This window comes from Azomonas agilis, assembly GCF_007830255.1.
Taxonomy (GTDB): domain Bacteria; phylum Pseudomonadota; class Gammaproteobacteria; order Pseudomonadales; family Pseudomonadaceae; genus Azomonas; species Azomonas agilis.
Window position 1 is genome coordinate 1 of the sequence record NZ_VLKG01000014.1, and the last position, 55,843, is coordinate 55,843.

The 55,843-nt window shown below is 51.7% G+C and carries 66 protein-coding genes, 4 tRNA genes and 1 pseudogene (1 of these 71 cut by a window edge); 19 read left to right on the forward strand and 52 right to left on the reverse strand.

The window, feature by feature from the left end:
• The 11 genes from LX59_RS15645 to LX59_RS15650 form a co-directional block, all read left to right on the forward strand.
• Positions 1–193 (forward strand): hypothetical protein (locus LX59_RS15645; RefSeq protein ID WP_211354871.1); only part of this gene is annotated, 193 nt, incomplete at its 5' end.
• On the forward strand, positions 190–459 hold the full coding sequence (locus tag LX59_RS14020; protein WP_144569802.1) for a hypothetical protein: 270 nt from the start codon (positions 190–192) through the stop codon (positions 457–459). The genes LX59_RS15645 and LX59_RS14020, both read left to right, overlap by 4 nt.
• On the forward strand, positions 459–791 hold the full coding sequence (locus LX59_RS14025; RefSeq protein ID WP_144569801.1) for a hypothetical protein: 333 nt from the start codon (positions 459–461) through the stop codon (positions 789–791). The genes LX59_RS14020 and LX59_RS14025 overlap by 1 nt, the downstream gene beginning before the upstream one ends.
• The gene (locus tag LX59_RS14030; protein WP_246118638.1) at positions 788–1,048 is read left to right on the forward strand and encodes a hypothetical protein; all 261 of its coding nucleotides are present in this window, start codon (positions 788–790) and stop codon (positions 1,046–1,048) included. The genes LX59_RS14025 and LX59_RS14030 overlap by 4 nt, the downstream gene beginning before the upstream one ends.
• Before the next feature lie 47 nt (positions 1,049–1,095).
• Positions 1,096–1,983, forward strand: a complete 888-nt coding sequence (locus LX59_RS14035; RefSeq protein ID WP_144573110.1) for a toprim domain-containing protein — start codon at positions 1,096–1,098, stop codon at positions 1,981–1,983.
• A complete protein-coding gene (locus tag LX59_RS14040) occupies positions 1,980–3,524 on the forward strand; it encodes a DUF3631 domain-containing protein (protein ID WP_144572984.1) in 1,545 nt (514 codons plus the stop codon). The genes LX59_RS14035 and LX59_RS14040 overlap by 4 nt, the downstream gene beginning before the upstream one ends.
• A complete protein-coding gene (locus tag LX59_RS14045) occupies positions 3,524–4,114 on the forward strand; it encodes a hypothetical protein (protein ID WP_144572986.1) in 591 nt (196 codons plus the stop codon). The genes LX59_RS14040 and LX59_RS14045 overlap by 1 nt, the downstream gene beginning before the upstream one ends.
• Positions 4,107–4,712 carry a hypothetical protein gene (locus LX59_RS14050; RefSeq protein WP_144572988.1) on the forward strand — a complete coding sequence of 202 codons (606 nt, stop codon included), beginning with the start codon at positions 4,107–4,109 and terminating at the stop codon, positions 4,710–4,712. Before LX59_RS14045 ends, LX59_RS14050 begins: the two co-directional genes overlap by 8 nt.
• Before the next feature lie 232 nt (positions 4,713–4,944).
• A complete protein-coding gene (locus tag LX59_RS14055; protein WP_144572990.1) occupies positions 4,945–5,781 on the forward strand; it encodes a TIGR04255 family protein in 837 nt (278 codons plus the stop codon).
• The gene (locus LX59_RS14060) at positions 5,778–6,488 is read left to right on the forward strand and encodes a helix-turn-helix domain-containing protein (RefSeq protein WP_246118773.1); all 711 of its coding nucleotides are present in this window, start codon (positions 5,778–5,780) and stop codon (positions 6,486–6,488) included. Before LX59_RS14055 ends, LX59_RS14060 begins: the two co-directional genes overlap by 4 nt.
• A 3-nt stretch (positions 6,489–6,491) precedes the next feature.
• Positions 6,492–7,364, forward strand: coding sequence for a hypothetical protein (locus LX59_RS15650; RefSeq protein ID WP_170234387.1), 873 nt, complete (start codon positions 6,492–6,494; stop codon positions 7,362–7,364).
• A gap of 135 nt (positions 7,365–7,499) precedes the next feature.
• Here the strand turns inward: LX59_RS15650 and LX59_RS14070 are convergent, their stop codons facing one another.
• Positions 7,500–7,835 carry a nucleotidyltransferase family protein gene (locus LX59_RS14070; RefSeq protein ID WP_144572993.1) on the reverse strand — a complete coding sequence of 112 codons (336 nt, stop codon included), beginning with the start codon at positions 7,833–7,835 and terminating at the stop codon, positions 7,500–7,502.
• Positions 7,817–8,158: a hypothetical protein gene (locus LX59_RS14075; protein WP_144572995.1), complete on the reverse strand. Its 342-nt coding sequence runs from the start codon at positions 8,156–8,158 to the stop codon at positions 7,817–7,819. The genes LX59_RS14070 and LX59_RS14075 overlap by 19 nt, the downstream gene beginning before the upstream one ends.
• A gap of 1,532 nt (positions 8,159–9,690) precedes the next feature.
• Here LX59_RS14075 and LX59_RS14080 point away from each other — a divergent pair.
• Both LX59_RS14080 and LX59_RS16210 read left to right on the forward strand, forming a co-directional pair.
• On the forward strand, positions 9,691–10,251 hold the full coding sequence (locus tag LX59_RS14080) for a type IV toxin-antitoxin system AbiEi family antitoxin domain-containing protein (RefSeq protein ID WP_211354870.1): 561 nt from the start codon (positions 9,691–9,693) through the stop codon (positions 10,249–10,251).
• 354 nt (positions 10,252–10,605) lie between these two features.
• Positions 10,606–11,562: pseudogene (locus LX59_RS16210) on the forward strand (tyrosine-type recombinase/integrase); the annotation flags it as partial.
• A 48-nt stretch (positions 11,563–11,610) separates the two neighbouring features.
• Here LX59_RS16210 and LX59_RS14090 read toward each other — a convergent pair.
• The 45 genes from LX59_RS14090 to LX59_RS14310 form a co-directional block, all read right to left on the reverse strand.
• On the reverse strand, positions 11,611–11,994 hold the full coding sequence (locus LX59_RS14090) for a VOC family protein (protein ID WP_144573115.1): 384 nt from the start codon (positions 11,992–11,994) through the stop codon (positions 11,611–11,613).
• Positions 11,995–12,179: 185 nt separating this feature from the next.
• A complete protein-coding gene (gene rplQ / locus LX59_RS14095) occupies positions 12,180–12,566 on the reverse strand; it encodes a 50S ribosomal protein L17 (protein ID WP_144572997.1) in 387 nt (128 codons plus the stop codon).
• A 44-nt stretch (positions 12,567–12,610) separates the two neighbouring features.
• Positions 12,611–13,612, reverse strand: coding sequence for a DNA-directed RNA polymerase subunit alpha (locus tag LX59_RS14100; protein ID WP_144572999.1), 1,002 nt, complete (start codon positions 13,610–13,612; stop codon positions 12,611–12,613).
• 22 nt (positions 13,613–13,634) lie between these two features.
• On the reverse strand, positions 13,635–14,255 hold the full coding sequence (gene rpsD / locus LX59_RS14105) for a 30S ribosomal protein S4 (protein WP_144573002.1): 621 nt from the start codon (positions 14,253–14,255) through the stop codon (positions 13,635–13,637).
• Positions 14,256–14,272: 17 nt separating this feature from the next.
• Entirely contained in the window at positions 14,273–14,662 is a 390-nt protein-coding gene (gene rpsK / locus LX59_RS14110) for a 30S ribosomal protein S11 (protein ID WP_144573004.1), read from the reverse strand.
• Between the two features lie 30 nt (positions 14,663–14,692).
• Complete coding sequence (gene rpsM, locus LX59_RS14115; RefSeq protein WP_144573006.1) at positions 14,693–15,049, reverse strand: 30S ribosomal protein S13; 357 nt, start codon at positions 15,047–15,049, stop codon at positions 14,693–14,695.
• 127 nt (positions 15,050–15,176) lie between these two features.
• Positions 15,177–15,293: a 50S ribosomal protein L36 gene (gene rpmJ / locus LX59_RS14120; protein ID WP_144573008.1), complete on the reverse strand. Its 117-nt coding sequence runs from the start codon at positions 15,291–15,293 to the stop codon at positions 15,177–15,179.
• 32 nt (positions 15,294–15,325) lie between these two features.
• A complete protein-coding gene (gene secY, locus LX59_RS14125) occupies positions 15,326–16,654 on the reverse strand; it encodes a preprotein translocase subunit SecY (RefSeq protein WP_144573010.1) in 1,329 nt (442 codons plus the stop codon).
• Positions 16,655–17,089, reverse strand: coding sequence for a 50S ribosomal protein L15 (gene rplO, locus LX59_RS14130; RefSeq protein WP_144573011.1), 435 nt, complete (start codon positions 17,087–17,089; stop codon positions 16,655–16,657). It abuts the gene before it with no gap.
• A gap of 3 nt (positions 17,090–17,092) precedes the next feature.
• The gene (gene rpmD / locus LX59_RS14135; RefSeq protein ID WP_144573013.1) at positions 17,093–17,272 is read right to left on the reverse strand and encodes a 50S ribosomal protein L30; all 180 of its coding nucleotides are present in this window, start codon (positions 17,270–17,272) and stop codon (positions 17,093–17,095) included.
• 2 nt (positions 17,273–17,274) lie between these two features.
• Entirely contained in the window at positions 17,275–17,775 is a 501-nt protein-coding gene (rpsE, locus tag LX59_RS14140; RefSeq protein WP_144573015.1) for a 30S ribosomal protein S5, read from the reverse strand.
• 3 nt (positions 17,776–17,778) lie between these two features.
• Positions 17,779–18,129: a 50S ribosomal protein L18 gene (rplR, locus tag LX59_RS14145; protein WP_144573017.1), complete on the reverse strand. Its 351-nt coding sequence runs from the start codon at positions 18,127–18,129 to the stop codon at positions 17,779–17,781.
• A gap of 14 nt (positions 18,130–18,143) precedes the next feature.
• Complete coding sequence (gene rplF, locus LX59_RS14150; protein WP_144573019.1) at positions 18,144–18,677, reverse strand: 50S ribosomal protein L6; 534 nt, start codon at positions 18,675–18,677, stop codon at positions 18,144–18,146.
• 12 nt (positions 18,678–18,689) lie between these two features.
• The gene (rpsH, locus tag LX59_RS14155) at positions 18,690–19,082 is read right to left on the reverse strand and encodes a 30S ribosomal protein S8 (RefSeq protein ID WP_144573021.1); all 393 of its coding nucleotides are present in this window, start codon (positions 19,080–19,082) and stop codon (positions 18,690–18,692) included.
• A 127-nt stretch (positions 19,083–19,209) separates the two neighbouring features.
• Entirely contained in the window at positions 19,210–19,515 is a 306-nt protein-coding gene (gene rpsN, locus LX59_RS14160; RefSeq protein ID WP_144573023.1) for a 30S ribosomal protein S14, read from the reverse strand.
• A 15-nt stretch (positions 19,516–19,530) separates the two neighbouring features.
• Entirely contained in the window at positions 19,531–20,070 is a 540-nt protein-coding gene (rplE, locus tag LX59_RS14165; protein ID WP_144573025.1) for a 50S ribosomal protein L5, read from the reverse strand.
• A 19-nt stretch (positions 20,071–20,089) separates the two neighbouring features.
• Positions 20,090–20,404, reverse strand: coding sequence for a 50S ribosomal protein L24 (gene rplX, locus LX59_RS14170; RefSeq protein ID WP_144573027.1), 315 nt, complete (start codon positions 20,402–20,404; stop codon positions 20,090–20,092).
• A gap of 12 nt (positions 20,405–20,416) precedes the next feature.
• Entirely contained in the window at positions 20,417–20,785 is a 369-nt protein-coding gene (gene rplN / locus LX59_RS14175; RefSeq protein WP_144573029.1) for a 50S ribosomal protein L14, read from the reverse strand.
• 22 nt (positions 20,786–20,807) lie between these two features.
• A complete protein-coding gene (rpsQ, locus tag LX59_RS14180; protein ID WP_144573031.1) occupies positions 20,808–21,074 on the reverse strand; it encodes a 30S ribosomal protein S17 in 267 nt (88 codons plus the stop codon).
• A 2-nt stretch (positions 21,075–21,076) separates the two neighbouring features.
• Positions 21,077–21,268, reverse strand: coding sequence for a 50S ribosomal protein L29 (gene rpmC, locus LX59_RS14185; RefSeq protein ID WP_144573033.1), 192 nt, complete (start codon positions 21,266–21,268; stop codon positions 21,077–21,079).
• On the reverse strand, positions 21,268–21,681 hold the full coding sequence (gene rplP, locus LX59_RS14190) for a 50S ribosomal protein L16 (RefSeq protein WP_144573035.1): 414 nt from the start codon (positions 21,679–21,681) through the stop codon (positions 21,268–21,270). Before rplP ends, rpmC begins: the two co-directional genes overlap by 1 nt.
• A 12-nt stretch (positions 21,682–21,693) precedes the next feature.
• Positions 21,694–22,380: a 30S ribosomal protein S3 gene (gene rpsC / locus LX59_RS14195; RefSeq protein WP_144573037.1), complete on the reverse strand. Its 687-nt coding sequence runs from the start codon at positions 22,378–22,380 to the stop codon at positions 21,694–21,696.
• 13 nt (positions 22,381–22,393) lie between these two features.
• Complete coding sequence (gene rplV, locus LX59_RS14200; protein WP_144573039.1) at positions 22,394–22,726, reverse strand: 50S ribosomal protein L22; 333 nt, start codon at positions 22,724–22,726, stop codon at positions 22,394–22,396.
• A gap of 10 nt (positions 22,727–22,736) precedes the next feature.
• A complete protein-coding gene (gene rpsS, locus LX59_RS14205; protein ID WP_144573041.1) occupies positions 22,737–23,012 on the reverse strand; it encodes a 30S ribosomal protein S19 in 276 nt (91 codons plus the stop codon).
• Between the two features lie 16 nt (positions 23,013–23,028).
• Positions 23,029–23,850 carry a 50S ribosomal protein L2 gene (rplB, locus tag LX59_RS14210; RefSeq protein ID WP_144573043.1) on the reverse strand — a complete coding sequence of 274 codons (822 nt, stop codon included), beginning with the start codon at positions 23,848–23,850 and terminating at the stop codon, positions 23,029–23,031.
• Between the two features lie 11 nt (positions 23,851–23,861).
• On the reverse strand, positions 23,862–24,164 hold the full coding sequence (gene rplW, locus LX59_RS14215) for a 50S ribosomal protein L23 (RefSeq protein WP_144573045.1): 303 nt from the start codon (positions 24,162–24,164) through the stop codon (positions 23,862–23,864).
• Positions 24,161–24,763, reverse strand: a complete 603-nt coding sequence (gene rplD, locus LX59_RS14220; RefSeq protein WP_144573047.1) for a 50S ribosomal protein L4 — start codon at positions 24,761–24,763, stop codon at positions 24,161–24,163. The genes rplW and rplD overlap by 4 nt, the downstream gene beginning before the upstream one ends.
• Positions 24,764–24,778: 15 nt before the next feature.
• Positions 24,779–25,414: a 50S ribosomal protein L3 gene (gene rplC / locus LX59_RS14225; RefSeq protein ID WP_144573050.1), complete on the reverse strand. Its 636-nt coding sequence runs from the start codon at positions 25,412–25,414 to the stop codon at positions 24,779–24,781.
• An 81-nt stretch (positions 25,415–25,495) separates the two neighbouring features.
• Positions 25,496–25,807, reverse strand: coding sequence for a 30S ribosomal protein S10 (gene rpsJ / locus LX59_RS14230; protein WP_144573052.1), 312 nt, complete (start codon positions 25,805–25,807; stop codon positions 25,496–25,498).
• Positions 25,808–25,955: 148 nt separating this feature from the next.
• Positions 25,956–27,149, reverse strand: a complete 1,194-nt coding sequence (tuf, locus tag LX59_RS14235) for an elongation factor Tu (RefSeq protein WP_144573054.1) — start codon at positions 27,147–27,149, stop codon at positions 25,956–25,958.
• 30 nt (positions 27,150–27,179) lie between these two features.
• Complete coding sequence (gene fusA, locus LX59_RS14240; protein ID WP_144573056.1) at positions 27,180–29,312, reverse strand: elongation factor G; 2,133 nt, start codon at positions 29,310–29,312, stop codon at positions 27,180–27,182.
• A 33-nt stretch (positions 29,313–29,345) separates the two neighbouring features.
• On the reverse strand, positions 29,346–29,816 hold the full coding sequence (rpsG, locus tag LX59_RS14245; protein ID WP_144573058.1) for a 30S ribosomal protein S7: 471 nt from the start codon (positions 29,814–29,816) through the stop codon (positions 29,346–29,348).
• A 94-nt stretch (positions 29,817–29,910) separates the two neighbouring features.
• Entirely contained in the window at positions 29,911–30,282 is a 372-nt protein-coding gene (gene rpsL, locus LX59_RS14250) for a 30S ribosomal protein S12 (protein WP_144573060.1), read from the reverse strand.
• 147 nt (positions 30,283–30,429) lie between these two features.
• Positions 30,430–34,629 (reverse strand): DNA-directed RNA polymerase subunit beta', encoded by a 4,200-nt coding sequence (rpoC, locus tag LX59_RS14255; protein ID WP_144573062.1) that lies wholly within the window; start codon positions 34,627–34,629, stop codon positions 30,430–30,432.
• A 61-nt stretch (positions 34,630–34,690) separates the two neighbouring features.
• Positions 34,691–38,764, reverse strand: a complete 4,074-nt coding sequence (rpoB, locus tag LX59_RS14260; protein ID WP_144573064.1) for a DNA-directed RNA polymerase subunit beta — start codon at positions 38,762–38,764, stop codon at positions 34,691–34,693.
• A gap of 216 nt (positions 38,765–38,980) precedes the next feature.
• Positions 38,981–39,349 (reverse strand): 50S ribosomal protein L7/L12, encoded by a 369-nt coding sequence (rplL, locus tag LX59_RS14265; protein WP_144573066.1) that lies wholly within the window; start codon positions 39,347–39,349, stop codon positions 38,981–38,983.
• Between the two features lie 78 nt (positions 39,350–39,427).
• On the reverse strand, positions 39,428–39,928 hold the full coding sequence (gene rplJ, locus LX59_RS14270; RefSeq protein WP_144573068.1) for a 50S ribosomal protein L10: 501 nt from the start codon (positions 39,926–39,928) through the stop codon (positions 39,428–39,430).
• Positions 39,929–40,122: 194 nt separating this feature from the next.
• Positions 40,123–40,818 (reverse strand): 50S ribosomal protein L1, encoded by a 696-nt coding sequence (gene rplA, locus LX59_RS14275; RefSeq protein WP_144573070.1) that lies wholly within the window; start codon positions 40,816–40,818, stop codon positions 40,123–40,125.
• The gene (rplK, locus tag LX59_RS14280) at positions 40,818–41,249 is read right to left on the reverse strand and encodes a 50S ribosomal protein L11 (protein ID WP_144573072.1); all 432 of its coding nucleotides are present in this window, start codon (positions 41,247–41,249) and stop codon (positions 40,818–40,820) included. Before rplK ends, rplA begins: the two co-directional genes overlap by 1 nt.
• A 108-nt stretch (positions 41,250–41,357) precedes the next feature.
• Positions 41,358–41,891, reverse strand: a complete 534-nt coding sequence (gene nusG, locus LX59_RS14285) for a transcription termination/antitermination protein NusG (RefSeq protein ID WP_144573117.1) — start codon at positions 41,889–41,891, stop codon at positions 41,358–41,360.
• A gap of 8 nt (positions 41,892–41,899) precedes the next feature.
• Entirely contained in the window at positions 41,900–42,268 is a 369-nt protein-coding gene (secE, locus tag LX59_RS14290) for a preprotein translocase subunit SecE (RefSeq protein ID WP_144573074.1), read from the reverse strand.
• A gap of 36 nt (positions 42,269–42,304) precedes the next feature.
• Positions 42,305–42,380: transfer RNA gene (locus LX59_RS14295), tRNA-Trp, on the reverse strand.
• 90 nt (positions 42,381–42,470) lie between these two features.
• A tRNA-Thr gene (locus tag LX59_RS14300) sits at positions 42,471–42,546 on the reverse strand.
• A gap of 14 nt (positions 42,547–42,560) precedes the next feature.
• Positions 42,561–42,634, reverse strand: a tRNA-Gly gene (locus LX59_RS14305).
• Between the two features lie 21 nt (positions 42,635–42,655).
• Positions 42,656–42,740 (reverse strand) — tRNA-Tyr (locus tag LX59_RS14310).
• A 264-nt stretch (positions 42,741–43,004) separates the two neighbouring features.
• On the opposite strand from LX59_RS14310, the gene LX59_RS14315 reads away from it, so the two are divergent.
• The 6 genes from LX59_RS14315 (at position 43,005) to LX59_RS14340 (ending at position 46,582) form a co-directional block, all read left to right on the forward strand.
• Positions 43,005–43,502, forward strand: coding sequence for a GspH/FimT family protein (locus LX59_RS14315; RefSeq protein ID WP_144573119.1), 498 nt, complete (start codon positions 43,005–43,007; stop codon positions 43,500–43,502).
• Between the two features lie 84 nt (positions 43,503–43,586).
• On the forward strand, positions 43,587–44,093 hold the full coding sequence (locus LX59_RS14320) for a GspH/FimT family pseudopilin (RefSeq protein WP_144573121.1): 507 nt from the start codon (positions 43,587–43,589) through the stop codon (positions 44,091–44,093).
• Positions 44,094–44,114: 21 nt separating this feature from the next.
• Positions 44,115–44,651 (forward strand): type IV pilus modification protein PilV, encoded by a 537-nt coding sequence (gene pilV / locus LX59_RS14325; RefSeq protein ID WP_144573076.1) that lies wholly within the window; start codon positions 44,115–44,117, stop codon positions 44,649–44,651.
• An 11-nt stretch (positions 44,652–44,662) separates the two neighbouring features.
• Positions 44,663–45,484, forward strand: a complete 822-nt coding sequence (locus tag LX59_RS14330) for a PilW family protein (RefSeq protein WP_144573078.1) — start codon at positions 44,663–44,665, stop codon at positions 45,482–45,484.
• Positions 45,481–46,011, forward strand: a complete 531-nt coding sequence (locus LX59_RS14335; RefSeq protein ID WP_144573080.1) for a pilus assembly PilX family protein — start codon at positions 45,481–45,483, stop codon at positions 46,009–46,011. The genes LX59_RS14330 and LX59_RS14335 overlap by 4 nt, the downstream gene beginning before the upstream one ends.
• Before the next feature lie 124 nt (positions 46,012–46,135).
• Positions 46,136–46,582: a type IV pilin protein gene (locus tag LX59_RS14340; protein WP_281284852.1), complete on the forward strand. Its 447-nt coding sequence runs from the start codon at positions 46,136–46,138 to the stop codon at positions 46,580–46,582.
• A 141-nt stretch (positions 46,583–46,723) separates the two neighbouring features.
• Here the strand turns inward: LX59_RS14340 and LX59_RS14345 are convergent, their stop codons facing one another.
• The 5 genes from LX59_RS14345 to ileS form a co-directional block, all read right to left on the reverse strand.
• Positions 46,724–51,715: a PilC/PilY family type IV pilus protein gene (locus LX59_RS14345; RefSeq protein ID WP_246118776.1), complete on the reverse strand. Its 4,992-nt coding sequence runs from the start codon at positions 51,713–51,715 to the stop codon at positions 46,724–46,726.
• Between the two features lie 191 nt (positions 51,716–51,906).
• Entirely contained in the window at positions 51,907–52,845 is a 939-nt protein-coding gene (ispH, locus tag LX59_RS14350; RefSeq protein WP_144573082.1) for a 4-hydroxy-3-methylbut-2-enyl diphosphate reductase, read from the reverse strand.
• A 54-nt stretch (positions 52,846–52,899) separates the two neighbouring features.
• Positions 52,900–53,331, reverse strand: coding sequence for an FKBP-type peptidyl-prolyl cis-trans isomerase (locus tag LX59_RS14355; RefSeq protein WP_144573084.1), 432 nt, complete (start codon positions 53,329–53,331; stop codon positions 52,900–52,902).
• Positions 53,324–53,854 (reverse strand): signal peptidase II, encoded by a 531-nt coding sequence (lspA, locus tag LX59_RS14360; protein ID WP_144573086.1) that lies wholly within the window; start codon positions 53,852–53,854, stop codon positions 53,324–53,326. Before lspA ends, LX59_RS14355 begins: the two co-directional genes overlap by 8 nt.
• Positions 53,847–55,843 carry the 3' portion of an isoleucine--tRNA ligase gene (gene ileS, locus LX59_RS14365; protein WP_144573088.1) on the reverse strand. 835 nt of this gene lie beyond the right edge of the window, so the window shows 1,997 of its 2,832 coding nt (coding positions 836–2,832); the start codon falls outside the window, past its right edge — the gene reads right to left on this strand; its stop codon occupies positions 53,847–53,849. Before ileS ends, lspA begins: the two co-directional genes overlap by 8 nt.

Sequence of the window (55,843 nt, forward strand, 5' to 3'; positions counted from 1 at the left end):
TAATCAAGGAGCTACACCCATGACACTACGTCATATCCTCAGCCTCAATCCGTCCAAAATTCGGGCAATCGCCCATCGGCGCATGGCCTTAGCTGCCTTACACGCTGATTCCTCCCTCTCTACCCGCCTTAATCGCTACAACGACCACATGAACAAGGCCCGCGCGCTGGAAACCCTAGGAGGTGTTCAGTGAAACAGCCTGTTTTTAGTGCCGCTCAAGTAGCTGATGAAAGCCTAGAAACCGTCCGTTATGGCGTAGAGCACACCCGCTGGCTCACGGCATTGATGGCGGCTATTCCGGCGGTACTGGATGCCTCATCCCCCGCTGAAAACCGTATGGACGTAGCCAAGGATCTGGCCCGCTTGGGGCATTACTTGGCCCACGACTGTTCTCAGTATTTAAACGCTGAATCAGAGCGACTGGATAACGCCCTAAACGCCGTACAGGAGGTGAAGTAATGAGCCGCCTGCGTGAGTTACTGGTGGATCTGGACAGCATCGCCCCAGCCTTTAGAAATACCCCACTAACCACTGAGCAGACCGAGCGACTGCAACGTATTACACAAGCAGCGGATTCATGCTTTGGCACCCTGACTACGGGTGTTTCTGCCATTGGCTGGTGCATCGCCAGTGCCGCCCACAACCAAGACTTTGGCTTAAATGCCGATGAGCTAATGAGCCTTGGCTGGTTACTCCAAGAGCTGGGTAACCTCAGTCTGGTGATGACGGATTTAAGCCGAGGTGCTGAAGAACGTCTGAGTCTGGCTCAAGCGCTGGAGGTGACTCCATGAGCCGCCCTCCGATCAATCGCCGCCACAATGATGCTTTGGCTTATGAGCGGGCCAATACCCTGACCTGTGCCGGACTTGGTTTAAGCGCCATTGCTGATCTGCTGGGGGCCGATGGTAGTGAACACCACCTGCATCATGAATTGGAAAGCGGTTTAGCTAATGCAGCCAAAGCCCTAGCCGTGCTGGTGCAACAAACAGGTTATGAGCTGTGCGACCAGTTTGACCCTGATCTGCTGAACGCCCCCACCGAGGACTAACCATGACGAACTTAAAAAACCCTGCACCAGCGGGGACGGGATCGCTCATGCCTGAAAAAGCGGAATGGGCCTTTAAGGACGCACTGGAGGCCGCCTTCGGGCGGCTGGACTTTGTACCGATGATGGATGGCCACTTCCACCGCTTCCGCGTACCGGAGGACAAGTCCGGCACCCGTAACGGTTGGTATGTGGGCTTTCTGGACAACATTGCCAGCGGTGCTTTTGGCTCGTGGAAGCTGGGCCAAACCGGTACATGGAGCAGCCGTAAACCGACTGACCCCATCGAGGCCGAACTGATTCAACAGCGCATCGAGCAGGTCAAAGCCCAACGCCAAGCCGAGCAACAGTACCGGCACCAGCAGGCCGCTGAGAAGGCCCGAGGGATTTGGCAACGGGCAGTGCCCGCTCATCCTAGCCATGCGTATTTGGTGACCAAAAAAGTATCGGCCTACGGTCTGCGCCAGCGAGGGAATACCCTGCTGGTGCCGCTAATCCATAACGGCCAACTGGTGAACCAGCAATTCATCCAACCCGATGGCTGCAAACGCTTCCTCAGTGGTGGGCAGGTTAAAGGCTGTTATTCACCTTTAGGCCAGATCCAGACCGATAAGCCGCTGTATCTGTGTGAAGGCTGGGCCACCGGAGCCACCCTGCACCAGCACACCGGCTGTCCCGTGGCCTGTGCGATGAATGCGGGCAACCTGCTCCCGGCTGGTGTTCATCTCAAAGCCCGCTATCCCAATCTGGAGCTGATCGTCGCCGGTGATGACGACCGCCTTACCGAAGGCAATCCGGGCCGCACTAAGGCCATTGAAGCCGCTGCCAGCTTGGGGGCGCTGGTGCTCTTTCCTGACTGGCCCGAAGGGGCTCCCGAGCATTTAACCGACTTTAACGACCTGCTGTGCTGGCAGAAGGCTCAGGAGGTACAGCCATGAGCAACGATAAAATCCTACCCTTCACCGGCAAAGACCCGATCCAAGAGGCCATTAAACAGCTACCGGCAGATGCCGGAGCACTCTACAGTCCGGCGCTGCTTAAACGACTGCAACAGATTCGCCAGCAAGACCCCGCCCAGTTTGCCCGCATCCGCCAACAGGCCAAGGCCAGCAAAGTGCTGAGCATGACGGAGTTTGACCGCCTGACCGCGATACTTGAAACGGAGGACGCAAGCAGTGGATCCAGTCTGTTCAAAGAGGTGGAGCCTTGGCCGGAGGTGGTAGACGGGGCCGAGCTACTGGATGAGCTGAGCCATACGCTCCGCCGTTATGTGGTAGCTGACAAAGAAACCCTAAACGCCGCCGCACTCTGGGCCACCTTTACTTGGCTGGTGGACGTAGTGAGCGTGTGCCCGATTGCTCATATCACGGCCCCGGAGCCGCGCTGTGGTAAGTCGGTACTGCTGACAGCCTTGGGTAAATTGGCCTACCGTCCACTGCAAGTCTCCAACATCGCCACGGCGGCGCTGTACCGCTCCATTGAGCTGTGGTCACCCACCCTACTGATTGATGAGATAGATGCCTTTCTCGCCGCCCATGAGGATGCCCGAGGTATTCTCAATGCGGGCTTTACTCGGGACAGTGCGGTGGTGATTCGCTGCGTAGGCGATGACCATATGCCCACCGCGTTCAATGTCTGGGGCGCTAAGGCGCTGTGCGGGATTGGCGATATTGCTATCACCTTGGCCGACCGGAGCATCCCCCTGCGGATGCGCCGCCGTACCAGTGGAGAGCGGGCGGAGAATCTGCGGCGCTCCGATACACGGCTGTGGGAGCGCTTGCAATCCCGACTGGCGCGTTTCGCACAGGACAATGCTGAAGCCATTGGCCAAGCACGGCCTGAAATCATCCAAGGCTTGAATGACCGCGCTAACGATTGCTGGGAACCTCTACTGGCCATTGCCGAACAAGCCGGGGGCCACTGGCCTAAGCTGGCCCGAAATGCCGCCATGGTGCTGCACGGTTTGGAGGGAGAAGCCCCCAGCATCGGTGCCGAGCTGCTAGCCGATATTAAGGCCATCTTCAATCAGAAGAGCACCAGCAAGCTGTTCAGCGTCGATCTACTGGCCGCACTGGTTGAGGACGAAGAGGCTCCTTGGGCCGCTTGGAACCGAGGTCAGCCCATGCGTCTCAGGCAATTGGCTGACCGTCTGAGCGGCTTTGGGATCAAGTCTAAACAGCTGCGTATTGGTCTTGAAGGCGGACGAAAGGGTTATGAACAATCAGACTTCGTAGAGGCATGGAACCGATACCTTTCCTCAAATACCCCCTCTCAATCGTCTACACCTCTACAAGCCAATAACCACGTGGCTTACAGCGATTTTCAAAGGTCTACACAGTGCGACCCTGTAGAGGATAAAAAATCGCTACAAGCCACGAATGACAGGGGATGTAGAGTTGTAGAGGATAAAACACCCCCCCTACAGAAGGAGGCAGAGAAAAGAGCCTCTACAGAGGATAATGACGGGGAGTATTTCTGATGAGCAGCGCATTGGATTACCTCCGCACACAGGGACTAAACCCGCATCTGAATGAGGGGCGCTTATACGTTACTCCAGCCACCAAACTGACTGACGATATCCGCCAATGGGTTAAAGCCCATAAGGTCGAGCTACTGGCCGAACTTCAGCACAAGGCTGGGCCTATGCAAAATCGCACAGGCCTCCCTCCTCATACCCTGCTGGTGCGGGTTTCTAATCTGCTGGGCTGCTCAGGGGACTACCTATTGAAACAGGGGTTTCTTGAGCCCTGTGACTTGGAGGAACAGGCCGCTACCGATCCTTGGGTACTGGCTGAGGGAATACGCCGCAATCCGCGTTGGTGTCCGCCGCCAATGTCCGAACAACGGACAATGCCACCTGAGCCGGTAGGACAGGGGGAACCCCACGCACACACCACCCATTGGACAGCCCAGATAGCCCCAGCGGAATGGCTCCAAGCCCGTGATGCCTACCTTAATCACTTGCTGGCCTGCCCTAACTGCTGGGCTCCTATCAAGCGCTACTGTCCCGAAGGCCAAGCCCTGCACCAGTACTACCAGAACCAACCCAAGGAGGCTCGCCATGACTAACCAAGACCTACTCAAACGCCTGTGGGCCTTAGATGCTAAACACGGCCTCAGCATTCGTACTCAACTGCTGGTGCGCCGCCGTCTGTGTCGGGTGCTGTCTGAACAGCGGCACCAGCTACAGGAGGAACGCCAAACCCAGATCAGGGCGGCACGGCTACAACTGCCTAAGAACCCAAGCCCCTTCGATCAAGCCCGCATAAAACGACTGGAGCAAACTGCCAAGGGCTACCGTATCCACGAATTTGTGGAGACGCTGCGCCAGCAGATTCAGTTAGGCGGGGATCTGGTTATCAATCAGGCTATCTACGATGCCTTGGGACTGGATGAGCTGCTGGTGCTGCTCAATATCAACCCAGCCGACCACACATGGGTGTTGGAGCAAATGGGCGACGAACCACCCTTCTTTGGGCTGGTGTTTGTACCGGGCTCAGAAAACAGTGCCAGCCGTGAAGCTCAATGCAAGGAACATGGGCCTGTGCTGGAGGCGTGTTTGTCCTCCATCACTGAGGTCATGCGGCATCCTGATTTCAACCCAGAAGCCTTGGGCCGCAGGATTAGGGAGAAGTACAAGGGGCGGAGGTTGAGGCGGGTGAAGTGAGGCAAAGAAAAAATAGGGCTATTTAGCCCTATTTTCTGCGTAATCTTCATACATGAACCCAAGTGCTTTCTCGAAAGTACTGCCCAACAGCACCAAATTGAAGACGTGGGTGCTACCCAAGTAACAGAGATTGTTTGCCAAAGCGGAAAACACTGCTATACAGTTTTTGTCAAAGGACTTGTCAAATGATGTAGAATCCTTACCTAATTTGGGGATAGAGGGGAGATTAATCATGACTGATCGTGAAGGGGTACTGGCAAGAGCACCACTAATTTATGCATTCAGTGTGGTGAGATTTTCTCCCATTCTTAAGCTTCCCCAGCTCATTCCTAACATCCATCAGGCTATTCGGGATCGCCTTCCTGGGCTTTTCCAAATGGTCAAAAGCATGCAGCCTAGTGTTATCCAAGGGTCAGAACCGAATTCGTGGGCGTTCCTAGACCGTAATGCTGAGTACGCTTGTGTTCTGGGCATGGATCACCTGATCCTACAAAGCACAAACTACTTGCATTTTAGCAGCCATCTGGATCTCTTTCGAGAGTGTCTGACGGCCTTGACAACGCAGGCTGGCGGCCTCGACGTCGCTGGTGTCGGGATGCGTTATATCGATAGAATCGAACCTCTAGATGGGGAGACTCTCGCAGATTATCTTCCAGATACGCTGCTACCTCTCAAGTGCGAGCTGCTTGAGGAAAGGGAGGCAAAAGCTCTACTGGGGGTGTCCACCACTACCTATCAGCTAGATCCTGAATTCCTACACATCAGGTGCTGGCGTCAGACTGGCATGTGGATACCGGACGACCTGGCAGAACCAGCGATGGTCTTCGAGATTGCTAAGCAAACTCGGCAGCCTTCCAAGCCTTTTAGTCAACAACAGAGCGCGTTCGTGCCTGTTAGTGAAAATGGTGCGCTTTTAGATACCGATGCCTACTGGCCAATGCCCATGACTGAGAGACTAGGCACTGAAGAAATCTGTAGCATGCTCGATAAGCTGCACCAGACTGCTAATTTTGCTTTCAGGGCCGTAGCCAAAGATCACGCCTTTGAGGTTTGGGGGAGGTCAAGATGACTACCACAATTACTGGAATTACTGGAATTACTGGAATTACTGGGGAATGGGTAAGCCAGGCTGGTGGAGCCTCTGCTCCATCTGCACGGAGATGGGAGAGTCTGGAAATCGCTCCTCGTGTTGCTACGAGCACGGCTAATCCCGCAAAGGCGTTGATTTTTTCACTCATGCTGACAGTCGCGACTGCAACTACCCCAGCCGGCGGAGGTGATATCTCGCTTCGGTTAATCAGCTCTGCTGGTATAAGCCCTTACGATGTGGTGACAGGAGCGTGGACTGAGATTGATGCCAGTCACCCCGACATTACTGATGAGGTGGTGCCACATCTCATTGAAGAGCTTCGTAGCGAATACAAGTTGTCAGATAGCTCCATTGCCGAGATCTTCAATGTGTCTCGGCAGACAGTCTACAATTGGCGGACAGGAAAGACCGCGACTGGTTTTCCTGAGAAGGTCGGGGCTTTGACGGACGCTCTTCGGCAGGTCAGGTCGGAAGACGTACCATATCTACAACGAGTGCTGTTTTACCCTACCTCAGATGGGCGTCTCATTCAGGACACTCTCTCTGATAATGCATGGGCTCAAGATGGTGCCGCAGGAGTCGATGGGGTAGTTGCTGAGCTGATTGGTAAAGCTCAGCAGTTGCGTGATAGGGATCTAAAGACCATCGCCAGATTGGAAAAATCGGGCGGTTCTCATTCGGTTTGATATATGACTGACTCACCTGAAGATGAGGTTGTAAAAGCAATCAGTGCTGCTGATTGGCTGCAAGGAAATATCGTTTCAGGTGAAGCCTTGAAGTTATATATCCCTGACAGTGTGTTGACATCCCAATTTGACGGAGAGGTTCCTGATTTCTGGGTGCTTGCGTCTCATTCGTGCACAGTGCATGCACGAAAGTTCAACGATGCACCGTTGGTAGAATGGGTGGCTATTAAGGTCAAAAAAAAGTCATATCCACCATATTTGAATGCTCTTAATCCTCGAATACTACAGCTCGAAATTACTGAAAGGAAAATCTTCGAACTGAAAATCCATCGACGGCTGTGGACTAGCCGGAAAGTTCTCCCAAGTCTAACTCTAGATCGAAATGAGGCTCCAGCATTAAGTGATGAGCAACGCCGGACGCTCTCCTTCTGGCTTTCACATGCCTACAATAGAATTGCGATGCCAGATGCTTTGGTCGAACGCCTGAAGGCGGAGAGCGACAATGACGGCGTGAAGGGTATCGCTATCTGTGTGGATCAGTTTCTGAAAGATAACAACCACATGCTCGCTAGTGCTTGGGTTTCCTTTAACCCCAAGTTTGAGATCCAAGAGCGCGCAGAACCATATGAGGTTATCTTCCGCCTCCTAACGAAGCGTGAGCACGCCCGCCAAGCCACAGAGCTGCAAGCTAAGCTAACTGAAATGGTTGGTGTGGGCAGGGAGGTAAGCGAGGGCTTAACCTTCGGCGGAGCAGAGGTCACGGTCCTCCAAGACTTCACAATGCTCGATGCTGAGGACTTCGTTCGCTATAACCAGCACGACTGGCTGAGCCTTGGCAAAGAGGATGAAACTTCTACAGAAGAAGACACGGACTAGGCGACTTTACGCAAAAGAAGGGCGCAATTTTTGCGCCCTTCTTATTTGTACGAATTTCGTCCGATAGTTATACAAGGGGTAGTAGCAGGCAGCGACTAGGGGGGGCAGTTTTCTTGCCCGCCCTAACCAATAGCTTCAAATCAGCTTGCCCGTTTGCACTACCACATAGGCCCGTTCAATCTCCTGCTGACAGGAGTCAGGCAACAGCCACCATGATCGAACATCCACCGTAATAGGCAGGGCACTGGCTTGTAAGGCTTCTTTGAGCGCGAGATAACCAGCCACCTCCGCCTTTGGGTCGGTTGGAGCGCGCAGTACCAGATCAAGGTCACTGGTTTCATGGGCACCACCAGTAACACGACTGCCATAGGCCCATACCTCAGCGTGGGGAACCTGCTGGTGCAGTATGTGTTGCAGTAGGGTTAGATGACGAGGTTCTAAATACAGGTGGTTTAACTCAAGCACTGGCATTGAACACCTCCTGTTAATGCCCGCTTATCTGCCCAGTTATAGGCTGGAGTGGTGTATTGCGGGAGCGGTGAGGCTTCCAGTTGTCTGCCCGCATACATTGGCTGAAAACTCAGCTGATGCTCCATCTCCTGAACATTCAGGAGGTCTTCCATTCTCACTAAACCAAAAGCTAAGTTCAGGTTCATCATAGGGTTGGTGATGCACCAGCCATTCAGTGGACTGCAACACTGAAACACCTGAACGCAACGCTGTTGCATAAAACGCAACACCCCTACGCGCATTTGCCCAACAACGGCCCAATCACGGCCTGTCTCGATAGCCACCTACACGCGCACCTGATCGGTTCGTATGGATTTCGTCCGAACACCACCAGCCCGCACAAACTGCCGGAAACGACACTGAGTGCCATTTTCGACACGCTGTGATAGTTACGGTTACGCCAAGGTTACGGCCTAATCCATGTGCTGGTGGTTACCAAAGCGCTGGTTACCAGCTCGGTTACCACTGAAACCTTCATTGCTGGAGTATCGGTACTGGCTCTGCTGAAACTCATCATTCATGACTAGCAGCTCCTCAGTTTTGGCGGCTAGCTCCTCACCTTAGCTACAGCGATGACGGAGTTCCGGCATCGGTTCCGACCGAAACTCACCGGAACAGACTCGCCTGTAATTTCAGGTGAGCAAGCCTTGGGCACTAGCAAGGCTCAGAAGTGAGGCTTGGGTATGGAAAGCCAGCGTACATACCCGTTTTTCCGGGTATCAACTCCGATGTTTTATGGGAATTGATTACGGGGTTTTCTGGGAATTAGGACACCCGAATAGATGGTTTCCAAAGCACTGGTTTCCACTCAGGTTTCCACTGAAAAGCCAGATGTTCAGCAGAGTGTTTAGTGATCCTCATACCTGAGGATCTGGACAGTTACGAAAAAACTGTAACCGCTCCTAACCGGAATTTTCCTCCGGTTGGCGCTGGATTGTTGCTCAGATTTGAGCATCGGGCTGAAAAGCGTGGCCGCGCTCACCAGTCTGGAGCGATCCTCAAAAGTGAGGATCGGACGGTAATGACTGGATCTCCACCTGCTGGAGCAGTCCTCAGAAACGAGGATTGGGACGGAAAGCAAATAGTGGTGCCCCGCTTACCTTCAGCAGACTGGTTTGCAGTAGGTATGCAGGCTTGTTTGCTGAACGTATGCAAACTGGTGGGCCTGGCCTGACCTAATCTGTCCATGCCCTTCCTTTATGGCCTAAAAATCACCCGCCGGTGTGTTGCAAAACACAGGGTATTTGCAGGTAGTTTTGACGGTGCAAAACCCCATGCCACCGGCCCTACGCCTACTACTGCCCAGTCACTCAAAACTCTAAAGAAACATAAGGTGTTCACTGGTACTCGGATAACCCATTCAAATGCTTAAAGTGATCTATTGCGCTCTATTGGAGTAATGAGCAATGTTCAGCGAAGTTATGCCATTTAATGGCCTATAAGCGCTTAGATATGAGCTGTTTCCGCCTAACTCTGCCAAAATATAACCGCGCATTTTGTTAAGAAATGTCAAGGTAAAACGCTATTTCAAAGCGGGTGGTTTAAACAGATAGGCACCAGCAAACGACCTAGGCAAAAGAACGAATTTCGTCCTTTACGGCTGTTTGCTTGTCAGCACTTGGCTCAAAAACCAAAGCTGGGATTTTTGAGGAATTGAATTCAATCAAAGAGTTAAAGGGCTCCTCTGCTGGTACGCAAAACATAGGTACGCAGCATGGTACGCACGGAAAAACCTATTTCTGAGTGCGTACCTACTTGCTACAGAAACCACTCTGCGGTGTCATCTCCGGCACCAGCTATCGTGTCGGGAACACCTATGACCAACGCCAAACCCTCAGTCGTACAGACCATCCTAGAAGCCGTTAAAGACCTGCACGCTCAAGAGCAGATCGTGACTCGTGAGACACTGCATGAGCATCTGGGGATCAACTACGGGCCATTGGATAACGCCCTATCGGTACTCGTAGAGAATGGCGACATCATGCGGGTGCAAAGAGGCGTTTACATTCCGCGTCCTGATACCCGCCCCAACCGGCCCATGACCAAAACCATCATTCCCGGTGGCTGGGTCAAAATCGAAATAGGCGATGACTACGCCATATCCCTGAGCCCTGCCGAAAGTCGTGCTCTTGGAGAGCTGACTGCGGGTGCAGGTCAACAGTTTGCCGCTGTTGAGTTAGGACACCATGCCGCGATCATGGCCAGCATCTTGAACCAACGCCTTCTAAAACTGGAGCGCTTGTCCTCGCCTCTGGAGAATAGCTTGGCACTGGTGGCTCGAATCAAAGCACTTGAGGAAGAAGTGAAGCGGCTGTCTGAACGAAAGATCTTTAAGGGCAAGTCAAAGCGGGCTGAAGCTGACATTGCTGGTGCCTGATTGTAAGACGCGAACTATTTTTCGATTTCAGAATACGGAATCGAATTTTTTACTCAGCCTGCTCTCACCCTAAAAACCGACTAGTCGAAGGGGTACTTTTAAAAAAGTGAGTAGATTTGTGAGTAGACTAAAAAAATCAAACCAAATAACTCTTTATAAATCATAAAAATAGCTTATTAGTTCTAGTCCCTCCCGGGCACCATCAACATATCTCCAGCAATCTCCCCCAGTATCCCAACCTCAGTAAAATCAAGGCTTACAGCCTAATCTCCTGTCTCTAGCAGTATCCTCTTATCTCCCCCTATACCTTGTATTCTTGTATCCCTAATAAAACTCGAACTTTGGGATACACAGATGCAGCGCAAAGGCATAAAGCGTAGGCCTATGGCTGATGCGGTACTGGCCAGCCTAGAACCTGAGCTAAAGGAATACCGAGAACTGGATGGAGATGGCCTATATTTCCGGGTAAAGCCTGATGGTGGTAAGTCGTGGCAGCTACGCTACAAGACAGCTACAGGTAAGTGGTCATGGATCGGACTCGGTGGCTATCCGGATATCAGTGGAGCCCTAGCCCGTAAGAAAGCTACTGAGCTACGCCATAGCATTCGTAACGGTATAGACCCCATAGCTCAAAGGCGTACCAGTGAGGCTAACCAAGAGGCCACACAAGCCAGCCTGTTCAAGAATGTGGCCGAGGACTGGCTACCCCATAAATCCGGCAAGGCTTATCTGATAAACCCCTCAAGCAAGTACGGGCCTACCTAGAGAACGATATCCTCCCCATACTTGGCCATAAGCCTATAGATGACATTACCCGTACCAACTGCCGAGACCTACAAGCCAGCATTGAGGCTCGTGGTGCCCACAACATTGCTAAGAAGGTGCGTAGCTGGATCAACCAGATATTTGGCCATGCTATCGCTTCAGGGATTACTGAGAACGACCCAGCCAGCCGCCTGAAGGCCATAGCCATCAAACTTCCCACCACACGCCACCAACCCCACTTACTAGAACCTGAGCTACCGGACTTCCTCAAAGCCCTTAAAGGTAGCCCTAGCCGCCTTACAGCCCGTACCGCTGCATGGCTATGCCTATGGACAGCCTCTAGGCCGGGTATGGTGCGTTGGGCTGAGTGGACAGAGATAGACCTACAGGAAGCCGTCTGGACGATACCCGCCACTAAGATGAAGACTCGTAGGGATCATGTCTGCCCCTTACCTACTCAAGCCAGCCCTACAGGAACTGCATAAGCTTACAGGCCGTAGTCGGTGGCTATTCCCCGGCGTAGGCTCAAGGAATCCGGTTATCTCCCGGCCTTATTTCCTAAATACCGATGAGCTCAGCTCAACAAGTAAGGAGTCAGCAGTTAAACCTTTCCGAAATCTCAATAAGATTCAGGTCTGGATCTCGTACATAGACTGACCTAATTGGGCCAGTTGCACCTGTTCGACTGACAGGCCCCTCAATTATTGGCCACTGATGTTTTTCTAGCATTTTGATGACACTTTCGAGGTCAATATCAGCGATGAAGCATAGGTCAAGAGCCCCTGAAACCGGAAGGTGTGCTTTAGGCTCATGCTCATGTCCCCGTACATGAACATTGATTTTCTGATTACCAAAGCAGAACGCCAACCGCCCCTCTCCAAAGGTTTCTAGTCGCATTCCCAGCACTCGAATATAGAAATCCTTACAAGACTCGACATCTATTGTGGTTAACACAAGGTGGTCAAGATGACTGATCATTGGAGTCCTCTGAATGCTAAAATCTAACTCATCAACGAATCTGTATAGACTGAGCAGCATGCTAATGCCAGTCAAAAAAGCAAATTGACTGTTCCCTCCCAGACTTTCCAGATACTCCTTATCCTTCACCCCTTTAAAGCAAAAAAACCGAGCCTAGGCTCGGTTTTTACCATCCAAACAGCTACTTATTCAGCAGCTTCAACCGCTCCAGTAACGGGACGATCAACTAACTCTACGTAAGCCATAGGAGCGTTGTCTCCTGAACGGAAACCACACTTCAGGATGCGCAGATAACCACCTTGACGGCTGGCATAACGCTTACCCAGATCGTTAAACAGCTTACCTACGGCAGATTTTGAACGAGTACGATCAAAAGCCAAACGACGGTTAGCAACGCTGTCTTCTTTAGCCAGAGTAATTAGAGGCTCAGCGACGCGACGCAATTCTTTAGCTTTAGGCAGAGTCGTTTTAATCAGCTCATGCTCAAACAGAGAAACTGCCATGTTTTGGAACATGGCCTTACGGTGCGCACTGGTGCGGCTCAGATGACGGCCACTTTTACGATGACGCATGATGAAATTCCTTACCAAACACTCAAGTTCGGTGGTTAGGGACGTTAGGCCGTAGCCTTATCGTCCTTCTTCAGACTTGCTGGCGGCCAGTTATCGAGACGCATGCCCAGCGACAGACCACGAGAAGCCAAAACGTCCTTGATTTCTGTCAGGGACTTTTTGCCCAAGTTCGGAGTCTTCAGCAATTCCACTTCAGTGCGCTGAATCAGGTCACCGATATAGTAGATATTCTCTGCTTTGAGACAATTAGCCGAACGAACGGTCAACTCCAAGTCATCGACGGGACGCAGGAGGATAGGATCAATCTCATCCTCTTGCTCAACAACTACAGGCTCACTGTCACTCTTCAGATCAACGAAAGCCGCTAACTGCTGCTGCAAAATGGTAGCAGCACGACGGATGGCTTCCTCTGGATCCAAGGTACCATTGGTTTCCAGATCAATGACCAATTTGTCTAAGTTAGTGCGTTGCTCTACGCGAGCACTTTCAACCACATAAGCCACACGGCGTACAGGGCTGAAGGTTGCATCTAACTGCAAACGACCAATACTGCGACTTTCGTCTTCATCGGTCTGACGAGCGTCAGCGGACTCATAACCGCGTCCACGCAAAACCTTCAGACGCATGCTCAGTGAGCCATTATCCGCCAGATTAGCAATCAGATGATCACTATTAACGATTTCAACATCGTGCTCCAGCTGAATATCGGCAGCGGTTACTGGGCCTGGGCCTTTTTTCACCAAGCTCAGGGTCACTTCATCGCGACCATGCAGTTTGATAGCAAGCCCTTTGAGGTTAAGCAGGATCTCAATAACATCCTCCTGCACACCTTCAATAGCACTGTACTCGTGCAATACCCCGTCGATCTCCGCCTCAACTACCGCGCAGCCAGGCATGGAAGACAACAGAATGCGACGCAGCGCATTACCCAGTGTGTGACCAAAACCGCGCTCTAAAGGTTCAAGCGTAATTTTGGCACGGGTTGAACTAACCACTTGCACATCAATGTGACGAGGGGTCAGAAACTCATTTACCGAACTCTGCATGGAGATACCTATTTTCTAGCCCTTACTTAGAGTAGAGCTCGACAATCAGGTTTTCGTTGATGTCGGCAGACAGATCGCTGCGAGCCGGCACGCTTTTGAAGACACCGGATTTTTTCTCGGCATCAACATCTAGCCACTCAACCCGACCGCGCTGAGCACACAGCTCAAGTGCTTGAGCAATACGCAGCTGATTTTTACTTTTTTCGCGAACAGCAACCACATCACCTACTTTCACTTGATAAGAAGGAATGTTTACCGTTTTGCCATTCACAACAATTGCTTTGTGGGAAACCAATTGACGGGATTCAGCGCGGGTAGCACCAAAACCCATACGGTATACCACGTTATCCAGACGGCACTCTAACAGCTGCAACAGGTTCTCACCGGTAGCGCCCTTCTGGCTAGCAGCTTGCTTGTAGTAACCGTTGAATTGACGCTCCAGTACACCATAGATGCGGCGAACTTTTTGCTTTTCGCGCAACTGAGTACCGTAGTCAGATAAACGACCACGACGCTGACCATGGATACCTGGGGGTGTCTCGATGTTGCACTTGGATTCCAGAGCGCGAGCACCGCTTTTCAGGAACAGATCTGTACCTTCGCGGCGAGACAGTTTACATTTGGGACCAATATAACGAGCCATTTCTCAACTGTCTCCTGTTACACGCGGCGCTTCTTCGGCGGACGGCAGCCATTATGAGGGATCGGTGTAACATCAGTGATGCTAGCGATCTTATAGCCACAAGCGTTAAGGGCACGCACAGCAGATTCACGACCTGGGCCTGGGCCTTTAACGTTTACATCCAAATTTTTTAAACCGTACTCTAAAGCCGCTTGGCCAGCACGCTCAGCAGCTACTTGAGCCGCGAAAGGAGTACTTTTACGAGAGCCACGGAAACCTGATCCACCAGAAGTAGCCCAAGAAAGAGCGTTACCCTGACGATCAGTAATAGTTACGATAGTGTTATTGAACGAAGCGTGAATATGCGCAACGCCATCAACTACCGTCTTTTTGACTTTTTTACGGGGACGAGCAGCAGGTTTTGCCATGATCAAATTCCTGTCAGTGTGCCAAAGCGATTACTTGCGGATTGGCTTACGCGGCCCTTTACGGGTGCGAGCATTGGTTTTGGTACGCTGGCCACGGACAGGTAGACCACGACGATGACGCAGACCACGGTAGCAACCTAAGTCCATCAGACGTTTGATCTTCATGTTGATTTCGCGACGCAGATCGCCTTCAGTGGTCAATTTAGCCACTTCACCGCGCAACTGCTCAATCTGCTCGTCAGACAGATCTTTGATTTTTGCAGCCGGATTTACACCGGTAGCAGAACAAATACTTCTTGCGGTCGTGCGACCTACACCATAGATGTAGGTTAACGAGATAACAGTATGCTTGTTATCTGGAATGTTTACGCCTGCAATACGGGCCATTCAGTGAAACTCCGATTGACAGCAGCTTAATACCTTGGAAGCCAAGAAAAAGGTATTAGCCATTACGCTGTAAAAATATAATCTACCCGACAGCACACTAGCTGCCGGGGTCAAGCGTTTACCACACTCAGCCTTGGCGCTGTTTGTGACGCGGCTCTACGCTGCAAATCACTCGTACCACACCATCGCGACGAATGATTTTGCAGTTACGGCATAGTTTTTTTACCGATGCACGAACTTTCATCAGCAACTCCTCAACCTTACGGACTGATGTACTTAGCGCAGCATGCCGCCGCCATAGCCCTTCAGGTTTGCTTTTTTCATTAGGGACTCATACTGATGGGATACGAGGTGTGACTGAACCTGAGACATAAAGTCCATCACCACAACCACCACGATCAGCAGCGAAGTTCCACCCAAGTAAAACGGCACATTGGCAGCTACAACCAAAAATTGAGGCAATAGACAAACAACTGTCATATACAACGCCCCAAATAAGGTCAAACGAGTCAATACACCATCAATGTAACGTGCAGATTGATCACCAGGGCGAATCCCTGGAATGAACGCACCTGACTTCTTCAGATTCTCCGCAACATCCTTAGGATTGAACATCAAGGCGGTGTAGAAGAAGCAGAAGAAAATAATTCCGGCACTGAACAACAGGATATTTAGTGGTTGTCCCGGAGCAATCGCTTGGGAAAGATCAGCTAAAAACCCTAAACCTTCTGACTGGCCAAACCACTGCCCCAAAGAAGCAGGGAATAGCAGCAAGCTGCTGGCGAAAATAGCAGGAATAACCCCTGCCATGTTCACTTTCAAAGGTAAGTGACTGTTTTGGGCAGCAAAAACTTTACGACCTTGTTGGCGCTTAGCGTAATGCACCGCGATACGACGCTGACCACGCTCGATAAACACCACAAAACCAATAACCGCGATGGCTAAAAGACCGATCAACAGTAATGCCAAAATGTTGATGTCACCTTGACGAGCAGACTCGAAAGACTGCCCCAAGGCTGAGGGTAAACCGGCCACGATACCAGCAAAAATCAGCATGGAAATGCCGTTACCCACACCACGCTCTGTAATCTGCTCTCCCAACCACATCATGAACATGGAGCCAGAAACAAAGGTAGTTACTGCAACAAAATGAAAATTAAAGTCGCTGCTAAAAGCTACACCCTGACCTGCCAGACCCACAGATACACCGATGGCCTGAACGATAGCCAGAGCTAGAGCACCATAACGAGTGTACTGGCTGATCTTACGACGACCTGCCTCCCCTTCTCGCTTCAACTGCTCTAGCTGCGGCATAATGGCGGTCATCAATTGGACGATAATCGATGCCGAAATATAGGGCATGATACCCAGCGCAAAAATACTCATGCGCTCCAATGCACCACCAGAGAACATATTAAACAGGCTAAGGATAGTCCCCTCGTTCTGCCGAAACAGCTCCGCTAGCTTGTCAGGGTTGATGCCAGGAACGGGGATATGAGCCCCAATCCGATACACAACGATGGCCAAAAGCAGGAAACGCAAACGCGCCCACAGTTCGGACAATCCCCCGTTCGCCAGGGCAGAGAGAGCACCTTGCCTGTTCATTTAGTCCTCGAACTTACCGCCAGCGGCTTCAATCGCAGCACGGGCACCTTTAGTGGCACCAATGCCTTTCAGGGTCAGAGCGCGAGTCACATCACCTGAGAGCATTACTTTGACGCGCTGTACGTTACGGTTAACCACATTGGCATCTTTCAATGCTTGCAGGGTTACTACATCGCCCTCTACTTTGGCCAGCTCAGAAGTGCGAACTTCTGCACGATCCAAAGCTTTCAGAGAAACGAAACCGAACTTAGGCAAACGACGGTGTAAAGGCTGTTGACCACCCTCGAATCCGGGAGCAATTTTGCCACCAGAGCGAGAGGTTTGACCTTTATGGCCACGGCCACCGGTTTTACCAAGGCCGCTGCCGATACCGCGACCGAGGCGGCGCTTTTCGCGACGGGCACCGGGTGCAGAACGCAGATCATTCAGCTTCATGGATTAACCCTCCACACGAAGCAGATAATAGGCTTTATTAATCATGCCGCGATTTTCGGGAGTATCCAGAACCTCAACGGTATGACCAATGCGACGCAGACCTAAGCCTTTAACACAGGCTTTATGATTTGCGATACGGCCATTCAGACTCTTAATCAGAGTTACCTTGATGTTGCCAGCCATAATCAAAGAATCTCCTCGACAGTCTTGCCACGCTTGGCAGCGACAGAATCGGGTGATTGCATGGCTTTCAAACCTTTAAAAGTGGCATTTACCACGTTTACAGGATTGGTTGAGCCGTAGCACTTGGCTAACACGTTATGCACACCGGCCACTTCCAATACGGCACGCATAGCGCCACCAGCGATGACACCCGTACCCTCAGAAGCCGGCTGCATGAACACTTTAGAAGCGCCGTGGGCAGACTTCACAGGATACTGCAGTGTAGTGCCGTTCAGATCCACTTGGATCATGTTACGACGAGCAGCTTCCATCGCCTTTTGAATGGCAGCAGGCACTTCACGGGATTTACCGCGACCGAAGCCTACACGGCCCTTACCATCACCTACTACAGTCAGAGCAGTAAAGGTGAAAATACGGCCGCCTTTAACGGTTTTGGCAACGCGGTTAACCTGAACCAGCTTCTCGATATAACCTTCGTCGCGCTTTTGGTCGTTGTTTGCCATAACTTAGAACTCCAGCCCGCCTTCACGAGCAGCATCAGCCAAGGCTTTAACGCGACCGTGGTATTTAAAGCCAGAACGGTCAAAAGCCACCTTGGTTACACCAGCTGCTTTAGCGCGCTCGGCAACCAACAAACCTACTTTTTTAGCTGCTTCGACGTTGCCCGTGGCAGCATCACGCAGATCTTTGTCCAAGGTTGAGGCTGCGGCCAAAACCTTGCTGCCGTCGGCCGAGATGACCTGGGCATAGATGTGCTGGGATGAGCGATACACACAAAGGCGTACCACTTCCAGCTCACGCATCCTCAGGCGAGCCTGACGGGCGCGACGCAGACGAGTTTCTTTCTTTGCGCTCATTTGCTATGCCCTACTTACTTTTTCTTGGCTTCTTTGCGATGAACAACTTCATCAGCATAACGAACACCCTTACCTTTATAAGGCTCGGGACGACGGAAATCACGAATCTCAGCAGCCACTTGACCCACTAACTGCTTATCGATTCCCTTAATCAGAATATCAGTCTGAGAAGGTGTTTCAGCCGTGATGCCCGTAGGCAGCTCATAGTCAATAGGATGAGAATATCCCAAAGCCAAGCTCAGCACTTGACCCTTAGCTTGAGCTTTATAACCTACACCAACCAGCTGTAGTTTGCGCTCAAAGCCTTGAGAGACACCGATAACCATATTGTTTACTAGAGCACGGGTAGTTCCGGCCATAGCTCTGTTTTGCTGTTCGCCACCACGAGCCGCGAAACGCAGTTCGCCAGACTCTTGGGTCACTTCAACAGCAGGGTGCAGTTTCAGCTCTAGGGTACCTTTGGCACCTTTAATAGATAACTGCTCACCGTCCAGCTTAATTTCTACGCCAGCTGGTAACTTGACGGGGTTTTTCGCAACACGAGACATGTCTGAATCCCCTTAGAACACAGTGCAGAGCACTTCGCCACCAACACCAGCAGCACGGGCTGCACGATCTGTCATCACACCTTTATTGGTGGAAACGATCGATACACCCAAACCGCCGCGTACTTTAGGCAGCTGATCCACAGATTTGTACTGACGCAGTCCAGGACGGCTTACACGCTTAAGCTCTTCAATAACTGGACGGCCTTCAAAGTACTTCAACTCAATAGACAGCAACGGTTTAACATCGCTGCTGACTTGGTATCCAAGGATATAGCCTTCAGTTTTTAGAACGTCAGCTACTGCCACCTTCAGCTTGGAAGACGGCATGTTCACCACGGTCTTCTCAGCCATCTGGGCATTACGGATACGAGTTAGCATGTCCGCTAACGGGTCCTGCATACTCATGGGCTTACTACTCCTACAATAAAACCTAAACACTGGCCAACACGGCCAAGTTTTAGGGAGCGGGGAATTCTATAGGTCGCTCACAAACGAATCAAGCCCCGTTAGGGGCTTGATTCACTGCAACCGATTACCAGCTGGCTTTGACCAAGCCGGGAATGTCACCGCGCATGGCGGCTTGACGCAGCATGTTACGAGACAGACCGAACTTACGGTATACACCGTGTGGACGGCCAGTCAGACGGCAACGATTACGCAGACGAGAGGAACTAGCATCGCGAGGCTGCTTCTGTAGAGCGATTTGGGCATTCCAACGCTCTTCAGGAGTAGATTTTGGGCTGGCGATGGTAGCCTTCAGCGCAGCGCGCTTTTGGGCGTATTTGGCAACAGTGAGCTGACGCTTCAGCTCACGGTTTTTCATGCTCTCTTTAGCCATAACAACCTAATCCAGTCAGTTACGGAACGGGAATTTGAATGCGCGCAGCAAGGCGCGGCCTTCATCATCCGTACGTGCAGTGGTGGTCAGAGTGATATCCAAGCCGCGCAGAGCATCAATTTTATCGTAATCGATTTCTGGGAAGATAATCTGCTCTTTAACACCCATGCTGTAGTTGCCACGACCATCAAAGGACTTGGCATTCAGACCACGGAAGTCACGCACGCGTGGCAGAGAAATGGCCAGTAGGCGGTCCAAGAACTCATACATACGTTCACGACGCAGAGTCACCTTAACACCGATTGGCCAGCCCTCACGCACTTTAAAACCCGCAATGGATTTTTTAGCGTGGGTAACAACTGGTTTCTGACCCGCAATCTTTTCCAGATCGGCCAGAGCATTTTCGATGATTTTCTTATCACCGATTGCTTCACCAAGCCCCATATTCAGGGTGATCTTGGTAATGCGTGGAACTTCCATCACATTGGCAAGCTTCAGCTCTTCTTTCAGCTTGGGTGCAATTTCGTTCCGATACACTTCTTTCAGTCGTGCCATGGTTATTTACCTAGCAGTCTCAAGCATCGACTGGTTTTTGAGTCGACTTGAAGATACGGATTTTTTTGCCCTCTTCCACCTTAAAGCCAACGCGATCTGCTTTGTTGGTTTCAGCATTGAAAATGGCAACATTGGAAACGTGTAACGGTGCTTCTTTTTCGACGATACCGCCTTGCACACCCAGCATAGGGTTAGGCTTGGTATGACGCTTAACGAGGTTCACACCACCTACAACCAGACGGTCGTCAGTGAGAACCTTCAGCACCTTGCCACGCTTGCCCTTGTCTTTACCGGCAATGACGATGATCTCGTCGTCACGACGAATCTTTTGCATGACAGCCTCTCCTTACAGCACTTCGGGAGCCAGTGAGACGATCTTCATGAACTTCTCAGAGCGAAGTTCACGGGTCACAGGCCCGAAAATACGAGTGCCGATGGGCTCTTGCTTGTTGTTCAAAAGAACAGCGGCATTGCCATCAAAACGGATGATGGAACCGTCAGGACGACGAACGCCGTGTTTGGTACGAACCACCACAGCAGTCATCACTTGACCTTTTTTTACTTTGCCGCGAGGAATAGCTTCCTTGACGGCAACTTTAATGATGTCACCAATGCCCGCATAACGACGGTGAGAACCGCCAAGCACCTTGATGCACATTACCCGACGGGCGCCGCTGTTGTCGGCAACCTCGAGCATGGATTGAGTCTGGATCATCTTTTTTCTCCGACCTTAACCCTTAGACTTCGACGGCGCGTTCAACAACGTCAACCAGCGTCCAAGACTTGGTTTTAGCCAGCGGACGAGTTTCACGGATGGTTACCGTGTCACCGATACGGCACTGGTTAGTCTCATCATGGGCATGCAGCTTGGTCGAGCGCTTTACATACTTGCCATAGATCGGGTGCTTTACACGGCGCTCAATCAGCACAGTAATGGTTTTATCCATTTTGTCGCTGACGACACGGCCGGTCAGTGTACGAACAGTTTTCTGAGCTTCAGCCATGATTATTTTCCTGCCTGCTGGTTGAGCACAGTTTTAACACGAGCGATATCGCGCTTAATCTGCGGCAGCAGGTGAGACTGAGCCAATTGGCCGGTCGCTTTCTGCATGCGAAGATTGAACTGATCACGCAGCAGACCGAGCAATTGCTCATTCAGCTGCTCAACGGATTGCTCACGAAGTTCTTTCGCTTTCATCACATCACCGTCCGCTTAACAAAGGTGGTGGCGAGTGGCAGCTTGGCAGCGGCCAGAGCGAAGGCTTCACGCGCCAGTTCTTCAGAAACGCCCTGAATTTCGTAAAGGACTTTACCGGGTTGAATCTGGGCTACCCAATATTCAACGCCACCCTTACCTTTACCCATCCGCACTTCAAGGGGCTTCTTGGTCACAGGCTTATCTGGGAACACGCGAATCCAGATTTTACCACCACGTTTTACGTGACGAGTTAGAGCACGACGAGCTGCCTCAATTTGACGAGCAGTCAGACGACCACGCGCCACGGATTTCAGGGCAAACTCACCAAAGCTCACTTTGCTACCGCGATGAGCCAGACCACGGTTGTGGCCAGTCATCTGCTTGCGGAATTTTGTACGCTTAGGTTGCAACATGATGCGTACCCCTTACTTAGCAGCTTTTTTACGAGGTGCAGGTGCTTGAGGTTTTAGCTCTTCATGCTGGCCACCAATGACCTCGCCTTTGAAGATCCAAACTTTCACACCGATCACACCGTAGGTGGTATGGGCTTCATAAGTGTTGTAGTCGATATCAGCACGCAGAGTGTGCAGAGGTACTCGACCTTCGCGGTACCATTCGGTACGAGCAATTTCAGCTCCGCCCAAACGACCACTCACTTGAATCTTGATGCCTTTAGCACCGATACGCATGGCGTTTTGTACCGCACGCTTCATGGCGCGACGGAACATCACACGACGCTCTAGCTGTTGAGCAACGCTTTGTGCAACCAGCATGGCATCGAGTTCCGGCTTGCGGATTTCCTCAATGTTGATATGAACTGGAACACCCATTTGCTTGGTCAGGTCTTGACGCAGTTTCTCGACATCTTCACCTTTCTTGCCAATCACGATACCGGGACGAGCAGTGTGAATAGTGACGCGAGCAGTTTGAGCTGGACGCGCAATATCGATGCGGCTTACAGACGCGCTTTTTAATTTGTCTTGCAGGTATTCACGAACCTTCAGGTCAGCAAACAGATAGTCGGCGTAATTGCGGCCGTCTGCATACCAAACCGAAGTGTGATCCTTGACGATTCCCAGGCGAATGCCAGTGGGATGTACTTTCTGACCCATCTGATCGACTCCGTTACTTGTCCGCAACCTTGACAGTGATATGGCAAGACCGCTTGACGATGCGATCAGCGCGGCCTTTAGCGCGCGGCATGATGCGCTTAAGCGAGCGCCCTTCGTTGACAAAGACTGTGGAAACTTTCAAATCATCCACGTCGGCGCCTTCATTGTGCTCGGCGTTAGCGATAGCTGACTCCAGCACTTTTTTCATAATTTCGGCAGCTTTTTTGCTGCTAAAGGCCAGAAGGTTTAGGGCTTCGCCTACCTTCTTACCACGAATTTGATCAGCAACCAGGCGTGCTTTCTGGGCAGAAATGCGAGCGCCTGATAGCTTAGCGGCTACTTCCATTTTCTACCCCTTAGCGTTTGCCTTTTTTGTCTGCCGCATGACCGCGATAGGTGCGGGTTGCAGCAAACTCACCGAGTTTATGGCCAACCATATCCTCGTTCACGAGAACTGGAACATGTTGACGGCCATTGTGTACAGCAATGGTCAGACCGACCATTTGTGGCAGAATCATTGAGCGACGCGACCAAGTTTTAACTGGTTTGCGATCGTTCTTTTCAACAGCCACTTCAACCTTTTTCAGCAGGTGAAGGTCGATGAAAGGACCTTTTTTCAGAGAACGCGGCACAGTGGTATCCCCTTAGTTACTTGCGACGACGAACAATCATGTTATCGGTACGCTTGTTGGAGCGAGTCTTCGCACCTTTGGTTGGGAAGCCCCACGGAGAAACCGGATGACGACCACCAGAAGTACGACCCTCACCACCACCATGCGGGTGATCAACAGGGTTCATTGCCACACCGCGGACGGTTGGGCGAATACCACGCCAGCGTTTAGCACCGGCTTTACCCAGAGAACGCAGGCTGTGCTCAGAGTTAGAAACTTCACCCAGAGTTGCCTTGCACTCAGCTAATACTTTGCGCATTTCACCAGAGCGTAGACGCAGAGTAACATAAGCTCCTTCACGAGCTACCAACTGTGCAGAAGCACCCGCAGAGCGAGCGATCTGAGCGCCTTTACCCGGCTTCAGCTCAACACCATGAATGGTGGAACCCACAGGGATATTACGCAATGGCAGCGTGTTGCCTGGTTTGATCGGAGCATTCACACCAGAGATCAGTTGATCACCAGCGCTAACGCCTTTAGGAGCGATAATGTAACGACGCTCACCATCGGCATACTTCAATAGAGCGATGTGCGCAGTACGGTTAGGATCGTACTCAATACGCTCAACTACGGCCGGGATACCGTCTTTATTGCGACGGAAATCGACCAAGCGGTAATGTTGCTTATGACCACCACCCACATGACGCGTGGTAATACGGCCATTGTTGTTACGACCACCGGACTTGGATTTTTTCTCTAGCAAAGGAGCATAAGGTGCGCCTTTGTGCAGATCCGGGTTAACAACCTTAACGACAAAACGGCGGCCTGCCGAAGTCGGTTTGCACTTAACAATTGCCATGATTCTCTCCTTTACTCAGCAGCAGTGCTGGTGAAGTCGAGATCTTGGCCAGGCTGGAGGGCCACATAGGCCTTTTTCCAGTCATTGCGCTTGCCCAGACCGCGAGCGGTACGCTTAGTTTTACCCTGAACATTCAGAGTAGTAACACGCGCAACCTTCACACTGAACAGGCTTTCAACGGCCTTCTTGACTTCCAGCTTGGTCGCATCAGTAGCAACCTTGAAAACGAACTGGTTTTGGGTATCTGCCAGTCGGGTGGCCTTCTCGGAGATGTGCGGGCCAAGCAGCACTTTAAATACGCGTTCCTGGTTCATCCCAGCAGCTCCTCGAACTTCTTCACCGCAGATACGGTCATCAGCACTTTTTCATAAGCGATCAGACTGACGGGATCGGAGCCCTGAACATCACGCACATCAACATGCGGCAGGTTACGAGCGGCCAGATACAGATTCTGATCCACAGCGTCCGACACGATCAGTACGTCATTTAGACCCAGACCGTTCAGCTTGCCCAACAGAGTTTTGGTTTTTGGCGCTTCAACAACAAAGTCATCCACGACAACCAGACGCTCAGAACGAACCAGCTCGCTCAAAATAGAACGCAGAGCAGCGCGGTACATTTTCTTGTTGAGCTTTTGTTCGTGGTTTTGCGGACGAGCTGCGAAGGTTACACCACCGCCACGCCAGATTGGGCCACGAGTAGTACCAGCACGAGCACGGCCAGTACCTTTCTGACGCCAAGGGCGCTTACCGCCACCGGATACGTCAGAGCGAGTTTTTTGTTGCTTACTGCCTTGGCGAGCGCCAGCCAGATAAGCTACAACAGCTTGGTGCACCAGGGTCTCGTTGTATTCGCCACCAAAGGTGCGATCAGAAACATCGATGGCCGCAGCACCGCTTACATTCAATTGCATCTCAGCACTCTCCCCTTACGCACGCGCCTTGACTGCTGGACGCACAATGACATCACTGCCTGTTGCACCTGGAATAGCGCCTTTAACCAGCAGTAAGTTGTGCTCAACGTCAACACGTACGACTTCCAGGGACTGGACTGTCACACGCTCGGCACCTAAATGGCCGGACATTTTTTTGCCCTTAAATACGCGACCGGGAGTCTGGCACTGACCGATAGAACCCGGAACACGGTGCGACAGGGAGTTACCGTGGGTATTATCTTGACCACGGAAGTTCCAGCGCTTGATGGTACCGGCAAAGCCTTTACCTTTAGACTGGCCTGTAACGTCTACTAATTGACCCGCTTCAAACTGCTCAACGGTCAACAAATCGCCTGTAGTGAAGTCACCTTCGGCTAGACGAAATTCCAGTACAGTACGACCAGCCGCCACATTGGCCTTGGCAAAGTGACCTGCCTGAGCTTTAGTAACGCGAGAAGCACGGCGCTCACCAACGGTAAGCTGAATAGCACGGTAGCCATCGCTTTCCTCAGTTTTAAACTGAGTAACGCGGTTAGGCTCAACTTCAATGACCGTGACCGGAACGGAAACACCTTCTTCGGTGAAAATACGGGTCATACCGCATTTACGACCGACTACACCAATAGTCATTCTGTAAACCTCTTGAGTGTACGGGGCTTTCACCCGCTATGGCCGCCCATTTCAGAGCGTTACACGACTAAAGCCGAGGCCTTAGCCGAGGCTGATTTGCACTTCCACGCCAGCCGCAAGGTCGAGCTTCATCAGCGCGTCAACAGTTTTATCTGTTGGCTGGACGATATCCAGCACACGCTTATGGGTACGGATTTCATACTGATCGCGTGCGTCTTTATTGACGTGCGGAGAAATCAGTACAGTGTACCGCTCTTTGCGAGTAGGCAGCGGAATCGGACCACGCACCTGAGCCCCAGTACGTTTCGCGGTATCCACGATTTCTTGGGTGGATTGATCGATCAGGCGATGGTCAAAAGCCTTCAACCGAATGCGAATTTGCTGATTTTGCATTTTGACCTCTGACTCCTAATTGCTGCCTCACCGCCTGAATTACAGGCAGTAAAAGGAGGCGCAATTCTACGGATGCCCTTAGGATGTGTCAATAAATGATCAAAAAGGAAAAGGCCCGCGAGGGGCCTTTTCCTTCAATCAGTCGAAATTACTCGATGATTTTAGCAACCACGCCAGCACCTACAGTACGGCCACCCTCACGGATTGCGAAGCGCAGGCCTTCTTCCATAGCGATCGGAGCGATCAGAGTCACAACCAGTTTCACGTTGTCACCCGGCATGACCATCTCAACGCCTTCTGGCAGCTCACAGTTACCTGTTACGTCCGTAGTACGGAAGTAGAACTGAGGACGATAGCCTTTGAAGAAAGGAGTATGACGACCGCCTTCTTCTTTGGACAGAACGTAGACTTCAGATTCGAACTTGGTGTGCGGCTTGATAGTGCCGGGCTTAGCCAGAACTTGACCACGCTCAACGTCTTCACGCTTAGTACCACGCAGCAGAACACCAACGTTCTCACCGGCACGACCTTCGTCCAGCAGCTTGCGGAACATTTCCACACCAGTACAGGTAGTTTTGGTGGTCGCACGGATACCAACGATTTCCACTTCTTCCTGGATTTTGACGATGCCGCGCTCTACACGACCGGTTACTACAGTACCACGACCGGAAATGGAGAATACATCTTCGATGGGCATCAGGAACGGCTTGTCGATAGCGCGCTCAGGCTCTGGAATGTAGGAGTCCAGAGTTTCAACCAGCTTCTTAACAGCGCTGGTACCCATTTCGTTGTCGTCTTGGCCGTTCAGAGCCATCAGAGCAGAACCGATGATGATCGGAGTGTCATCGCCGGGGAAATCATAGGTGGACAGCAGGTCACGGACTTCCATCTCAACCAGTTCCAGCAGCTCAGCGTCGTCCACCATGTCGGCCTTGTTCAGGAACACGACGATGTAAGGTACGCCTACCTGACGGGACAGCAGGATGTGCTCACGAGTCTGAGGCATGGGGCCGTCAGCAGCGGAGCAAACCAGAATAGCGCCGTCCATCTGAGCAGCACCGGTAATCATGTTCTTCACGTAGTCAGCGTGACCGGGGCAGTCAACGTGTGCGTAGTGGCGAACAGCAGAGTCATACTCTACGTGAGCGGTGTTAATGGTGATACCACGTGCTTTTTCTTCAGGAGCGGAGTCGATCTTATCGAAGTCGACCTTGGCGCTACCCCAAACCTCGGAGCAAACACGGGTCAGAGCAGCAGTCAGAGTAGTTTTACCGTGGTCAACGTGACCGATGGTGCCTACGTTGACGTGCGGTTTGTTACGTTCAAATTTTTCCTTAGCCACGACAGTAAACCTCTTGCCTAAAGGGCTTGATTAGCCTTGTTTTTTAACCAGTGCTTCGACGATGTTCGACGGAGCTTCAGCGTACTTAGAGAACTCCATGGAGTAGCTGGCGCGACCCTGGGACATGGAGCGAACATCGGTTGCGTAACCGAACATTTCCCCCAACGGAACCTCGGCACGGATTACCTTACCAGAAACCGTATCTTCCATACCCTGGATCAGGCCACGACGACGGTTCAGGTCACCCATCACGTCACCCATGTAGTCCTCAGGAGTCACCACTTCGACCTTCATGATCGGTTCGAGAACCACGCCGCCACCCTTCTGGGCCAGCTGCTTGGTCGCCATGGAGGCAGCGATCTTGAACGCCATCTCGTTGGAGTCGACATCATGGTAAGAACCATCGAACACGACTGCCTTCAGACCGAGGAGCGGATAACCGGCAACAACGCCGTTTTTCATCTGCTCTTCGATACCTTTTTGGATCGCTGGGATGTATTCCTTCGGAACCACACCACCGACCACTTCACTGGTGAATGTCAGACCTTCTTCGCCTTCATCAGCCGGCGAGAAGCGAATCCAGCAGTGACCAAACTGACCACGACCACCGGACTGACGAACGAACTTACCTTCGATCTCAACACCGACCTTGGTGATTTTCTCACGGTAGGAAACCTGAGGCTTACCAATGTTGGCTTCAACACCGAACTCGCGCTTCATACGGTCGACGAGAATGTCGAGGTGCAGCTCACCCATACCAGAGATAATGGTCTGGCCGGTTTCTTCGTCGGTCTTGACGCGGAACGAGGGGTCTTCCTGAGCCAATTTGCCCAGAGCGATACCCATCTTCTCTTGGTCAGCCTTGGTTTTGGGTTCCACAGCGACGGAAATTACCGGCTCTGGGAAGTCCATACGCTCAAGGATAATCGGTTTTTCGATGGAGCACAGGGTGTCACCTGTGGTTACATCTTTCATGCCGATCAGAGCCGCGATGTCACCAGCGCGTACTTCTTTGATCTCTTCACGGGTGTTGGCGTGCATTTGCACCATACGACCTACGCGCTCTTTCTTGCCTTTGACCGAGTTGATGACCGAGTCACCAGAGGCCAATACGCCAGAATAAACACGGGCGAAAGTCAGAGTACCGACGAAGGGGTCAGTGGCAATCTTGAACGCCAGCGCAGAGAACGGCTCGTCGTCACTGGCGTGACGCTCGTCGAACTGCTCAGCAGCGACCTGCTCTTTCGGAGTATCAGCCAGATCCGGGTGGATGCCTTTGATAGCAGGGATCTCGGTTGGTGCTGGCAGGAAGTCGATCACCGCATCGAGAACCAGAGGCACGCCCTTGTTCTTGAAGGAGGAGCCGCAAACAGCCGGTACGATTTCGCAGGCGATGGTGCGCTGACGCAGACCCGCAATAATCTCTTCGCGGGACAGGTCGCCCTCTTCGAGATACTTATTCATCAGCTCTTCGTTGGCTTCAGCAGCCGACTCAACCATGTTGGAACGCCATTCTTCGGCCAGGTCTTGCAGCTCCGCAGGAATTTCTTCCTCACGGTAGGTCATACCTTGGTCGTCTTCGTTCCAATAAATGGCTTTCATCTTCAGCAGATCAATTTGGCCTTGGAAGTTTTCTTCCGCACCAATAGCCAGCTGTACAGGAACCGGAGTATGGCCCAGACGCTTTTTGATTTGCTCAACAACGCGCAGGAAGTTAGCGCCGGCACGGTCCATTTTGTTCACGTAGACGATACGCGGAACGCCGTATTTGTTGGCTTGACGCCATACGGTTTCGGACTGAGGCTCAACACCAGAGGTGCCGCAGAACACTACTACAGCACCGTCCAGAACGCGCAGAGAACGCTCTACTTCAATGGTGAAGTCTACGTGTCCGGGCGTGTCGATGATGTTAACGCGATAGTTGTCGTACTGTTTGGTAGAGCCTGCCCAGAAGGCAGTGGTTGCGGCGGAGGTAATGGTAATACCCCGCTCTTGCTCTTGCACCATCCAGTCCATGGTCGCGGCACCGTCATGTACCTCGCCCATCTTGTGGTTGACACCTGTATAAAACAGGATCCGCTCGGTGGTGGTGGTCTTACCAGCATCTACGTGGGCGCAGATACCGATATTCCGGTAGCGGTTAATAGGGGTTGTACGAGCCACAATAATATCCTCGCGGGATGCACAGGGCGGATCTTAGAAGCGGTAATGCGAGAACGCCTTGTTGGCCTCAGCCATACGGTGCACGTCTTCACGTTTCTTGACAGCAGCACCCTTACCATCATGGGCGTCCAGCAACTCGCCAGCCAAACGCAGAGCCATGGATTTTTCACCACGCTTGCGTGCTGACTCTACCAGCCAACGCATGGCCAGTGCATTACGACGAGAAGGGCGAACTTCGACCGGAACCTGGTAGGTGGCACCACCTACACGGCGTGATTTCACTTCGACCAGTGGAGCAATGGCGTCAAGTGCTTTTTCGAAAATTTCCAGGGGGTCGCTGTTCTTACGGGTTTTAACTGCGTCCAGAGCACCGTACACGATACGTTCAGCGACGGATTTTTTGCCGCTTTCCATTACGTGGTTCATGAACTTGGCGAGAATTTGGCTGCCGTATTTTGGATCATCTAAGATCTCACGTTTAGCAGCAATGCGACGTCTTGGCATGGATAAGCCCTCAAACGGTCTTCAGGTTAGCCCGGAACGCTGTCCGGCCTTACTCTTATCGACTCAGATTAGTACAGTATGGCAAAACAAGGCCCTATTTCGGACGCTTGGCACCGTATTTGGAACGGCCTTGCTTACGGTCTTTAACACCGGAGGTATCCAAAGAACCGCGCACGGTGTGGTAACGCACACCAGGAAGGTCTTTTACCCGGCCACCACGGATCAGAACAACGCTGTGCTCTTGCAAGTTATGGCCTTCACCACCGATGTAGGAGGTCACTTCGTAGCCATTGGTCAGACGCACACGGCAAACTTTACGCAGTGCGGAGTTAGGCTTTTTCGGAGTGGTGGTGTATACGCGGGTGCAAACGCCACGACGTTGCGGGCAGTTTTGCAGCGCAGGCACGTCGCTTTTCTCGACGAGGCGCTTGCGCGGCTGGCGTACCAGCTGGTTAATGGTTGACATCTAATAGCTCCACTGTGGTCTTTCGACACAAACGAAAATGGCAGGGCACGCCACCCCGCCAATTTAAGGGCACACGAGTCTAAAGAGCTTCCAGCTTAGCGTCAATATCTACACGCTAGGCTAGGAGCTCTGAGGGTGCCCTAAAGATCAGCCCTCGCTGGAGTTCAGCGCCTCGGTCAAAGCGGCTTCTACCTCATCAGCACTGACACGGGTCGGCTTAAAGGCGTCACGTTTACGCTTACGCTCACTGTGATAGGCCAAACCCGTACCGGCCGGAATCAAGCGACCCACAACTACGTTCTCTTTCAGGCCACGCAGGTAGTCACGTTTGCCGGTTACCGCAGCTTCGGTCAGTACGCGTGTGGTCTCTTGGAAGGAGGCGGCCGAGATGAAGGACTCCGTCGACAAAGAGGCTTTGGTAATGCCCAACAGAATACGCTCGTACTTGGCTGGGAAGCGGTCTTCCGTGCTCAGTACTTCGTTTTCTTCCAACACTTGAGTAAGTTCGACCTGATCACCTTTGATAAAGCTGGAATCACCGGATTCGGTAACCTCCACTTTACGCAACATCTGACGCAGGATGGTCTCAATGTGCTTGTCGTTGATCTTCACACCCTGAAGGCGGTATACGTCCTGAATCTCATTGACGATGTACTTAGCCAGTGTGCTAACACCCAACAGACGCAAAATATCATGCGGGTTGCTTGGGCCGTCAGAGATTACTTCCCCTCGGTTAACCTGCTCACCTTCGAACACGTTCAGGTGCCGCCACTTCGGAATCAGTTCCTCGTACGGCTCGCTACCATCCGTAGGCGTAATGACCAGACGACGCTTACCTTTGGTTTCTTTACCGAAGGCAATGGTACCACTGACCTCCGCCAGAATAGAGGGCTCTTTTGGACGGCGGGCTTCGAACAAGTCGGCCACACGCGGCAGACCCCCGGTGATATCGCGAGTTTTCGAGGTTTCTTGCGGGATACGGGCGATGATGTCACCCACACCTACTTCAGCGCCATCTGCTACACCCACCAAGGCGTTCGCAGGCAGGAAGTACTGAGCCTGCACATCCGTACCGGGCAGCATCAGATCTTTACCGTTTGCATCCACCAGCTTCACGGCAGGACGAATGTCTTTACCGGCTGCTGGACGGTCTTTGGCATCCATCACTTCAATGTTGGTCAAACCGGTCAGCTCATCGGTTTGACGCTTGATGGTGATGCCCTCTTCCATACCTACGAAGGTCACACGACCTTTCATCTCGGTCACGATGGGGTGGGTGTGCGGATCCCATTTGGCCACCACGGTACCCGGATCGACCTTATCGCCTTCCTTCACGGAAATAACCGCGCCATAAGGCAGTTTATAACGCTCACGCTCACGACCAAAGTCATCGGCTACGGCCAGTTCACCGGAGCGAGAAACCGCTACCAAGTTGCCGTCCAGACGCTCAACGTGCTTGAGGTTGTGCAGACGAATGGTACCGCCGTTTTTCACCAGCACGTTATCCACGGCTGAAGTCCGGCTAGCCGCACCACCGATGTGGAAGGTACGCATGGTCAGCTGAGTACCGGGCTCACCGATAGACTGGGCTGCGATTACACCCACAGCTTCACCGATATTGACCAAGTGCCCACGCGCCAAATCACGGCCGTAGCAGCAAGAGCAAATACCATAACGAGTTTCACAGGTGATAGGAGAGCGCACCACCACTTCGTCGATGGTGTTCAGCTCAATAAACTCAACCCATTTTTCATCAATCAAAGTACCCGCTGGAACCAATACTTCATCAGTACCGGGCTTGAGCACGTCTCGAGCGATCACACGGCCCAGCACACGCTCACCCAGAGGTTCAACCACGTCACCGCCTTCAATGTGCGGAGTCATGACGAGACCTTGATCAGTACCACAATCGACTTCAGTAACTACCAAGTCCTGCGCCACATCTACCAGACGACGGGTCAGGTAACCGGAGTTCGCGGTTTTCAACGCGGTATCCGCCAGACCTTTACGCGCACCGTGGGTAGAGATGAAGTACTGGAGTACGTTCAAACCTTCACGGAAGTTCGCCGTAATGGGCGTTTCGATGATGGAGCCGTCGGGCTTGGCCATCAGACCCCGCATACCGGCCAGCTGACGAATCTGGGCCGCAGAACCCCGCGCACCGGAGTCCGCCATCATATACATAGAGTTGAAAGACTCCTGATCCACTTCGTCGCCTTTGCGGTCAATGACCTTCTCTTTTGAGAGGTTGGCCATCATCGCTTTAGAGACTTCATCGTTAGCCTTGGACCAAAGGTCGATCACCTTATTGTACTTCTCACCCTGAGTCACCAGACCCGAGGCGTACTGGGTTTCGATTTCCTTCACTTCCTCGGTGGCAGAGTCAATGATGCGGGCTTTTTCGTCCGGGATCACAAAGTCGTTCACACCAATGGATACGCCGGACATGGTGGAGAAGGCAAAACCTGTGTACATCAACTGATCAGCGAAGATGACGGTATCTTTCAGGCCCACCATGCGGTAGCAATGGTTGATCAGACGCGAGATAGCCTTCTTCTTCATGGATTGGTTAATCACATCAAAAGACAAGCCCGCAGGCACTACTTGGAATAGCAGTGCACGGCCTACAGTGGTATCCACAATACGGGTACGCGCCAGCAGAGAACCGTCTTTCTGCTTCACTTTCTCGTTGATCCGCACTTTAACACGGGCATGCAAAGAGGCTTCGCCCATACGGAAGACGCGATCCACTTCTTGCAGATCGGCAAACACGCGGCCCTCGCCTTTGGCGTTCACGGCTTCGCGGGTCATGTAGTACAGACCCAAGACCACGTCCTGAGAGGGAACGATGACCGGCTCACCGTTGGCAGGTGACAGCACGTTGTTGGTGGACATCATCAGAGCACGTGCTTCCAACTGAGCCTCAAGGGTCAGGGGCACGTGTACCGCCATCTGGTCACCGTCAAAGTCGGCGTTATAGGCCGCGCACACCAGAGGGTGCAGTTGCAGGGCTTTACCCTCAATCAACACTGGCTCGAACGCTTGAATACCCAGACGGTGTAGGGTCGGGGCGCGGTTGAGCAGTACGGGATGCTCGCGGATCACCTCAGCCAGAACGTCCCAAACCTCGGGCAGCTCACGCTCCACCATCTTCTTAGCGGCTTTGATGGTGGTGGCCATGCCTTTGGCTTCTAACTTTCCGAAAATGAAGGGCTTGAACAGCTCCAGCGCCATTTTCTTCGGCAGACCACACTGGTGCAAACGCAGAGTCGGGCCTACGGTAATCACTGAACGACCGGAGTAATCCACGCGCTTGCCGAGCAGGTTCTGACGGAAGCGGCCTTGTTTACCCTTGATCATATCAGCCAGGGATTTCAGCGGACGCTTATTAGAACCAGTGATGGCACGGCCACGGCGACCGTTATCCAGCAGGGCATCTACTGCTTCTTGCAGCATGCGCTTTTCGTTGCGCACGATGATGTCCGGCGCGGCCAGATCCAGCAGGCGCTTCAGACGGTTGTTACGGTTGATCACCCGACGGTAAAGGTCGTTCAGATCGGAGGTGGCAAAACGGCCACCGTCCAGCGGAACCAAGGGGCGCAGATCGGGAGGCAGTACGGGCAATACCGTCAGTACCATCCATTCGGGCTTGTTGCCAGAACCTTGGAAAGCTTCCATCAGCTTCAAACGCTTGGACAGCTTCTTGATCTTGGTTTCGGAGTTGGTTTGCGGAATCTCTTCCCGCAGACGGCCAATTTCATATTCCAGATCAATCTGGATTAGCAGCTCACGAACGGCTTCAGCACCCATACGGGCATCGAAGTCGTCACCAAACTCCTCTAAAGCCTCAAAATACTGCTCATCGTTCAGCAGTTGGCCTTTTTCTAGGGTAGTCATGCCCGGATCAATGACCACATAGCTCTCAAAGTAGAGCACGCGCTCAATATCACGCAGGGTCATGTCCAGCAGCAAGCCAATACGGGACGGCAGGGACTTTAAGAACCAAATATGGGCAACCGGCGAGGCTAACTCAATGTGAGCCATGCGCTCACGACGCACCTTGGCCAGAGCCACTTCTACACCACATTTTTCGCAGATCACACCGCGATGCTTGAGGCGCTTGTACTTACCACATAAACACTCGTAATCCTTTACCGGGCCAAAGATTTTGGCGCAGAACAAGCCATCACGCTCGGGCTTGAAGGTACGGTAGTTGATGGTTTCTGGCTTTTTAACTTCGCCATAAGACCAAGAGCGGATCATTTCAGGGGAGGCTAGACCAATGCGGATGGCATCGAACTCTTCCAGTTGACCCTGATTTTTCAGAAGATTCAGCAGATCTTTCAAAGTCTGTTCTCCTCACGGACGCGTAATGCCCAGAATTCTGGGCATTACAGGGCAGCGCGAATTATTCGGTTTCCAGTTCGATATCGATGCCGAGCGAACGGATTTCCTTGATCAACACGTTGAAGGACTCCGGCATTCCGGCTTCCATACGGTGATCGCCGTCCACGATGTTTTTGTACATCTTGGTCCGACCGTTCACATCGTCCGACTTCACAGTCAGCATTTCTTGCAGCGTATAGGCCGCGCCGTAGGCTTCCAGCGCCCAGACCTCCATCTCCCCGAAACGCTGACCACCAAACTGCGCCTTACCACCCAAGGGTTGTTGAGTGACTAAGCTGTAGGAGCCAGTGGAACGCGCGTGCATCTTGTCGTCCACTAAGTGGTTCAGTTTGAGCATGTACATGTAGCCGACGGTAGTCGGACGCTCAAAGGCATTACCCGTGCGACCATCATAGAGGCGCATCTGACCACTTTCTGGCAGATCGGCTAGCTTAAGCATTGCCTTGATTTCGGTTTCCTTAGCCCCGTCGAATACCGGCGTGGCAATAGGTACACCGCCTTTCAGGTTGTTAGCCAACTCCAGAATTTCGGTATCGCTGAACTCGTCGAGGCTTTCTTGGCGACCACCAATTTCGTTGTAGATTTCGTGCAAGAACTGCCGTAATTCGGCAATTTTACGCTGCTCTTCCAACATGCGGTTGATCTTCTCGCCCAGACCGCGTGCAGCCAGCCCCAAATGGGTTTCCAGAATCTGGCCCACGTTCATCCGTGAGGGTACGCCCAGCGGGTTCAGTACGATATCTACCGGCACGCCATTTTCATCGTGGGGCATGTCTTCCACGGGCATGATCACCGAAACCACACCCTTGTTACCGTGGCGACCGGCCATCTTATCGCCCGGCTGGATACGGCGTTTGATGGCCAGATACACCTTAACCACTTTGAGCACGCCAGGGGCCAGATCATCGCCTTGTTGCAGCTTGCGCTTCTTATCTTCGAACTTCTCATCCAACAGACGGCGACGATCAGCGATGTAGGCTTGGGCTTTTTCTAGCTGCTCATTCAGCGCATCATCGGCCATACGCAACTTGAACCATTGGCCATGATCCAGACCGTTCAAGATTTCGTCGGTGATTTCAGTGCCTTTTCTCAGCGCCGGGCCGCCTTCAGCCACGGCACCAACCAAGGCAGCGCGCAGACGCTCAAAGGTCGCCCCTTCAACGATACGAAACTCTTCGTTGAGGTCTTTACGGATCTCATCCAACTGCTGCTTTTCAATCGCCAGCGCGCGGGAGTCACGTTCTACCCCATCACGGGTGAAGACCTGAACGTCGATCACCGTACCCTTGGTACCGGTGGGCACGCGCAGGGAGGTGTCTTTAACGTCAGAAGCTTTTTCACCGAAGATGGCGCGCAGCAGTTTTTCTTCTGGTGTCAGTTGGGTTTCGCCTTTCGGAGTTACCTTACCAACCAGAATATCACCGGCTTGCACCTCAGCACCGACGTAGACGATACCGGCTTCATCCAATTTGTTCAGCGCTGCTTCACCCACGTTCGGGATATCAGCGGTGATTTCTTCTGGGCCGAGTTTAGTATCACGGGAGATACAGCTCAGTTCCTGAATATGGATGGTGGTGAAGCGATCTTCCTGCACCACGCGCTCAGACAGGCAGATGGAGTCTTCGAAGTTGAAGCCGTTCCAAGGCATGAAAGCCACGCGCATATTTTGGCCCAGCGCCAGCTCACCCATGTCAGTGGATGGACCGTCCGCCATAATATCGCCACGCACTACCTGATCACCTTGCTTCACCAGTGGACGCTGGTTGATACAGGTGTTTTGGTTGGAGCGGGTGTATTTGGTGAGGTTGTAAATATCTACACCGGCTTCGCCCGTTTCCACCTCGTCGTCGTTGACCCGCACCACAATACGACTGGCATCTACAGAGTCAATTACACCGCCACGACGTGCTACCACACACACACCGGAATCGCGGGCTACGTTGCGCTCCATGCCAGTACCCACCAAGGGCTTATCAGAGCGCAAGGTAGGTACGGCCTGACGTTGCATGTTGGAACCCATGAGGGCCCGGTTCGCATCGTCGTGCTCAAGGAAGGGAATCAAGGCCGCTGCCACCGATACTACCTGACGGGGCGAGACATCCATCAGACTCACATCTTCAGGAGCCTTTACAGTGAATTCGTTCAAGTGGCGAACGTTAACCAGCTCTTCCACCAGACGGTGATCAGCATCCATTTTGGCCGAAGCCTGAGCCACTACATGCTCTGCCTCTTCAATGGCAGACAGATACACGATTTCATTCGTAACCTGCCCTTCTTTCACCACACGGTAAGGACTTTCCAAGAAGCCGTACTGGTTGGTACGGGCATAAGCGGCTAAGGAGTTAATCAAGCCGATGTTCGGGCCTTCAGGCGTTTCAATGGGACATACACGACCGTAATGGGTTGGGTGTACGTCGCGCACTTCGAAGCCTGCACGCTCACGGGTCAAACCACCTGGGCCGAGGGCTGAAACACGGCGTTTATGGGTAATCTCGGACAGCGGGTTGTTCTGATCCATAAACTGAGACAGTTGGCTGGAACCAAAGAACTCTTTCACCGCTGCGGCCACTGGCTTAGCGTTGATCAGATCCTGTGGCATCAAGCCTTCGCTTTCCGCCATGGATAGGCGCTCTTTAACAGCGCGCTCTACACGAACCAAACCGATACGGAATTGGTTTTCCGCCATTTCACCGACGCAACGCACACGGCGGTTACCCAAGTGGTCGATATCGTCGACAATGCCTTTGCCGTTACGGATATCCACCAGCGTTTTGAGCACTGCAACAATATCTTCTTTGCTCAGTACACCCGGGCCTTCGATTTCAGTACGACCGATACGGCGGTTGAACTTCATCCGACCTACGGCAGATAGGTCATAACGCTCGGCACTGAAGAACAAATTACCGAACAGCGCCTCAGCCGCGTCTTTGGTCGGTGGCTCGCCAGGACGCATCATGCGGTAAATTTCGACTAAAGCATCCAACTGATTGGCTGTAGAGTCGATCTTTAGGGTATCGGAAATGAAGGGGCCGCAGTCAATATCGTTGGTGTACAGGGTTTCAAAGCGAACCACCTGACCCTTAACGATTTTTACCATCGCATCCAAGGTCAATTCGGTGTTGCAGTCCACCAAGATCTCACCAGTAGCTGGGTGCACAATGGCCTGCGCCGTCGTACGACCCAGCACATAGTCCATAGGCACTTCCAGTTCTTTAATGCCAGCCTTTTCCAACAAACTAATATGACGCGCAGTAATCCGGCGACCTTGCTCAACAATAATCTTGCCGCTGGCATCTTTGATATCGAATACCGCGATTTCACCTCGCAGACGCTTAGGCACAAGCTCTAGTGCCAAGACTTCGCCACGGATGTGGAATACGTTGGTATCGTAAAAGGTATCCAAAACCTCTTCGGTGGAATACCCCAAAGCGCGCAGCAGCACAGTTGCAGGCAATTTGCGGCGACGGTCGATACGCACAAACACCGCGTCTTTTGGATCGAACTCAAAATCCAACCAAGAACCACGGTAAGGAATGATACGGGCGGAATACAGCAATTTACCGGAGCTATGTGTCTTGCCACGGTCGTGATCGAAAAATACACCCGGAGAACGGTGGAGCTGGGAAACGATAACGCGCTCAGTACCGTTAATAACAAAGGTACCGTTTTCAGTCATCAGGGGAATTTCCCCCATGTAGACTTCCTGCTCTTTGATATCTTTGATAGCGCGGTTTGAAGACTCTTTATCAAAGATAATCAGGCGCACTTTAACCCGTAGTGGGACAGCAAAGGTTACCCCACGCAGTACGCACTCTTTCACGTCAAAGGCAGGATCGCCTAGGCGATAACCTACATACTCCAGCGCAGCGTTACCGGAATAGCTGATAATCGGAAAAACGGATTTAAACGCCGCATGCAAGCCAACATCGCGTAAGCGCTCCTTGGACACACCGACCTGTAGGAACTCGCGATATGAATCCAGCTGGATGGCCAGAAGATACGGCACATCCATTACGTGCGGTAACTTGCTAAAGTCCTTGCGGATACGTTTTTTCTCAGTGTATGAGTAAGCCATCAGCATTCCCCAGCTTGGTCACCTGCTTGTTTGGCCGATCCAGAGGGAGCGGCCTAAAAATCGTGCGATCTATGTATGCATCGCGCCACTGCAATCAGTGGATATGTCTAAAGCCTCGCGATATATAGCGGGCCTAATAACAGAAAAAGGCCGGTGGCAAAAGCCACCAGCCATTGGCCGTTCGCAAAAGGCGAAGGCCACAGAGACCAGCAGAGCTTACTTAAGCTCGACCTTGGCACCTGCTTCTTCCAAGGATTTCTTAGCAGCTTCTGCTTCTTCCTTAGAAACACCTTCTTTCACTACGCCTGGAGCACCGTCAACCACGGCTTTAGCTTCTTTCAAGCCCAGACCAGTCAGTTCACGAACTACTTTAATGACGTTCACTTTCTTATCGCCTGCTTCAGTCAGAACGATGGTGAACTCAGTTTGCTCTTCTACAACAGCAGCAGCAGCGGCAGGGCCAGCAGCAACGGCAGCAGCAGCAGTTACGCCGAACTTCTCTTCGAAAGCCTTGATCAGTTCTACGACTTGCATCACAGACATTTCGGCTACGGCGTTGAGGATCTCTTCGTTGGTCAGAGCCATGACTCTATTCCTGTATAGGTTGACAGCACACTGAGCTGTCTTGTTAACAAAAAAGACTGCAGAAAACCCAAGTGCTGATTAGGCAGCTTCGGCTTCCTTCTTGTCGCGGATAGCAGCCAAAGTACGGGCCAGCTTGCTGGTAGCACCTTGGATGACGCTCATCAACTGAGCGATAGCTTCGTCTTTGGTTGGCAAGGTGGCCAGCGTGTCGATTTGACTGGCCGGTATGAGCTTGCCTTCAAAAGCTGCCGCTTTGATTTCGAACTTGTCCTGACCCTTAGCAAACTCTTTGAAAATACGGGCCGCAGCGCCCGGATGTTCATTAGAAAATGCAATCAGGGTCGGGCCCTTGAACGCATCAGCCAGTACTTCAAAATCAGTACCTGCCACTGCGCGACGAACCAAGGTGTTACGTACTACTTTGACGTACACACCCGCTTCGCGGGCCTCTTTACGGAGTCCGGTCATAGCGCCGACAGTCACGCCACGGGCATCAGCCACGACAGCGGACAGAGCGACTTTGGCAGCCTCGTTGACTTCAGCGACAATAGCTTTCTTGTCTTCGAGTTTGATAGCCACGGGTTTACTCCTGGATATTACCGATACATCCGGCTTACACCGGACGGTTTTGGTGTCTGATTCGGTACGAATCGGGAGCACCTCTGCGTAGGCGTTCTTGTTTAAGGCTTGCGCCGCCTACGGTCTTGGAAAGCCCCCGCCAGGCAGGGACCCCAATACAGCAGAGCCAGCTTTAATTAAGACTGGCACTCTCATCAGCCTTCCAAAGAAGCCTGATCAATCATCAAACCTGGGCCCATGGTAGAGCTCAGGGTAATGCGCTTAACGTATACACCCTTAGAGGTGGATGGTTTCAAGCGCTTTAAATCAGCTAACAGAGCTTCCACATTTTCTTTCAGCTTGATGGGCTCAAAGTCCACCTTGCCAACGGAAGCGTGAATAATACCGTTTTTATCAGTACGGAAACGCACTTGACCGGCTTTAGCATTCTTAACGGCTGTAGCCACGTCAGGAGTTACAGTACCGACTTTAGGGTTAGGCATCAGACCACGAGGGCCGAGGATTTGACCTAACTGACCTACTACACGCATCGCGTCAGGAGAGGCAATGACTACGTCATAGTTCAGATCACCGCCTTTCATTTCAGCAGCCAACTCATCCATACCCACTTTGTCAGCGCCCGCTGCCAGAGCGGCCTCAACGTTGGCACCCTGAGTAAAGACAGCAACCCGCACGCTCTTGCCGGTGCCGTTTGGCAGTACGGTAGCGCCACGAACTACTTGATCTGATTTACGCGGGTCAACGCCAAGGTTAAAGGCGATATCAACGGACTCTTTAAATTTAGAAGTGGCCAGCTCTGTCAGAAGTTTGGCAGCATCTTCAAAAGAGTAGGCTTTGCCTGCTTCAACTTTAGCGGCAATGGCCTTTTGGCGCTTGGTCAACTTAGCCATTACAGGCCCTCCACATTCAGGCCCATGCTACGCGCAGAACCAGCAATAGTACGCACGGCAGCATCTAAATCAGCAGCAGTCATATCTGCTTGCTTAGCTTTAGCGATATCTTCCAGCTGAGCACGGGTCACTGTACCCACTTTTTGGGTATTAGGACGTGGAGAGCCACTGGTGATGCCTGCTGCTTTTTTCAGCAAAACAGAAGCCGGTGTACTTTTGATTTCAAAAGTAAAGCTACGATCGCTATACACGGTAATGATTACCGGTGTTGGCAAACCTGGCTCCATGCCCTGAGTACGAGCATTGAAGGCTTTACAAAATTCCATGATGTTCACACCATGTTGACCCAATGCAGGGCCAACGGGTGGAGACGGGTTGGCTTGTGCAGCCTTTACTTGCAGCTTGATGTAGGCTTGAATCTTCTTAGCCATGATAACTCCAATGTGGGTGAATGCGCTTTGCAGCTCCCCAATACAAATCTCGATTAGCGAGACAAAAAGCCCCGCAGTATTACACTACGGGGCTAAAACTAACTCATGCTAAATCTTTTCGACTTGGCCAAACTCTAATTCAACAGGTGTTGAACGACCAAAAATGATTACGGCTACCTGAATACGGCTCTTCTCATAGTTGACTTCCTCAACTACGCCATTAAAGTCCGCAAAAGGCCCATCAATAACCCGAACCACTTCACCCGGCTCAAACAGAGTCTTGGGCTTCGGCTTGTCGCTGCCATCGGCCACACGACGTAAAATCGCTTCAGCTTCTTTATCGGTAATAGGCGCTGGTTTATCTGCGGTACCGCCGATAAAACCCATGACACGAGGCGTATCTTTTACTAAGTGCCAAGTCCCTTCATTCATTTCCATTTGGACTAAAACATAGCCAGGAAAGAACTTACGCTCACTTTTGCGCTTTTGCCCATTACGCATTTCAACTACTTCTTCGGTAGGTACTAAAACCTCTCCGAATTCATCTTCCATACCTGCAAACTTAATGCGCTCTATTAGAGAGCGCATCACGTGCTTCTCGTATCCTGAGTAGGCATGTACAACATACCAGCGCTTAGCCACAAGTAACCTCACCCAACAATCATGGATACGATCCAGCCCAACAGGCTATCTAATCCCCATAACAGCAGTGCCATCACCAAAACCACGGCAACCACAATAAGGGTAGTCTGAGTTGTTTCTTGACGAGTCGGCCAAACCACCTTGCGAATTTCAGCCTTAGCCTCAATTAACAAAGAATAGATAAACTGCCCTTTGACTGTGTTATAAGCTATATACAAGCAACCTGACATCAGGGCCAGAAAGGCAATAACACGGTACAAGAGAGGCTGATCGGAATAATAGTGATTCCCCACTACTCCCAAGACCACCAGCACAGCCACTAGTGACCACTTCTTTAGGTCTTGGCGCGACGCTTCGGCTTCAGCCTTGATATCCATTATTTGAACCTTTCTTAAGACTACCGCCCAAAAGGGTGGCAGGCCAGGAGGGAATCGAACCCCCAACCTGCGGTTTTGGAGACCGCCGCTCTGCCAATTGAGCTACTGGCCTTTAAACAGATCAACTTAAGCCACATGCGAAAGCTTTTAAGCTTAACCCAAGCCAAGGCTTGTGACAAGTTATACTGAAGGAAACCCAAACTGGAGCTCATGAGCGGATTTGAACCGCTGACCTCACCCTTACCAAGGGTGTGCTCTACCAACTGAGCTACATGAGCGAAACTTTGCCTCATGGAGCGGGTAGCGGGAATCGAACCCGCATCATCAGCTTGGAAGGCTGAGGTTCTACCACTGAACTATACCCGCCTGTCACATACAGGCTAAAAATGGTGGAGGGGGAAGGATTCGAACCTTCGAAGTCGAAGACGTCAGATTTACAGTCTGATCCCTTTGGCCGCTCGGGAACCCCTCCGAGCTGCTGCGGCATTCTACATATTTTTTTCTCGCTGTCAATTTTTCTTTGAAAAACTTGAGCTTAACTCGAATATGTAGCCTTGCTTAAGCTTGCTTAGACTTTGCCTAGATTCAGACTCAATCAAGCGGGCGGCATTTTATGCAAAGGCTTTTCTTTCTGCAATAGGTTCGCAGAAATTATTTTTCAACTTGATTTCAGCCAGACTTTTGCTATGGCTTATTGACAGCCCTATTTTGCCCCAGACAAAAGGATTTGTCGCTTATGAGCCATGCTCTCAAGCAAGATGCTTTTTCGCTTATTGAATTATTAATCATCCTTGTATTACTGGGAATCGGCTTGAGCTGGGCAACACCGGCTTTAAAACAACTTCTACAGCAGAATCAGGATAAGGCCGTGCAACAGCTATTACTGAGTCACCTACATCAAGCACGAATGCAGGCTATTATCCATCAGAAAACCCACACCCTATGCGGCTCCAGTGATGGGCTGACCTGTGACGGGCATTGGGATAAACATTGGATTATTCTCAAAGGCGACAGCTCGTATCCCAATCGGGTACATCAGGTAAATACCCATAACAAGCTGTGTTGGCGAGGCCTCACCAATAGCATTCGCTTTCAACCCAATGGAACCGCCCCCGCCAGTAACGGAAGTTTTACTCTATGCCGACAGCAGCATATTGCATGGCGGCTTGTGCTTAACAATCAAGGACGCATCCGTCCCTCGGACGAGCCTCCCTCTACAAACTGCTGCCTTTAGTCGTGCCTAAATCAATGGCCAAGGAGTTGGCTTCGATACAAGATAGCCATCAAATAGCCTCCCTTCTGGTCAGGTCAAGTATCCATGATATCGAAACACCGCACTCAACACGGATTCACCCTGATTGAGTTGATGATCATTCTGGTGTTACTCGGCATATTTTTAGCCATTGCCGTACCCAGCTTTAGCCAGTTCATTAGCAGTAACAAAGCCTTAGCCACCCGCAATGAGCTGCTGTCTTTATTGCAATTTGCCCGTGCCCAAGCAGCCACTGAGCGCACCTCCATTAGGGTTTGCTCCACAGACACCGGAACAAACAGCAAATGGCAGGTACAACGCAAAAACTGCGAGGGTGAAATGATACGCTCCCTTGCATTAGCTGCTGGTATTTCAGCTAACACCAAAGATGGCCCCACTGAAATTAGCTTTCACTATAATGGCACGGCGGAACCATCCACCATTATCTGTATTTGCTATCAAGAAGATTTCGCTAACGGCTACACAATCGAAATTGAAGCCTCAGGCAACATCCGCAGCTACGATAAAGGGCATAACAAGAACACACCGATGACAAGCTGCACCCCTTCTTAATTAAGGAAGATTATAAAGGCCATGAGCGCACCCTACCCCTCCCCGCACCTCAGACGGATCACTGGATTTAGCTTAATTGAGGTACTGATTACCCTACTGCTCATCACTCTGGGGATACTGGGCATGGTCAGCTTGCAAATACGCACCCTCCAGTACACCCAAGACTCCATACAGCGCAACACCGCCGCTATGTTAGCCAATGATCTGATGGAGCTGATACGCGCTACGCCGACCGGATTACCTGCCAGTTCCGACTTTTATAAAGCTAAAGGAGCAGACTTTCCCACTGCTCCCAACTCCTGTACGCCATTGCCCAGCGAACCGAGCCAACAACTGGGCTGCTGGGCCGAGAAAGCCAAAATCAGCCTGCCCGATGCCAGTGCGCTATTAAAGGATGAGTTCTACATCTGCCGCACTAATACCGCCAATAGCTGTACCAATACAGGAACTAGCCTAGAAATTCAGCTCGCTTGGCGCGTTAAAGCCGGGGAATGTATGGAGAGCGGAGCAAGTACAGACTCCACTATTTGCCATTACCGACTGCGTAGCCAAATTTAGGGGAATCTTTAATGATCCTTGGATACAGGCAAAAAGGTTTATCTCTTTTAGAACTATTGGTCGCTATGGCCATCAGTAGCTTTTTGATTCTGGGCGTTACCCAAATCTATTTGGACAATCGGCGCAGTTATAGCTTTCAACAAAACCTATCCGAAAATCAGGAAAGCAGCCGTTACATACAGCTTATGTTGCATCAGCATCTGACTAAGGCGGGCTACCGACGAGAGCCTTATATAGATCCTGAACTGATTTTCCCTAGTACCAATGTATTTAATGAATGTAATTTTAGCAAAGGTCAAACTGTAGTAGGAAATGGAAGCTTTTTATGTATTCGCTATCAGCCACGCGATACTAAGGATCGAAATTGCTTAGGTAATTCCCCGCGTAATAGTTCAGACATAGCAGCCCCTTATAAAACATCCAATATAGAAATTATTATTGAACGGTACTACTTAACAAATAACAGCTTGTCTTGCCAAGTTATTCACACAGATGGTAGCGGAGCTACACTAGAAAATAGCTCTGGCTCCGCAGAGCTTATCAGGGGACTACTAGATCTTCATTTTGAATTTGGTTTAGGCAGCGATGCCGATACCCGATCTGTTCACAAGTATGTAACCAGCCCCAGTGGAACCGATACTATCCTTGCTGTACGCTACAGCATTCTATTGCGCAGCACTAATACTAGACTGCGTGATGCCGTAGATTTTGAAACTGCAATAGCGAACTGGAAAACTCTTACAGGAGTAAGTGATACAGATATAACCGATGATAACGGCCAACTGTATCAAGTTACACAACGCACAGTATCGCTTAGGAATCTACTGCCATGAATCATTATAAGCTTGACCACCACCAAGCCGGAGCGTCCTTGCTTATTGCTTTGGTTATGTTGCTTATTATCACTATTCTAGCCATTGCAGGCGCTAGGGAGTCTAGTTTAGAGACTCGAATTACTGGGAATATGTTGGAGCAAAATACACTCGCTAACTATGCAGAAGCCGCTTTACGGGAAGGCGAAACACAGCTCCTCAAGTTCAATCGCCCTTTAGAACCTACCGAGAGCTGTACTGAGACCGACGTTTGCTTTCTCAATGACAAGGCAGAATACAAGCAAGACTTTTCAGACTCCATTAATTATAACTTAAACAATCTTAGCGGCTACAGTATAAAGTGGTATGCCCTAAGAGTTCCCTTTGAAGGTGATGAAACGAGCGCTAACTGCGACAATATCGAATACGGAACCTGTTTGTCCGGAATTGGCAGTTTTTATTATGAGCTTAATGCTGAGGCGGAAAACACAGCCACAGGGCAAAAAATCAATTTACGCAGTACTGTAGTAAAAGTATTTACAAATTAACTTATAGTTTTACATGAGGACAAATTACTCACTATATATACGAAATAAAATTCCATACCGGTAGCAGAACTAATTTTAGTATTTTCGAGCTTAATATTAACAACTATATTAATGATAACTAATTATGACTAAGTGTTTAATCCTTCAGGCTAAAAATGGATTCACCCTGTTAGAAATGATGGTTGTCGTCGTTTTAATAGGAATCTTAGCCGCTATCGCCTACCCAAATTATATTGAGTATATCACCCACAGTAATCGAACTGAGGGTATAGCTTTATTGAGCGATGCCGCCGCACGACAAGAGCGGTATTTTGCTCAAAACAGCCAATATGCCATCAATATTAGCTCATTAGGTCTATCTGGTACTTCTGCATCAGGCTATTACACTCTAACTGTGACTAAAGACAATGATGGCGACGATGGTGGTTATACCTTGACAGCCACACCTCAAGGGAGCCAAGCAACTAGAGACACTGTATGCCGGGCTTTAACTTTAGATGCTAAGGGAGTCAAGGGAGCCAATGGAGTTAAAGAAAATGAGGACGGTTATAATGACCGTTGTTGGAGGTAGGCAGGCCTCTAATAACTGCCCTCAATCAACAAGTAGCCCTTCGACAGGCTCAGGGCGGGCTCCAGCATGGTATTTACCATACATTCTGTGCTCCATCTTAGCAGAAAGGAGCCCCGCCCTGAGGTTCAAAAACTCGAACGATCAATCATCCTCCGGAATAATTTGCCAGCTTTGCCGACCTGGTGCGCCAGGGTCAAAATCAACGGTGACAGCAGAACCATCGGTCGTGAACAGGGTATTATTACTCAGGCTGATACCTCCTGCTGGTGTTTTAAAGCCAGAGATCACAGTCGCAGTACCATTGAAGTTATAGCTGTCACCCGAATTAACCATCGTATTCTTATCAAAGTCGAACACGTTGAAACGAGTTACACCGCCCGTGTAAGGGTTGATCCCGTAAGTCCAACCTTCCAAACCCGCTTCGCAGGGATCATTACTTGGGGTACGAGTGGTGAAGAATAGTACCTGACCTCGTGCGGCCATTTCGTCCGTAATGCGCTCACCTTTAAGTTCGTTACCGACTTTTAGGTCGAGATACCAGCCAAATTTACGTTCGCTATTCGTATCCGTACTAGATTGTGCCCAAGTGATGCTATTGTTACTCAAAACCCGGATGTTCTGCGTCATTTGGCTAGAGGTACCCGAGCTCCAAGTGTTGCTGGTCTCCGTGATAAAGGTTTGCTGCTGAAGATTATCTCGGCTCAGGCTGGGGGTCGAGTTGGGGGAAGCCCCCTTGGTTTCCCTATCCCAGATACCGTAGAGACTGTCGAGTTTATCCGTCTCTTTATCGGTCAGTTGGAAATAACGTCCCGTACCGAACATCAGGATATAACCCTGCATACTTGGGTGGCGTACCACTGACGGTGGTGCGGTGATAGCTTGGGTATTTGCCGAGCTACCAGTCCCATCCTTGGCGGCGAACAGGGGGCTGCCGCCAAAGGATACTGTGTAGGCACTGTCTTGCTTGCTACCAGTCGGATCGAGGTCGAAGCGCCAGAGGTTACCCTTCAGATCACCGGCATAGACATAGTCGGCAACGCCATCGCTGTTGTCATCAGCAACTCTGACCGAAGACAAACCATTCAGCGAATCACTATCCTTGGTTGGAATCTTGGTCAGTTCGCCAGTTTTGATATCGATCAAAAACAATACAGCACGGCCACGGGCACTGTCATAGCCGTTTCCAGTAACCACCGCCCATTTGCCATTGTGCAGGCGGGCGATGGTGGGCACGGGAAAGCTATAACCCACATCGCTCTGGGTCTCTTCATCTTGCAGGTCATCCCCTTCGGTCAGCTCCCAGAGCAGGCGGATATCATCGGGATCGGTGATATCCAGAGCGAAGATAGATTTGCCACCAGCGCGCAAAGTACCCACCAGCACGGTGTGCCATTGGTTGTCGAAATAGACATCCCGCACCACGGGCGTGCCATCTACAAAAAACTGGTGTTCGCCACCTGCCTCGTTGTAGTCGGAGCTAGTCAGTTTGTTCAGGTTGGGGATCACCGCGCTGGGCACGAAGGCAAATTTTTCCGCCCCCGTTTCGGTATCGAAGGCATGCAGCATGCCGTCATTAGCCCCGACAAACACCAGTGGTGTACTACGGGTTTTTACGGTGTCAGCAAAAGCTGCATAGTTACTGCCGGGCTCGATGGCTTCGGCGAGGTAGTGCAGATACTGGGCACCCTCTACAACCACCGGGCTGGAGTTGATAATGTCGCCGAGCAGAGATTTCCTATCACGGTAGCTGGTATTCGTACCCTTGACGAAATCAAGGTGCCCCTGCCCCCTTGCTATATCAGCAGACACAGTCAAACGCCCCTCAGCGTCTACTTTGGGAGTGTCTGTGCCTTGTGGGTCGGTTGCCAACGCCTGCTGGAGGTTCACGCCACTATATATGCCATTTACTCCACGAGCTCTTATATTGTCCCAGCTTAAGGGAACCAAGGCCTTGCCAGCCACATCGGCCATCTTGATGGTACGGCCTGATCGACTGCCCAATGCAGCCCTCCAGTGAGAGGTGCGGTTACCTGTATTAGGGTCAATAGTTTCCTTAATCAGATCACCGCTCCAAGTCTCAACGTCATAGTCGGTACGATAGACAAAGAAGTCAGCGTCAGCCGTCTGAGGCGTAGTCGGTTTGACGGCTGGGCTAGTGACCGAGTTGTTACGTTGCATGATGTCGTTGAAGGCATTGGTCAACTGATCTTTAAGAGTCAGCGCATTGGTAACCAAGAAGTAGTTATCAGGGTCACCTATGACAGTGCTGGGTGCGCGCTCCGGGATGCCATATTTAGCGGCATACCAGAGCGGGTTTTTAAGAAAACCAGCGGTAGTAGTCAAAATAGCGGTAAAAGTGCGTTCAGCAGTTAGCGGCAGAGTTCTGCATGCGTCCGTAGCTAGGTTAGTAGTGTTATCACAGTAGCCGGGGCGCTGACCTGTAGGGGTGTTCAACTTGTAGGGGTGCTCGCTATTTGTATCCCTATCGCGGACTTCTAAGTAGATGCCATCAGCGGTAGTACCAGAGATCACATAGCCCATGAGCTGAATGATACCGCCGGAGGCGTATTCGGAATCGAGCCGCACCTTGAGCGAACCATTAGCCTCGACCGACAGGGTATAGAGAGCGATAGCGTCCATATCATGGTCGGCACCCTGCTCCACATCCTCGTAGTTTATACGGAACTGTGCATAGGGGCGACCACCATTGACACTGGCCTTATAGTCGGCCCCGCCGGGGCCCGTGGTGTTGGCGATACTGATAACATAGTAATCGACAATCTGGTTAGTCGGCTGGAAATTACTCGTAGGATCAATGCTGTAGCCACCACCCACGGACTTGGCGAAGGGTACTAGAGTGATGCTCTGATTACCATCGGTGCCGATGGGGAAGGTAATCTGTGGTAGCGGTGAGGCTAGCGCGATGGAGTAGGTGAGCATCTTCTTGTCACCACCTACAACGTTTTCCGCAGCGAACTTGGCAATCCCAGCAGAGTAAAAGGTACCCTGCTTACTCGGCTCCTCGGGAGATAAGCCGCGCGCCCAAGATAGATTGTTGATTATTTTTGCAGTTGGTGCGCTGTTGGCGTTGTCGGCGTTTGACTGGCCAATGAAGTAGGATTTTCCATTGATACCCTCTGTCGTACCGATTTCGTCGGTGGCACTAGATACGTTCAGTGTGCTGATCTTTGTCGGCAGACTGGTGTTACTGTCTGTGCCAAAGCGACTGCCGGGCAAGGTGAAATCATAGGATGGGTTAATGTCGCTGATGAGGGTCATTACCGGTACAGCGCAGCTTTGTGCGCCGCCGCCACCACTGGCTCGGGCAACATAGGGAGGCTTCCAACCAGGGGCCGGCAGACGCAGGTCGGATTGGGTATCTCGTGCATTGCTACCGTAAGTGTAGGCACTAGAGCCAGAACTTGCTCCAGCGAAATAGCGCAGGCCCTCGAACATCATCTCGGCCAGTGGATTACCCCACATACTGCATACCCCGTCGACTTTCGAGGTAATGGGTACATCAGCAATCCAACCGCAGTTACTGTACTGATAACTGGAGTTGAAGTCGACGATGCGTAGCTTGTTCAGGGTAGCAACGATGCCGTCGCTGACATCGGTACGGAACTGGCCAGTTTCCTCATTCACTTCGCGGGCAAAGGAGTCGATATTGCTACGTAGTACGCCGCCTTTGGTGTTCTTAGCGTAGGCGCCGGTCAACAAACCGAACTTCATCGAGTCGTTTTCACCGAAGTCATGCAGGATACCCGTGGGTTTGTAACTGAGGCTGCCGCTGCTACCAGAGTAGGCCTTACAGTTATCCTCTCGTAGGTTGGCATCGTTCGGACAGGCAAGAACCTTCAGGTCGTAGTCGGTCAGAGTGCTGTTGGTGGGGTCATTAGGGGGCCTGAACCAAAGCTGCCAGTTGTCATCGCCAGTACCTTCCTCATGACGGAACTTGATAGTGTAGTCGGTACCTGCGCTCAGAAGAATGCTACCGGAGTGGGAGGCCAACGAACTTGCGCTGTTATTGGCACCATGACCGCCATACCAGTAGGCCACACGCGTAGAGCCGACATAAAAATCCACAGCATCGTCACCATTAACCGCAAACTGGTAGCTGCCGGTAGCCGGAACACGCAAGGTACCGGTGATCAGAGTGTGGTAGTCATTATGGGAACACCTATTATGACTGTTGCCAGTAAAGGGGTTGTTATTCGCACCAGTGGTATTGATATTGCTGACAGTACCGCTGCCACAGCGATTGCTGGTCGAATCGGCGTTGAACAGATTGTTCATCTCAGATTCATTGTTGGGGCTATCAGGTTGGCTGTCTTTCCAAGTGGTGATGCTCAACCCTCTTGGGAAAAAACTGGAGGGTACTATAATCCAATTGTTCGGCCCACCGCTGGTGCAATCGGTACTGTTGTTTACACACTTGTCGCTGGCCACGGGGCCTTCCTTGGAGACCCACTCCCAAATTCGGTAGGAACTATTGGTTAAAACCCGGAGGATCGGTGTGTCTGCATTACTTAGAGTGGTGACCGCAAACAGGTGACGGAATCCAGTCGGCGGTGCGGACAGCGGCGCGTAGTCGCCGATGGCGAAGTTGTCGCGCACGGGGTCGTATTCCTTGCCTGAGCTGTGGGCATCTTGCGGAATGAAGGCGGCGCGCAACACGGTTTCACCAGCATCATCGGTGGATCGGTAGCCACCGTAGAGCACCTTGCGCAAGGCATCCATGCGCGAAGTGGCTAGATAGTTAAGGAAGTTGCCGCTCCAAGCATTGTTACAAGTGTTGCCCGCGCCTGCTGAGGCAGTGGGTTCGAAGCGGCCATTCTGGTGCCTGTAGCAAACAGCTGAGTTGAAATAGCCGTAGTAGGTAATACTTGGCTTGAAGCCAACATCAAGTATGCCATCGCCATCTAGGTCGAAAGCATCGTTATAGGCTTCGTAATACAACTTATGGTCACGGCCCATGACCAGTAGGTTCAGAGGAGGAACCGACTGGCTAACAAATAGTGGCGTTTGATAAGGCTCACTGGGGCCTGCCTGAATCGAGGTGACGGAAAGCAATGCACCTGTTATCCACAAGACGCTTAGGGCCGCTTTGACGAAAGAGCCGTCAATGCTCATATTTTCTGCTCCTTCAGTTAAATACTTTGGCTCTAGTGGTGTATAGGTTGGCTTTGTGCCCAACCCCAACCAAGTCTTGATCTGTGAGCGATTTCGGGTTTACCTGTTCACACACCGCCTTGCATCCTGAGCCCCACTCTGGAGTAACCGCACTCCATCCTCAGCGCGTCGAAAGGTAAGTTTGCGAAGGGTTAAGTCCCCCGCAGCTCTTTAGGAATCGAAAAGGTCAAATGCTCGGGGCGGCCTTCTAACTCTTCTACCGCTTCCGCGCCCCACTCTTGTAAGCGCTGCACCACCGCATGCACCAAAACCTCCGGCGCTGAAGCTCCCGCCGTAATGCCCACCTTATCGACCTGCTCAAACCACTCTGGTTTTAGATTTTCTGCCCCATCAATCAGGTAAGCGGGTGTACCCATACGCTCCGAAAGCTCGCGTAAGCGGTTGGAGTTCGAGCTATTAGGACTGCCCACCACCAGCACTAAATCGCAGTCAACGGCCAAGTGTTTAACCGCGTCCTGACGGTTTTGAGTGGCATAGCAGATATCATCTTTACGAGGGCCACCAATGCTGGGAAAACGAGTCCGCAATAAATCAATGATGCGGCGCGTATCATCCATAGACAGGGTGGTTTGGGTCACAAAAGCCAAAGCCTCGGGATACCGTACCTCCAGTTGAGCTACATCTTCCTCACTCTCTACTAAGTAAATAGCCCCACCGTTGCGCGTATCATATTGGCCCATGGTTCCCTCTACCTCTGGGTGTCCCGCATGGCCAATCAAAATGCACTCGCGCCCTTCCCTGCTGTACTTTGCGACTTCCAGATGCACTTTAGTAACCAGCGGACAGGTGGCATCAAAAATTTTTAGCCCACGCTGCTCCGCCTGCTGCCGCACGGCTTGGGATACTCCGTGGGCACTAAAAATGACGATGACTTGATCGGGAACTTGATCCAATTCCTCAACAAAGATAGCCCCACGGGCGCGCAAATCCTCCACCACAAATTTGTTATGCACCACCTCATGTCGAACGTAAATGGGTGGCCCAAAGATTTCTAAGGCCCGGTTGACAATCTCAATCGCGCGATCGACTCCGGCGCAAAAGCCTCTAGGATTAGCAAGTTTGATTCGCATGATGGATTCCGCAAACAGATAAAGCAGTCCCTACCGAGTGACCCATACTCCTGCTTAAATCACTTCAATCACTTCTACATCAAAAATCAAAGTTTGACCGGCCAGTGGATGGTTAAAATCAACGGTTACTTGTTGAGCGTCAAAATCTTTAACGACACCCGGCAACTGAGCTTTGGCTGCATCAGAAAACATCACCATTAAGCCTTCAGATAACTCCATACCCTCAAACTGAGTGCGGGATAATTTCTGCACATTATTGGGATTATGGGGGCCAAAAGCCTTTTCAGGAGCCAGCGTTATGCTCTGCTTAGCTCCAGTGCCTAAACCAAATAAACTGTGCTCAAACCCCGGCAGTAAGCTGCCATCACCCACGGTAAAGGTGGCCGGTTTTTTATCAAAGGTGCTGTCCACCAACTGCCCGGAGTCCATTTTAATGGCAAAGTGCAGGGTTACTTTTTTTCCCGGCCCGATAAGCTGTTCAGTCATGGGCTGAACCTCCTGATTGATTGCCTTTAAACATGTCTAGCGCTAACAAAAGCGCCCCCAGAGTAATAGCGGTGTCGGCAATATTGAAGGCTGGAAAAAACCAGCGGTTCTGCCAATGCACCAGAATAAAATCAATCACATGCCCTAACACAACACGGTCATAAAGATTACCCAAAGCCCCTCCTAAAATTAGGGCTAAGGCTATGGCCGTCCAAGACTCATGGGCTTTTAGACGCTTCAACCAAACCACCAGCACTATGCTGACGGCTAAGGCAATAACAGCAAAAAACCAACGCTGCCAACCCGATTCTGCGGCCAAAAAGCTAAACGCAGCGCCGGTGTTATAGGCCAGAGTCCAGCTAAAATAGCCCTCAATCACCTCAATACGCTGGTACAGAGTCAGGGTATTTTCAAAATAAAACTTGGTGGCTTGATCCAAAACCAATACCAGCAAACTCAGCCACAGCCAAGGCAGCTTCCCCAAGGAGCCCATCGAGAGTAATTGGCTCCAGGGCTTAAGCATAATGACGCACCTCGCCCGCAGCTGTGATGTTGGTGACACAGCGGCCACAGAGCTCAGGATGATCCGCATGGGTGCCTACGTCCGGCAGGTGGTGCCAGCAGCGGGTACACTTGGCATGTGCGGTTTTTTGCACGTGCAGCTTCAAGCCCGATAACTCAGTGCTCGCCGCCTCAGCCGGGGCCGCAGTCAGGGGTTGTAGGGTAACGCCGGAGGTAATCAGCACAAAGCGCAGCTCATCGCCCAAACGGGATAGGCTGGCCAGCAATGCGTCCTCGGCATAAAGGGTAACTTCGGCTTGCAAGCTGCCACCGATGACCTTAGCGGTACGCTGATTTTCCAGCTCTTTGTTCACCGCTGACTTCACAGCCATGACCTGATCCCAGAAGGCGCGATCCAGCTCCGTGCCCTCGGGCAACTCGCTCAAACCCTCATACCAAGTATTGAGCATCACCGACTCGTTACGCTCGCCGGGCAGATACTGCCAAATTTCTTCAGCGGTGAAGGCCAATACCGGCGCAATCCAACGCACCAGCGCCTCAGCAGTGTGGTAGAGCGCAGTTTGGCAGGAGCGACGCGGCAGGCTGTCTGCGCCGGTGGTGTACTGACGATCCTTGATGATGTCGAGGTAGAAACCACCCAACTCTTGGGCGCAGAAGTTATGCACCTTCTGATACACCACCCAGAAACGGTAGCTGTCGAAGGCTTCCTGTACTTCACGTTGCAGCAACAGTGCCCGATCAATCGCCCAGCGATCCAGAGCGATCAGCTGATCGTTCGGCACAAGATCCTTGGCTGGATCAAAGCCGCTCAGGTTGGAGAGCAGGAAGCGTGCAGTATTACGAATCCGGCGGTAGGAGTCAGCACTGCGCTGAAGGATTTGCTGGGAGACGGACATCTCACCCGAATAATCGGTGGAGGCGACCCAGAGGCGCAGAATATCCGCACCCAAGCTGTCCGTGACTTGCTGCGGCACAATCACGTTGCCCAAGGATTTGGACATCTTGCGGCCCGTCTCGTCCACGGTAAAGCCGTGGGTCAACAAAGCACGGTACGGCGCGTGACCGTCGATGGCACAGCCGGTCAGCAGGGAAGAATGGAACCAGCCACGATGCTGGTCGGAGCCTTCCAGATAGAGGTCAGCACGCGGGCCTTGATCGTGGCCCATGGGATGGGAGCCGCGCATCACATGCCAATGGGTAGTGCCGGAATCAAACCACACATCCAAGGTATCGCTGATTTTTTCATACTGCGCGGCTTCTTCGCCCAGAAGCTCAGCGGCTTCCAGCTTGAACCACGCCTCAATACCTTCTTGCTCGACGCGTTGCGCTACCGCCTCCATCAGCTCCACGGTGCGTGGATGCAGCTCGCCGCTTTCACGGTGCAGGAAGAAGGGAATCGGCACGCCCCAGTTACGCTGGCGGGAGATACACCAGTCCGGGCGGTCGGCAATCATGTTGTGTAGACGTTGCTTACCCCAAGCGGGCACAAACTCGGTTTGCTCAATGGCGCTCAGGGCGCGCTCACGCAGAGTAGCTCCGCTGCTGGGTTGCTTGTCCATGCCTACAAACCACTGAGCAGTGGCGCGGTAGATCAGCGGAGTTTTGTGCCGCCAGCAGTGCATGTAACTGTGGGTGATGCGCTCATGCTTGAGCAGATTACCCACTTCACCCAACTTAGCCACGATGTTCGGTGTAGCCTTCCAAATAAACTGACCGCCAAACAGCGGCAACGACTCCACATACACACCGTTGCTCTGCACGGGGTTAAGGATATCGTCGTTTTGCAGGCCGTAACGCTTACTGGAGTAGAAGTCGTCCTCACCGTAAGCAGGCGCGGAATGCACAATACCCGTACCGGCATCCACGCCCACATAATCCGCCAAATAGACGGGTGAGAAACGCTCATAGAAGGGATGGCGGAAGCGGATCAGCTCCAGCGCTTCGCCCTTGGTGGTAGCGATGATGGTACCTTCCAGCGCATAACGTTTGA

What these genes read in the sequence shown, in the direction of transcription:
- LX59_RS14025 (WP_144569801.1), top strand. Translation starts at nt 459, where the DNA reads ATGAGCCGCCTGCGTGAGTTACTGGTGGATCTGGACAGCATCGCCCCA.
- LX59_RS14030 (WP_246118638.1), top strand. Translation starts at nt 788, where the DNA reads ATGAGCCGCCCTCCGATCAATCGCCGCCACAATGATGCTTTGGCTTAT.
- LX59_RS14035 (WP_144573110.1), top strand. Translation starts at nt 1,096, where the DNA reads ATGCCTGAAAAAGCGGAATGGGCCTTTAAGGACGCACTGGAGGCCGCC.
- LX59_RS14040 (WP_144572984.1), top strand. Translation starts at nt 1,980, where the DNA reads ATGAGCAACGATAAAATCCTACCCTTCACCGGCAAAGACCCGATCCAA.
- LX59_RS14045 (WP_144572986.1), top strand. Translation starts at nt 3,524, where the DNA reads ATGAGCAGCGCATTGGATTACCTCCGCACACAGGGACTAAACCCGCAT.
- LX59_RS14050 (WP_144572988.1), top strand. Translation starts at nt 4,107, where the DNA reads ATGACTAACCAAGACCTACTCAAACGCCTGTGGGCCTTAGATGCTAAA.
- LX59_RS14055 (WP_144572990.1), top strand. Translation starts at nt 4,945, where the DNA reads ATGACTGATCGTGAAGGGGTACTGGCAAGAGCACCACTAATTTATGCA.
- LX59_RS14060 (WP_246118773.1), top strand. Translation starts at nt 5,778, where the DNA reads ATGACTACCACAATTACTGGAATTACTGGAATTACTGGAATTACTGGG.
- LX59_RS15650 (WP_170234387.1), top strand. Translation starts at nt 6,492, where the DNA reads ATGACTGACTCACCTGAAGATGAGGTTGTAAAAGCAATCAGTGCTGCT.
- LX59_RS14070 (WP_144572993.1), bottom strand. Translation starts at nt 7,835, where the DNA reads ATGCCAGTGCTTGAGTTAAACCACCTGTATTTAGAACCTCGTCATCTA.
- LX59_RS14080 (WP_211354870.1), top strand. Translation starts at nt 9,691, where the DNA reads ATGACCAACGCCAAACCCTCAGTCGTACAGACCATCCTAGAAGCCGTT.
- LX59_RS14090 (WP_144573115.1), bottom strand. Translation starts at nt 11,994, where the DNA reads ATGATCAGTCATCTTGACCACCTTGTGTTAACCACAATAGATGTCGAG.
- rplQ (WP_144572997.1), bottom strand. Translation starts at nt 12,566, where the DNA reads ATGCGTCATCGTAAAAGTGGCCGTCATCTGAGCCGCACCAGTGCGCAC.
- LX59_RS14100 (WP_144572999.1), bottom strand. Translation starts at nt 13,612, where the DNA reads ATGCAGAGTTCGGTAAATGAGTTTCTGACCCCTCGTCACATTGATGTG.
- rpsD (WP_144573002.1), bottom strand. Translation starts at nt 14,255, where the DNA reads ATGGCTCGTTATATTGGTCCCAAATGTAAACTGTCTCGCCGCGAAGGT.
- rpsK (WP_144573004.1), bottom strand. Translation starts at nt 14,662, where the DNA reads ATGGCAAAACCTGCTGCTCGTCCCCGTAAAAAAGTCAAAAAGACGGTA.
- rpsM (WP_144573006.1), bottom strand. Translation starts at nt 15,049, where the DNA reads ATGGCCCGTATTGCAGGCGTAAACATTCCAGATAACAAGCATACTGTT.
- rpmJ (WP_144573008.1), bottom strand. Translation starts at nt 15,293, where the DNA reads ATGAAAGTTCGTGCATCGGTAAAAAAACTATGCCGTAACTGCAAAATC.
- secY (WP_144573010.1), bottom strand. Translation starts at nt 16,654, where the DNA reads ATGAACAGGCAAGGTGCTCTCTCTGCCCTGGCGAACGGGGGATTGTCC.
- rplO (WP_144573011.1), bottom strand. Translation starts at nt 17,089, where the DNA reads ATGAAGCTGAATGATCTGCGTTCTGCACCCGGTGCCCGTCGCGAAAAG.
- rpmD (WP_144573013.1), bottom strand. Translation starts at nt 17,272, where the DNA reads ATGGCTGGCAACATCAAGGTAACTCTGATTAAGAGTCTGAATGGCCGT.
- rpsE (WP_144573015.1), bottom strand. Translation starts at nt 17,775, where the DNA reads ATGGCAAACAACGACCAAAAGCGCGACGAAGGTTATATCGAGAAGCTG.
- rplR (WP_144573017.1), bottom strand. Translation starts at nt 18,129, where the DNA reads ATGAGCGCAAAGAAAGAAACTCGTCTGCGTCGCGCCCGTCAGGCTCGC.
- rplF (WP_144573019.1), bottom strand. Translation starts at nt 18,677, where the DNA reads ATGTCTCGTGTTGCGAAAAACCCCGTCAAGTTACCAGCTGGCGTAGAA.
- rpsH (WP_144573021.1), bottom strand. Translation starts at nt 19,082, where the DNA reads ATGAGTATGCAGGACCCGTTAGCGGACATGCTAACTCGTATCCGTAAT.
- rpsN (WP_144573023.1), bottom strand. Translation starts at nt 19,515, where the DNA reads ATGGCTAAAGAGAGCATGAAAAACCGTGAGCTGAAGCGTCAGCTCACT.
- rplE (WP_144573025.1), bottom strand. Translation starts at nt 20,070, where the DNA reads ATGGCACGACTGAAAGAAGTGTATCGGAACGAAATTGCACCCAAGCTG.
- rplX (WP_144573027.1), bottom strand. Translation starts at nt 20,404, where the DNA reads ATGCAAAAGATTCGTCGTGACGACGAGATCATCGTCATTGCCGGTAAA.
- rplN (WP_144573029.1), bottom strand. Translation starts at nt 20,785, where the DNA reads ATGATCCAGACTCAATCCATGCTCGAGGTTGCCGACAACAGCGGCGCC.
- rpsQ (WP_144573031.1), bottom strand. Translation starts at nt 21,074, where the DNA reads ATGGCTGAAGCTCAGAAAACTGTTCGTACACTGACCGGCCGTGTCGTC.
- rpmC (WP_144573033.1), bottom strand. Translation starts at nt 21,268, where the DNA reads ATGAAAGCGAAAGAACTTCGTGAGCAATCCGTTGAGCAGCTGAATGAG.
- rplP (WP_144573035.1), bottom strand. Translation starts at nt 21,681, where the DNA reads ATGTTGCAACCTAAGCGTACAAAATTCCGCAAGCAGATGACTGGCCAC.
- rpsC (WP_144573037.1), bottom strand. Translation starts at nt 22,380, where the DNA reads ATGGGTCAGAAAGTACATCCCACTGGCATTCGCCTGGGAATCGTCAAG.
- rplV (WP_144573039.1), bottom strand. Translation starts at nt 22,726, where the DNA reads ATGGAAGTAGCCGCTAAGCTATCAGGCGCTCGCATTTCTGCCCAGAAA.
- rplB (WP_144573043.1), bottom strand. Translation starts at nt 23,850, where the DNA reads ATGGCAATTGTTAAGTGCAAACCGACTTCGGCAGGCCGCCGTTTTGTC.
- rplW (WP_144573045.1), bottom strand. Translation starts at nt 24,164, where the DNA reads ATGAACCAGGAACGCGTATTTAAAGTGCTGCTTGGCCCGCACATCTCC.
- rplD (WP_144573047.1), bottom strand. Translation starts at nt 24,763, where the DNA reads ATGCAATTGAATGTAAGCGGTGCTGCGGCCATCGATGTTTCTGATCGC.
- rplC (WP_144573050.1), bottom strand. Translation starts at nt 25,414, where the DNA reads ATGACTATTGGTGTAGTCGGTCGTAAATGCGGTATGACCCGTATTTTC.
- rpsJ (WP_144573052.1), bottom strand. Translation starts at nt 25,807, where the DNA reads ATGCAAAATCAGCAAATTCGCATTCGGTTGAAGGCTTTTGACCATCGC.
- rpsG (WP_144573058.1), bottom strand. Translation starts at nt 29,816, where the DNA reads ATGCCAAGACGTCGCATTGCTGCTAAACGTGAGATCTTAGATGATCCA.
- rpsL (WP_144573060.1), bottom strand. Translation starts at nt 30,282, where the DNA reads ATGTCAACCATTAACCAGCTGGTACGCCAGCCGCGCAAGCGCCTCGTC.
- rpoB (WP_144573064.1), bottom strand. Translation starts at nt 38,764, where the DNA reads ATGGCTTACTCATACACTGAGAAAAAACGTATCCGCAAGGACTTTAGC.
- rplL (WP_144573066.1), bottom strand. Translation starts at nt 39,349, where the DNA reads ATGGCTCTGACCAACGAAGAGATCCTCAACGCCGTAGCCGAAATGTCT.
- rplA (WP_144573070.1), bottom strand. Translation starts at nt 40,818, where the DNA reads ATGGCTAAGTTGACCAAGCGCCAAAAGGCCATTGCCGCTAAAGTTGAA.
- rplK (WP_144573072.1), bottom strand. Translation starts at nt 41,249, where the DNA reads ATGGCTAAGAAGATTCAAGCCTACATCAAGCTGCAAGTAAAGGCTGCA.
- secE (WP_144573074.1), bottom strand. Translation starts at nt 42,268, where the DNA reads ATGGATATCAAGGCTGAAGCCGAAGCGTCGCGCCAAGACCTAAAGAAG.
- LX59_RS14315 (WP_144573119.1), top strand. Translation starts at nt 43,005, where the DNA reads ATGAGCCATGCTCTCAAGCAAGATGCTTTTTCGCTTATTGAATTATTA.
- LX59_RS14320 (WP_144573121.1), top strand. Translation starts at nt 43,587, where the DNA reads ATGATATCGAAACACCGCACTCAACACGGATTCACCCTGATTGAGTTG.
- pilV (WP_144573076.1), top strand. Translation starts at nt 44,115, where the DNA reads ATGAGCGCACCCTACCCCTCCCCGCACCTCAGACGGATCACTGGATTT.
- LX59_RS14330 (WP_144573078.1), top strand. Translation starts at nt 44,663, where the DNA reads ATGATCCTTGGATACAGGCAAAAAGGTTTATCTCTTTTAGAACTATTG.
- LX59_RS14335 (WP_144573080.1), top strand. Translation starts at nt 45,481, where the DNA reads ATGAATCATTATAAGCTTGACCACCACCAAGCCGGAGCGTCCTTGCTT.
- LX59_RS14340 (WP_281284852.1), top strand. Translation starts at nt 46,136, where the DNA reads ATGACTAAGTGTTTAATCCTTCAGGCTAAAAATGGATTCACCCTGTTA.
- LX59_RS14345 (WP_246118776.1), bottom strand. Translation starts at nt 51,715, where the DNA reads ATGAGCATTGACGGCTCTTTCGTCAAAGCGGCCCTAAGCGTCTTGTGG.
- ispH (WP_144573082.1), bottom strand. Translation starts at nt 52,845, where the DNA reads ATGCGAATCAAACTTGCTAATCCTAGAGGCTTTTGCGCCGGAGTCGAT.
- LX59_RS14355 (WP_144573084.1), bottom strand. Translation starts at nt 53,331, where the DNA reads ATGACTGAACAGCTTATCGGGCCGGGAAAAAAAGTAACCCTGCACTTT.
- lspA (WP_144573086.1), bottom strand. Translation starts at nt 53,854, where the DNA reads ATGCTTAAGCCCTGGAGCCAATTACTCTCGATGGGCTCCTTGGGGAAG.